Origin of the sequence: Burkholderia sp. WSM2232, assembly GCF_000472545.1 — a bacterium.
Classification (GTDB): domain Bacteria; phylum Pseudomonadota; class Gammaproteobacteria; order Burkholderiales; family Burkholderiaceae; genus Paraburkholderia.
In genome coordinates, this window is record NZ_AWZV01000008.1 from 173015 (window position 1) to 230561 (window position 57547).

Consider the following 57547-nt stretch of genomic DNA (forward strand, 5'->3'; position numbering starts at 1 on the left):
ATCGAGCTCTGCGTGATCCGGAATCACATTCAGGGCGATTCCGCCGGTGAGCCGGCCGGTGTGGACCGTGGAATAGGGCGGCGTGAAACGCTCATCGCGCGCCCCTTCATCACGAATCTTGTTTGCCGTCTTTCGTAGAAACACCGCGAGTTCAGCGGCGAAGTCCGCAGCATTAACGCCGAGATGGGTCAAAGCGGAATGTCCCGCCAGCCCTTTCACACAACAGCGATAGGCTCGCTTGCCCTTGTGAGCAACAGCGAGCCGCATGCTCGTTGGCTCGCCGATGACGCACGCGCGCGGCTTTGCAGCCGACTTGTCAAGCTCGGCCAGCAGCCTTGGGACGCCTTTGCACCCGACTTCTTCGTCGTAACTAAAGGCAAGATGGATAGGAGTGGTGCGCGCGGTCTTGATGAAATGCGGGACGTTGGCAAGCACCGCGGCAAGAAAGCCTTTCATGTCAGCAGTTCCGCGGCCGAGCACGCGATCTGATCTACGAGTAAGTGCGAATGGCGGCACGGTCCACGGCTGGCCATCGGCGGGGACGACATCGGTATGTCCCGAAAAGCAAAGCCCACCGACGTCGACGGGACCGATTGTGGCGTAGAGATTGGCCTTCTTGCCTGTTTCGTCGTAGGTCAGCGTCGACTCGATGCCATGATCGTTCAAGTAGTGCTTCACAAAGTCAATCAGTTCCAGATTCGAGTATCTACTGCTGGTCTCGAACGCTATTAGCGTTTCCAGAATGCGCAAAGTGGAGTCGGTGAGTGGGTGGTCGGTCATAGCGTCACGATTTCATTTATAAGGGGCTGGGAATTGGCGAGCCGCACGAGGTTCTCTTCGAACTGGTTGATGAAGCGCGCTTCAAACCCGCTCGTTTCGCCGCCCGTATGCGGCGTGATGATCACGTTGTCTCGCGCCCAGAGAGACGAATGCGCAGCAAGCGGCTCAGCCGCAAAGCAGTCGAGCGCAGCGCCGGCAATGGACCCCCGGTCAAGTGCCCTGATCAATGCGGTCTCGTCGACCAGGGCGCCGCGCGCGAGATTCACGAGCCACGCGTGTGGTGCCATGGATGCAAACGCGACGTCGTCGAACAACTGTCGCGTATCGTGGGTGAGCGCACAGGTGAGAAACACGAAGTCCGCTCTACGAAGTGCCGCATAAAGCGCCGTCCGATCGATGCGGTGCACACCCTCTTTCGATAGGGTCCGGGATACAGTGAGTGCGTGCATGCCGAACGCTTCGACGAGTTCGCAGAGTCGGCTGCCAACTGCACCCTTGCCGACGATGACGGCAGTACTTCCCCGTACCTCGCGCTCGCGAAGTGAACGATCGGACACGAGCGGCCGCCAGAGCTTTTGGCGCTGCCTGTCGCGTGCAGACGCGAGATGCCGCGTGGCCGACAACATAAGTGCCATCCCGTGCTCCGCTACGGAATTGGCGTTCAGGCCCCTTGCGTTGCAAAGACGAATGCCGCGTTTCCTGAACGCCGCCAGATCAAACTGTTCTATTCCGGAACTGGTTGCCTGCACGAAGCGCAGTCTTTCTGCGCGCTGCAGGAATTCGCGCTGCCACAGGCCGGAGACGCACAGGAACTCGACCTCGCCTATTGTGCTTTCCAGGTCCTCCGGAGTCCGAACCGCTAGCATGCTGCCCTGGTGGCCCCGCGATTTGTATTCCTCAATTAGCTGGTAGCTTTTGTGGGCAAAGCAGATGACGCCATTCATGTTCGATAGTCAGGTTCACGACGATCGAGAATTCGCTTGAGCGCGTCGAAATGATGTTCTGCCCACGTCTTCGCTCCGATTCGGCCACCGCTACGTGCGTAACCGTCATTCGCTCGGTCTATGACGGCTTGCGGCAGATGATTCAGTTTTTCGTGCGTCCACAAAGCGTACATTTGTACCTGCGCAACTCGCTCGAAGTAATAGAGGCGGTCGAATGCATGGGCGATGGAACCGAGCGAGAGAATTCCGTGATTCGCCATCGCGACGATTGTCTTGCCGGGATGCGCCTTGAGAAGCGCGACAAGCCGGTTGCCCTCGCCCGTATCGGTCGCGGGACCGTGATAGTCGGTGTCGTAGACGAGGTGGCGCATCACGCTCAGTTCCGTTTGTCCGATCGGGCGAATGCGCGGGTCGGCGAGGCGGCTCATGGCTGCGGCAAACGGCATGTGAGTATGGAAGACAGCCTCGGCGTAGTCGATGCGCTGATGAATAGGCGCATGAATTCCGAAAGCCGATGGCTCCACGTCCCCAGAACCTGCCAGAACGCGGCCGTCGTATCCGACCTCCATGAAACAGCTGGCATTGACCTCGGACCAGTGCAGGCCGAAGGGAATCTGATAATAGCGATCTTCTGCACCTGGCACTCGTGCGGTGAGGTGATTGAAAATTCCCTCTTGGAAGTCGTACATGACGGCGAGCCGATGCGCCGCAGCCAGATCGGTTCGCGTACGTACGCGTGCGGCTTCGATACCTTGGTCATTCACGATCATTTGACTCCTGAGTTGAATGTCCTCGTCATATGACGTCTGTCTCTCGTAGGATCCAGGCCATAAGCACACGGCAACCTTGGCCAAAATCTTCAAGGCGCATCGCTTCGTGCGGATTATGGCTGCCATTCTGATTAGCGACGAAGACCAGCGCGGCAGGTATGCCTGCCTGAGCGAAAGCAACGGGATCATGTCCGCCACCAGAAGGCATTTCGATGCAACGCACGTCGGCCGCTTGAGCTGCAGCTAGTAGCGCGCGGCGCAGTTCGGGACTCATCGGTACTCCGTCGCTGACGCCTTCGCCGGCAAGTTCAAAGCGCACGCATCGACGCGCTTCAATGTCGGGCACGATTGCATGCAAATGATCGAACATGGCCTGCACGTTGTCCGGATCGATGCTGCGTACATCCAGTTGGAATCGCGCCTGACCGGGGATTTTGGTAAACGACGCGTCTTCTGTCGTTTCGAGGACACAGAACGTGCAGACGAGCTTGCGCCCTGCATTGTCGAGGACCTCCCAGTGCTGGTCCATACGCACTGCGAGTTCTGCGAGGGCGATTGCCGCATCGGCCCGATACTTACGGGGAGTCGCACCCGAATGGTTGTATTCGCCAAGCACGCGCCCAGCCCTCAACCGGCGCGACGATGGGATGCCGGTTACAATACCGACGGGGATGCCTTCGGTGTCGAGCACCGGACCTTGCTCGATGTGCAGTTCGATATAGGCCTTCACGTTTTCAGGACTGAAGATACGCTCCCCCCGGCGAATGGCGTCGACATCACATCCGGATTCCAACATGTGATCTGCCAGGGTGCGGCCAGTGTCTTTGCGACGTGCCTCGAGCAAATCGAGCGGTAAGCTGGCAAGTGCGGCTCTGCTGCCGGGGTAGCCGGCTGGAAACCATGATCCGCTTTCTTCAGCCCGCACAGCAATGACAGTGACATCGACCGCTGGGGTGATCGCGCCGTTGATGAGTCCGGCAACGACGGCGAGACCCGCGATGACGCCCGCTGCTCCGTCGTAGTTACCACCTTGAGCGACCGTATCGAGATGGCTACCGAGGAGAATCCGGGGCGCCGTGCGATCGCGGCCCGGCAGCGTCATATGGAGATTGCCCGCGAAGTCACTCATGACTTCCAGACCGAGCTTTTTCGCCTCGGTGCTCATCAAGGCGTGCGCAGCGTTTTCACCGGGCCCGTAAGCATCACGAGTGATGCCTACGCCGTCGAAACCCTGCGCATAAAGCTCGTCGAACAGGCGGCCGGCCAATCCCATATCCGGCGTGCACCGTTTCAGTTGGTCCTTGATGTTCATGGCGGTGGTCATGCTTTCCAGTACCAGGTGGATGCGTTCCACGCATTCGAGAGCACGTTCACGTTGTTCTTGAAGCCGACCAGCCTCTTGCGATTGCCTTCAATCAAAACCACCTGAAACATCGGCAGCATCGCAAGTTCGTCACGCATGATGCCCTGTATTGTGAAGTAATCCTGCTTGCGCCGATCCTGTGAGACAGTTTTGACCGCGTCTTCCAACAACGTGTCGACCGTCGCGTTCTTGAACTGATAGACGTTGCTGCCGAAGCCGCCCTGCGCCGGAATGGAATGGCTGCCGAAACGGTCGATTACGTTCGGGTCCGATGCGATCGTGCAGTTCGTGTAAGTCACGAGGCTGTCGAATTCGGACTGTGACCAGAACTTGCCCCAGATGACCGCTCCAGGCATATTGCGGATGTTCATCGAGACGCCGATTGCCTTCCAGGTCTGGGCAAGCAGCAACTGCGTCTGCTCCTGCGCGGGATTACCGGCGACCGTGGAATTGGTGAATTCGAGGCGACGACCGTTTTTTACCCGCACGCCATCCGGACCAGGTTTCCAGCCCGCGTCGTCGAGCAGCTTCCTGGCCTTGTCGAGCGAGTATTGGTGTTTCGGCAGATCGGCGCGGTAGGCCCAGTTGCCTTCGGGCAGGTACGACTCGGTCTCTTTCGGCAACCCATGGTAGAGCGCTTCGATGATAGAGCGCTTGTCCAGCGCGTAATAAAGCGCTTGTCGCACTGCCTTTTCGACAAGCACGGGATGCCCGAGATTGAACGTAACGTTCTGCACCGCCGGGAGCGGCGAGACGTGAATTTCGACGTCGGGAATCGCTTTCGCCTGTGCGTACTGATCTGGCGGGACGCCTTGCAGTCCAAGGAAGTCAATAGAACCGGAGCGAAACTGGGTGAAGAGTGCGGTCAGATCCGGCACGTATTTGAACACTAGACGTTCCAGTAGCGGACCAGCGCCGAAATAATCCAGATTGGCCTTCAAGGTCAAATGGTCGCCTGCAATCCTTTCGCCCCATTTGAAGGGTCCGGTGCCGACCGGCGCCGTATTGAAAGTCGAAGTGTTGGGATCGCCGGCCGCGCCCACGACATGTTTTGGGACAATGAACGTCCACGAAAGCAGGGACAAATACGGTGCAAACGACTGAGAGAGCTGCCAGGTGAGTTCCAGTGGACTAACAACGCGAATATTGTTCACAAGCTCGTGTCCAGAGCGGCTCGACGCCCGGAAAGCCGGATTTTTCAGAAGTTCGATTGTGTACTTGACGTCTTCAGCCGTGAACGGCTGCCCATCGTGCCATTTCACCCCCTCCCTCAAACGGATTCGCCACGTCAAACCGTCGGCCGACAGACCGCCGTTTTCAACGCTCGGGATCTCGCGAGCGAGCACGGGTATCGCTTTCCCCGTCTCATCGAGTTGCCAGAGCGGGCTGAACACGTTCCACCAGACACCTTGATCCACCGACAGGCCCTTGAATAGCGGATTGAACACCGTTGGCTCGTTCGAAAACCCGATCACTGCCTGTCCTTTCGGTGCTTGTTTGCTGACGGCGGTTGCTGCTGATGCTGGCATTAGCGGGCTTGCGGCTGCCATGCCAAGCGCGATCAAGAGTCTGCGGCGAGCAGGCGAGGTTTTGAAGGCGTTCCTGAAGGCGAATTTCGACGGCATCGTGAGCAATAGGGTGGTTAGGGGCGCACAGCAAGGTGGAGCAATCGTAGTTATTCAAAAATGAATCTGTCAACAATATAGTGAACAGATCGGAGGTTCGTTCATAATCGATCGCGGGATGCGACGTTCGTGTTCAGTGTCCCCATTCGGGCCCCGATGGTTTGGGCTGCATCAGTTTCGTGGTCAGGTCTTTTTAAATTCAAGCCAATGAAGACAGAATCCCTGCTTTTGTCTGGTCCCGTTCGCGGTCGGCAACTGTTTGCCAGCCCCGGGCCGACAAATTTCCCCGACAGCGTGCTCAGCGCAATTGCACGTTCCGCGAGCGACTTCAACGATCCGGCGTTCCGCGCTGCTTACGCTGCCTCGCGAGAGGCGCTTGCCAGGCTGATAGGCACGAGTCAGCACCTTTTCATGTACACCTCCTCGGGGCACGGCGCCTGGGAAGGGACGATGATCAACCTTTTCAAGCGCGGCGAAACAGTGCTCATGGTCGAGTCCGGGCTTCACTCCGACGATTGGGCGACCCTGTGTGAAGGAATTGGGTTGCACGTCGAGCATCTGCAAGCGGATCGCCGCAGGGGTGTCGACGTGTCTCTCCTACGAGAGGTGCTGGCTGCCGACGGGACGCATACCATCAAGGCGGTGTGCGTAGTCCACAACGAAACTGCAACGGGAGTTGTCCTGCCCGTGGACGAGATTCGGGAGACTCTGGACGCGACGGGCCACCCAGCGCTTCTTGTGGTGGACGCAGTGTCTTCGATCGCCTGCTGCGCGGTGAGAATGGATGCTTGGGGCGTCGACGCATTGATCGGTAGCTCACAGAAGGGATTGATGCAACCGGTCGGCCTGGGATTTACGGCAGTGAACGCGCGCGCGCTCAGTCGGCATCTGAAGATCGATGCCCCGAATGGCTACTTCAACTGGAAGACCATGCTTGAGCGGCCCCAACGAAGCTTCAGTGGAACCGCGCCGAACAATTTGATCTTTGGATTAAACGAGGCCTTGAGGCTGATTCAGGAAGAAGGCGACGAGCGTCTCTACGCACGCCACGCGCGCCTCGCCGGCGGTGTGCGCGCCGCAGTCATGGCATGGAGCAGGGGCGGTGGCCCTTCCCTGTACTGCCTCCAACCCGAGCGCGCTTCCCAGTCTGTCACAACCGTTGTGATGCCGGAGGGGTGGGATGCAGAACCACTCCGCGCGCTGCTCAGGTCGCGCTTCAACGTCCTGCTTGCAGGCGGACTCGGAGATTTGTTTTCGCGGACATTTCGCATTGGCCACATGGGCGATTTGAACGAGGCGATGATTCTTGGTGTGCTTTCCTGCGTGGAACTCGGAATGCGAGCACTAGACATTCCGCACGGTAAAGACGGCGTTCAAGCCACGCTGGATTATTTTTCAGCGTTCTGAACGCCCCTCGCAAGAGTTCGGGCGACCGCCGTAGCGTCGTCGCATCAAAGGCCACCGTTCTCTATTTGAAGACTTGACAGGCCGATTTTTGGCCCCGTAAGGTATGCAACATATTGAACATTGAATGAACGGTTCGATGTTACGCAAAATGGCGACGCAACGGGTTGCGCAGGAACGTGCCAGTGAGGGCGTTGCTGCAACGCACGGGCGGCCATGGCAACCCGCATAGATCGGATTTCCGACTGAGCGAGTTTATGGATGCCGGCATGTGCTTCTGTCGGTCGAGCGCAATAAACGTATCTAAACTATGGACTCCTAAGGTGAAAAAAACCAAACTTCTCGTCGCCATTCTCGCCGCGGGTGGCCTTGTGTCAGCCCATGCGGAAAGCAGTGTGACGCTCTACGGGATTGCTGACGCTAGCCTGCAGTACATTAACAATGTGGCCGTTGCGCAAAGTACCGGCTCCGCTGGTAGTCCTGTCCGTTACCAGAATCAGTCCAAGTTTGCCATGTACAGCGGCGGCTATTCGGGCTCGCGCTGGGGGCTGCGTGGTGTCGAGGATTTGGGCGGTGGTAACTCGGCTTTCTTCACGTTGGAAAACGGGTTCAGCATCGCGACTGGCGCCTTCTCTACCAGCGGTGTCGAGTTCAGCCGTCAGGCCTTCGTCGGCTTCAAGAACGACCGTTACGGCTCCGTGTCGTTCGGTCGCCAATACGAAGCGATCACCGATCTCGTTCAGTCTTACGGCCCCATTGCATATGGCAACTTCTCTGGCACTTACGCTGGCGATATCTCGAACTATGACAACTACGCCCGTATCAACAACTCCGTCAAGTATCGCTCGCCGGAAATCGCGGGTTTGAGCGGCGAGCTCCTCTACGCGTTCGGCGGTGTCGCGGGTGCAATGAGCCAGGACAGCACGATCAGTGCCGGTTTGAAGTACACGACCGGTCCGTGGGGCATCGCAGTGGCCTACCTGCGCATGGACAACAGCAACTCGACGGCCAATACCTGGAACGGTACCGGTGCGGGGAACTTTAACAGCTCGGTCACGGCGGGTTTCGCCGGTGCCAAGCGCGTGCAAATCGTCGACGCCGCTACGCGCTATGAGCTGGGACCGGTGTCGCTGGGTCTGAGCTACGGCTATACGCACTACAACCCGTCGAGCGTGTCGCTGCTGCGCCGCGCTATTTCGTTTCAGTCGGCTGGCGCAAACGCGCTATGGCACTACTCGCCGTCAGTGGCGCTCGGAGCCGGTTACTCGTACACGCTGGGCCAGTCGGTGAATGGAACAGCTTCGCGTCCGCACTATCAGCAGGTCACCCTCACAAGCAGCTACTCACTGAGCAGGACGACGATGCTCTACGCGACCGCGGCCTACCAGCACGCGTCAGGAAGCACGCTTGACGCATACGGCAACGTTGTAAACGCGACGGCATCGGTTGGCGATTCGGCAAACGGCAGTTCGTCGGCTTCGGCTTCCCAGGTACTGGTTCGCGCGGGTATCCGCAAGCTGTTCTAAGCAGCGTCGCATGTACAGCAAGCCGGCCGGCGCGGCGGCTGGCTGTGCATGACAATCTGAGCAACCTCCCGGAGGACTGCATGGCCGCATTTACTTTGCGACGCTTCGCGCAGTACGTTTCCTTGCTATTGCTCGTCAGCATGATTGGATTCGCCGTGCTGCATCTGGCGCCAGGCGGTCCCATGGCACAGATGGGCGGCGGCGACATGAATGCTGGCGACGCCAAACGGCTAGAGCAACAACTCGGACTCGACCGTCCGCTGCCCATGCAGTACATGGAGTGGGTGGGCCACATTCTTCGTGGCGACTGGGGGCACTCCTATCGTGACGGACAGCCCGTGCTCGCCGTCATTGGTTCTCATCTCGGCGCCACGTTTGAATTGATGGGCACAGCGATGCTTCTCGCCGTGTTGCTCGGTGGCCCTATTGGCATTGCTGGCGCAATTTACCGAAATTCCCTGTTCGACGTCTCGACCACCTTTCTGTCGATGGTTCTGGTATCCATCCCTACATTCTGGATCGGCTTTGTCGTTATCTATTTCTTTTCGGTGAAGCTCGGATGGCTACCCCCTGGTAACCGCGCCACGATCGGCGAACATTCGCTTCTCGATGAGCTCTGGCATCTGATCGCCCCGGCGACCGTGCTGGCCGTCGTCAACATGGCGAGCTGGAGTCGCTACATCCGTGCCTCGATGCTGGAGGTCATCGGTCAGGACTATATCCGTACCGCGCGCTCCAAAGGCGTGAGCCGCACAGGGATTCTGCTGAATCACACCTTGCGCAACGCACTGCTACCGATGATTACGATATTCGGTTTGCAACTGCCGCAACTGCTGGGCGGTGCGCTCGTCGCCGAGACGGTATTCACATGGCCTGGCATGGGCCGACTGTTTCTGGATTCGATTAGCTATCGCGACTACCCGGTCATCATGGGCGTGCTGATGTTCGGTGCAGTAGTCGTGCTGGCTGGCAATTTTATGGCCGACGTCCTGTATGGCGTCGTCGATCCGCGAGTTCGCCTGAGGTAGCAATGTCCGATTTCATCGTTCCAGATGGAGCATGTGCGAACCGGCCGGCAGCGCAAAAGCGTAGCGCGGCCCGCCGCTTCATGAAAAACCCGGTGGCGGTTGGTGCCCTGTGCGTCGTCTTGCTGCTGGGCCTGGCCTGCGCATTCGGTCCGTATGTGCTGCGGTATGACGACACTTACATCGATCTCATGAATCGTTTCGCCGCGCCGTTTGCAGGGCCGCATATCCTGGGCACGGACGATCTGGGCCGCGATACGCTGGCGCGCGTACTGATGGCTGGCCGCATCTCACTGTCTGTCGGCATTCTGGCCATGTTGATGAGTATGGTCGTTGGTGTGATTGTCGGTGTTATCGCGGGGTTTTATCGCGGCGTGGCGGGTGCGGTACTGATGCGGATCGTCGACGCAATGCTGTGCTTTCCCACAATCTTCCTGCTATTGACGTTATCCGCCTTTGTGAAGCCGGGCGTGACGTCGATCATCGTGCTAGTCGCCAGTACGTCGTGGATGGAAGTGGCGCGCGTCGTAGAAGCACAGGTCCGCTCGTTGCGTCGACGCGACTTCGCGGTCGCAGCAGCGGCGCTCGGCGCTTCGGATGCCCGCATCATGTTTTCGGAGCTCTTACCCAACGCGGTTGCGCCAATCGTTGTATCGGCCACGCTGACGGTTGCACACGCGATTCTGGCGGAGTCCTACATCAGCTTTCTCGGCTATGGCATTCAGCCGCCAATGCCTAGCTGGGGCAACATGCTTAACAACGCGCAGACTTCGCTCACGACTGCACCTTGGCTCGCGATCATACCGGGCGCCATGATCGCGATTGCAGTGACGAGCTTCAATTTTTTGGGAGACGGCTTGCGCGAAGCGCTGGATCCCAAGCAGGGGCGAGCATGACGACTACGCATTTGAGTGGAAGCAGCGTCATGAGCGCGGACGACGTACTCCTGGTACGGAATTTGAACGTGTCGTTCAGTCGGGGCGGAACGCATGTTCCCGCCGTACAGGATGTCTCCTTGCGGCTTGCTCGAGGAGAAACTCTGGCGCTCGTCGGCGAGTCGGGGTCGGGAAAGAGCGTGACGAGTCTCGGCATTCTCGGTTTGTTGCCGCAAGGGCGCACTTGCACCGTACAGGGCGAAGTGCAGTTGCACCGCAAGAGCGGACAGGTGATCGACCTGCTGAAACAGTCAGAAGAGGACATGCGCCGCATTCGCGGTCGCGAAGTGGCGATGATCTTTCAGGAACCCATGACGTCGTTTAATCCGGTGAAGACGATCGGCGCGCAAGTCATGGAGGCGGTCCTTTGCCACAGCGATGTCGGCCGCCGCGCAGCGCGCACGCTTGCTGCGGAACTGCTCGCACTGGTGGGCATCGCCGATCCGGTTAAACGGCTCGATGACTATCCGCACGAAATGTCTGGCGGCATGCGCCAGCGCGCAATGATCGCGATGGCGATCTCGTGCGAACCCAAGCTGCTGATCGCCGATGAACCGACGACCGCGCTCGACGTGACCGTGCAGGCCCAGATCCTTGCGTTGTTGCGAAACATTCAGGAGCAGTCGGCCATGGCGATGATTTTCATCACTCATAACCTCGGCGTAGTCGGTCAGGTCGCCGATCGAGTCATGGTGATGTACAACGGCCGTGTGGCGGAGGAAGCGCCGGCTCGTTCACTCTTTCTGAAGCCACGGATGCCCTATACGACCGGTCTGCTGCGTTCCGTGCCACGTCTTGCGGATCTGGGCGCGGGCGGACTCAACAGTTTGCCGGCAATTCGCGGCAACGTCCCCGATCCGCTCAATCCTCCGCCTGGTTGCGCATTTGCTCCCCGTTGCGACTTTCGCGTCGCCGGTCAGTGCGATACCGCGATACCAGAGATGGTGACCTGTGACGCGGATCATCGCGTCCGTTGCGTGCGCTGGCAGGAAATCGAAGCCGGTCTGCAAGGAGAGCCCGCATGAAGCGCAAACCTGTTCTCGAGGTGAACGACCTGAAGAAATGGTATCCCGTCGATGGCGACCTGTTTTCGCGCGGCAAGGAACACGTCAAGGCCGTGGACGGCGTGAGCTTTCAGGTGTTCGAAGGTGAGGTGCTGGGGCTAGTCGGTGAATCCGGTTCAGGCAAATCGACCATCGGGCGTACCGTGCTGCGTCTGAGCGATTCGAGTGGCGGTGCCATTCGATTCGACGGTCACGACATCGCGTCCTTTCCGCGACGCGCGCTCAAGTCGGTGCGCGCGCGCATGCAACTGGTGTTTCAGGATCCGTATGCGTCGCTCAATCCGCGCAAGACGGTTCGGGAAACGCTGCTGGCGCCGTTGACGATCCACGGTCTCGGTTTGAACCGTCAGGAACGCGAAAGCCGCGTGATGGAGGCCTTGCGCGCCGTGGGGTTGGGACCTGAACATGCGCACCGCTATCCCCATGAGTTTTCTGGCGGCCAGCGCCAGCGCATCGCGATTGCACGGGCGCTCATGACGCGGCCGAAACTGCTCGTCGCGGACGAGCCGGTCGCGGCGCTGGACGTATCGATTCAGGCGCAGGTAATCAATCTGCTCGCGTCACTCAAGCAGAAGCTCGGACTGTCCATTCTGTTCATTTCACACGACCTGGCTGTCGTGGGGCATCTTTCCGATCGCGTCGCGGTGATGTACCTCGGCCGCCTTGTCGAAGTCGCGCCGACGCGCAAACTTTTCAGCGAACCGCAACACCCGTACACCGAAGCGCTGCTATCGGCAATCCCGGAAATCAATCCTGCCCGCCGGCGTGAGCAGATTGTGCTGGAAGGTGAGGTGCCGAGTCCGCGCAATCCGCCGTCAGGCTGCGCTTTTCGCACACGCTGCCGGTATTCACTGCCCGACTGCGCCACGCAAACACCACATTTGCGTGTCGTCTCGCCCGAGCACTTCAAGGCCTGTATCCGCGACGATCTTGATCTGCAATCGGTAGCGGGAGCACCGTCGCCCGGTGCGGCCGACCCTGCCGCCCCGGTATCGACTGTTTAGCCGACAAGCCGCTCAGGCGGCCGAACCAAGAAGAGGATTGGGAAAATGAACGAGAGACAAATGAAGCTCGGACTGTCGATCTGGCGGCACGGTTATCACGTGGCCGCCTGGCGCCTGCCCGAAGTCGCACCGGACAGCATGATGAATGTCCGTCGCTTCATCGAAGTGGCGCAGGCGGCCGAGCGTGGCAAATTCGATCTGGTGTTTATGGCTGACGTGCTCGGATCACATTACATCGAAGACGAAAGCCGCTCGAAAACACGTGGACATACCGTGGTCAAGAACGATCCATTGCAGATACTGGCGGCGATTGCTGTGTCGACGCAACATATCGGACTCGTGTCGACCATCTCGACGACGTATGCACATCCATACACGGCGGCGCGAGCGTTCGCCACCCTTGACCAGATAAGCGGCGGCCGTGCAGGCTGGAACATCGTCACTTCATACAACATGGAAGAGGCGCGCAATTTCGGTCTGGCAGCACCGGCCGATTCCGCGGTGCGTTACGAGCGAGCATTCGAATTCATCGAAGTTTGCAAGGGTCTTTGGGATAGCTGGGAGGACGACGCATTCCCGGTGGACAAGTCGAACGGCGTCTACGTCGATCGCAGGAAACTGCACGTGCTCGCGCACGAAGGCAAGCACTTCAGCGTGCGCGGACCACTCGACGTGCCGCGCTCGCCACAAGGGCAACCGGTGCTGATTACCGCTGGTGACTCGGAATCGGCCAAGGAACTCGCGGGCCGCTACACCAGCATTGCTTACGCAGGTCAGCCTCAGAAGGAACGCGCGGCCGCATACGCGCGTGACGTCAAGGCACGAGCGGTCGCTAACGGGCGCTCGCCGGACGACGTAAAGGTGCTGCCAGGCATCATGGCTTACGTGGGCCGTACGGAGGCTGAAGCGCGCGCCAAGATGGAACGCGCGCAGGACCTGGTTTCGCCCGATGTGGGACTGGCAATGCTGAAGCCTTTTTTTGGCGATCTTTCCGCTTACGACACCAACGGGCGGATGCCGCTCGACGTGGAAACCCTGTCGTCGAACTGGAACAAGAGCGACTTCAGCAAGATGCTGATCGAGCGCGCGCGCGAAGAAAAGCTCACGATTCGCGACATGTATCGCATTCTCGCCATTGGCGAAGACTGGCATATTTCGATGGCCGGCACGCCCAAACAGATCGCCGACACGATGGAAGAGTGGTTCGTGGACGGTGCTGCCGACGGTTTCAACGTTCAACCGCCCGATACGCCGGGAAGCGTAAATGACTTCGTCGACATGGTCGTTCCGGAACTACAGCGCCGTGGGTTGTTCCGCAAGGAATACGAGGGCACCACGCTGCGTGAAAGCCTCGGCATCGCAAGGCCCGCCCATCCGGCGGCATGAGTCATGGAGGCAGATGGAGCCATAGCCGCAGTGTCGACCAGCCGGGCAACTCAGTTCTCAGCAAACGTCTTCGTTTTAGCGTCTTTTCCAGCGAGTCACTTTACTTTATGTCCAGGTATTTCTTTAAACGGGCCGAGTTCGAGGATCGGCAACAACGCGTGCGCGAAGCCATGCGCCTGAAGCAGCTCGACGCGCTCGTCGTCATCTCACCGATCAACATCAGCTATTTAATCGGGATGTCGGCGAAGGCCTACCAGGTTTTTCAATGCCTGATTTTCACGCTCGAAGACAAACCGCTAACGATGATGTTGCGCCTCGGCGACGTCGCGGAAATGACGGATCTAAGTCTTGCTCCCGACGTGCGCGGCTGGGGTGGCCGTCGCTTCGAAGATCCGATTGAGGTGTTTGGCCGGATCATGGCGGAGAAGGGGCTGCTCCAGGCGCGCATAGGCCTCGAAACGCCGGCTTACTACCTGAGCGTTCACAATTATCTCAAGCTTAAGCAAGTGTTGGCCAAAGCAATCGTGAGCGACGAGACATTGCTTATCGAGCGGCTCAAGCTCGTCAAGTCGCCTGCGGAGATCGCGTATATCCGTGAAGCCGCGCGCATCGCCGATGTCGGCATTCAATCGCTGCGCTCGGCTCTCAAGCCAGGGCTTACGGAGAAGGAAGTCGCCGCGCATGCGCACGGCGCCATGATGATGGCAGGCGGCGACAGCCCGGCGAGCCCGATGAACTTCGTTTCGGGCGAACGCACGTGTTACGCGCACGGGCTGCCGACGGACCGAATGCTTCAGCGGGGCGATTTCATGCATATCGAGTTCGGCGGACAGTATCGCCGTTACTGCGCGACGATTGCCCGCCATTTCAATATCGACGAACCGACCGATCGCGCGCGATACGTGCATCAGGCCACTTACGACGCGTGTCAGGCCGCCATTGCGATGATGCGTCCCGGCGTGCGCGCCGAAGACGTTCACATGGCAGCGGTTGGCGTGTTGCGCAAAGCCGGCCTCGAGCAGTACAACCTGCACACCACTGGTTACGGCATCGCCCCAGGCTATCCGCCTTCCTGGGGTGAATCGGTCAACATGTTTGACGGGAGCGAAGACGTGCTCGAAGCCGGCATGGTGCTGTCGGTTGAGCCGCCAGTGTTCATTCACGGGGAACGTCTCGGTGCGCGGCTGATTGACTGCGTGCTGATCCACGACGATCACGCCGAAGTGCTGTCGAAGTGCTCAGCTGATCTCATCGTAGTCTGAGGGCGCACTGCGCGAATGCAAGGCGACGAGCACGGGAAGACCCGAAGCAAAAACAGAATCATCCGGAAACGAACGGGAGTGTCATGTCTGAACTGAAAAATGCGGGCCGCCGGTCTCTCTTCCGAATTGTCGGCGCGCTGGCAGCTGCCGCGGCCGTTCCACCCTTGATTGGCCTGGAGCAGGCAGTTGCCGCGCCGCCTTCGCGTCCGACCGGTCAGGTCGTCATTGGGATTACCAACGAAGTCACGGTGCTCAATCCATTAATGCTCGGCTTGTCGGTCGATCAGGGCTTATGGTGGAATCTGTTCGATCCACTTTGGGGCATCGATCCCGCAGGCAATCCGACTCCCAAACTCGCGCGCGAGGTGCCGACGGTGGAAAACGGCGGTGTGTCCGCCGATGGTATGACGTACCGCATCAAACTGCGCGACGACGTGAAGTGGCACGACGGCACGCCATTTACGGCCGCCGACGTTAAATACACGATCGAGCTTTTGCAGAATCCGAAGTTTCGGGTTTCGAGCCGCGACGGTCATGAGCTCGTCACCGATATCCGCTTGTATGGCGACCACGAAATCGGCTGGCAGATGAAAGAGTCTTTTTCGCCATACATGTCGATCCTGTCGTGGACGTTCATGGTGCCGAAGCACGTGCTGGGCGCGAGCAGCGATCCCAATACGGCGTTGTTCAATTCCGCGCCGGTTGGCACCGGCCCGTTCCGCTGGCAGGAGCGGCGGGCGGGCGACTACGTGAGCGTCGTAGCCAATCCAAGCTATTACGGCGGTGCGCCCTACGTCGAACGACTTGTGTTTAAGTATGTGCCGGATATGAATGTGCTGTTCACGCAGTTCCAGACTGGCTCTATCGACTATCTGGGCACGCTCGGCATTGCGCCGGATCACTACAGGGAAGCGAAGTCGCTGCCCGATCGAATCATCCATGTTATTCCGGCTGCGGGAGTTGAGAACGTCACTTTCAACGTCGGCCACCCTGCGCTGTCGGAGAAAGCGGTGCGTCAGGCGCTTTACATGGCGATGGACAAGAAAGCGATCATCGACGCGTTCTATCTCGGTTTGCCTAAGCCTGTTGAATCGTATCTTCCGATTGGCAACTGGGCCTACGATCCAAATCTGCCGCCGCACCAATACGCGCCGGATAAAGCCAACCAGATGCTCGATCAGGCGGGCTGGAAGCGCGGCGCGGATGGCATTCGCATGAAGAACGGGGTGCGGCTTGCGTTCTCGAACTCGACGCCGACCGGCAACCATGTGCGGGAACAGACTCAGCAGTATCTCGCGCAAAGCTGGAGCAAGATCGGCGTGCAGATGACGATTAATAACATGCCGGGTGCCGTCATGTGGGGCAAGTTCTGGCAGCAGTCGCAATTCGACAGCTTTCTCACCTATACCGACTGCACGGTCGCTTCCGATCCCGATGTGCGTCACCGCTTCGGCAGCGGCTCAATTCCGGCGAAAGGCGGGGTCGGCTCGAACATCTACCAATTCCAGAACGCCACTGTCGATCATCTGGTCCAGGACGGCCTGAGAAGTTCGGAACGCAATCAGCGCAAGACCGACTACTGGAAGCTTCAGGAGATCATGCGCGACCAGCTCGTCATGTTGCCGCTGTTCCAGATTGTCCAGATTGAAGGCACCAAGTCGAATCTCAAAGGTTTCCAACCGAACGTAAACGTGCGCTCGAACGCATGGAACGCTGCCAAATGGTATTGGGCATGACCACATCCAATGTTTTTGCGGGCGCGACAGCGGACGGCCTTCAGTTGGCCGTCGATCCTGCGCAGTACAAAGCGGCGATGCGGCATCTGGCCGCCGGCGTCTGCGCTGTGACGACCTTTGACGAAGGACTGCCGCACGGATTGCTCGTGACCGCCGTGACTTCGGTATCGGCAGAGCCGACGCCGAGCCTGCTTGTTTGCGTGAATCAGTCTTCGTCGACCCATTCGCGCATCCTCAACGCGAAGAGTTTCTGCGTCAATCTGCTTGACGAACGCGATGTCGAACTCGCGCGCCAGTTCTTGTCGAGCGACCGTCGGGCACGTTTCGAAGGCGTCGAGTGGGAAGCCGGCATCACCGGCTCGCCGATGCTGACGCGCGCGCTCGCCAGTTTCGATTGCGACATCGAGCAGGCAGTTCAGGCGGGTTCGCACACCATTTGCATCGGCCGGGTGCGAGAAGTTCGCGTTTGTACCGGTGCAGGGCAACCGCTGCTGTATTTCGGCGCATCCTTCACAGGCGTCCGTCCGACGACCGGTGCTTGAGCGCGAATAACCAGTTTTATTGAACCGCAAAAGAGGGATCTCACTTCCGCCATGGCAACGCTCGCTATCCAGTCTGTCAATCATCGCTGCGACGCGCGTCGCCGCTCGTTCAATGTCACCGCGGTACGCGGGCGTTTGTCTGCGCTGCTTCGCGGTGTGATGGCTGCCGGTATGGCAATGGCAATGGTATCCGTTCACGCCGAAACCCTCACCGAACGCATCAAGCGCGGTGAGCCCGTGCGCCAGGCAGTGGCAAACGATTCTCCCTTCGGCTACAGCGGTCCGGACGGCAAGATTATCGGCATCGAAGTTGAGCTGGTAGAACACATTCTTCACGACATGGGCGCAAAGGTGGAAGTGACTTCCACTACATTCGGCGCGCTGATTCCAGGGATTCAGGCCGGCCGTTTCGATATTGCTTCTGACGGTATGTATGTTCGCCCTGAGCGCTGCAAGGTAGCAAAATTCAGCACGCCAGATTTCATGATCGGCGCAGGGGCATTCATTCGTAAAGGCAATGACACAGTCCATGTCTCGACGATGGATGCGCTCGCACAGCAGAAAAATCTGCGCTTCGGGAAACTAACGGGCGGCCAGGAGGATAAGGCGTTCGCGGCAGCTGGGGGCGACATTTCGCAGATTTCCAACTTTACCGACCGCGTGTCGCTGACGTCCGCCGTGAAGTCTAAACGTATTGACGTTGGTTTGTTGTCGGCGCTTGGCGCAGCGGCTGCAGTCAATAACGACGACGGTCTCCGGCTTATCTCGCCGCTCAAGCCGCCAATGCAGAACGGCAAACCCTTCGTCTACTATGCGGGCTTCGCCTTCGCCAAGAGTGATCCGGCATTCGTGGAGGAATTCAACAGGCGGCTGAAAGCGATCATTCGCTCGCCGGATTACGTCAAGCTGCTGGCCAAATACAAAGTGCCAGCAGACGTGATTCCCGTCACCAATGTCGAAGTCGCTTCGCTCTGCAACGAACAGAACTGAGCTGCGGGCATATGAAGGAATTATGGACACAACGCGGTGTCCTGTTGGCCGCAACGGGCACGACAGTGGAGATCTTCGCGTGGTCGGCACTTCTTGCGCTGGCGATCTCGTTCGTGGCGGGCATGGCTGCCTTGTCCTCAAACAAGTGGGTGCGATTGGCTGCGCTGATTTACGGAGAGCTGTTTCGGGGCATTTCCCTCGTCGTGCAACTCTTCTGGATCTTCTTCGTTTTGCCTCTGTTCGGCCTGACGATCCCGGCGACGCAAGCCGCGGTGTACTCACTGGGTTTGTGTTTCGGTGCATACGGCGCGGAAACAGTACGGGCGGCGCTATCGGCGGTGGCGAAAGGACAGCGCCATGCTGCACAGGCGCTCGGACTCACGCGCTATCAATCATTTGTTCACGTCGAATTGCCTCAGGCCGTGCCGATCCTCATCGCACCGCTTGGTAACCTGCTCGTGCTGATTCTCAAGAGCACGTCGGTGACGGCGCTCGTGACCGTGCCGGAGCTGTCATTCGTCTCCAATGCGTTGCGCGCGAATCTCGGCGCGAGTCTTGTGGTCTTCATCTATGTGATCGCGGTTTATTACGCGCTCGCGCAATGCGTGCTCTCCTTGACCGCGCGAATCGAAAAACGGATGCGCGCCGGGCTACACATGGGCTTGTCATCGTGAATTTTGATTGGCGCTTTGCCTGGCAGATCCTGCCTTCACTCGTTGCAGGTGCACGGATTACGGTCGGCGTGACGCTCGCGTCGTTTTGCGTTGCGCTGGCTGGCGGCGCGCTGCTGCTCGCGGTGACCGAGCTAACGCCGCGCTGGGTCGCCCGACCTCTGAGCCGGATCACTGGTGTTATCCGTGGTACGCCGCTGCTCGTGCAGGTGTTTCTTTTCTTCTACATGCTCCCTGACTGGGGCGTAACCTTGGGGCCGTTGTGGACTGGGGTGATTGCCTTCGGATTGCACTACAGTTGCTATCTTTATGAAACGTACCGGTCGGCATTGCTTTCGGTGCGCCGTGCGCAATGGTCTGCCGGCAAGGCGCTCGGGCTGACCGACCGCCAAGTATTCGTGAATGTCGTGCTCCCACAAATGGTCCCAGTGTGCGTACCCATCGCCGGCAGTTTTCTGGTTTACATGTTCAAGGACACGCCCTTGCTTGCCGCGATTACCGTGCGGGAAATGATGCAGGTTGCGTCGCAGGTTGGCTCCGACAATTTTCGCTACATGGAACCACTGACGATCGTCGGTCTGCTGTTCCTCATCATGAGTTTGGCGACTTCGCGGGGTATTCGCTGGGTCGAAAAGCGAACCACACGCTGGCGGCAGCCGAACTAACCGTCATGGTCTTTTCCCGAACGCTTGCCAGTACCGTCTGGACGGGCCGAATCCGCCGTCCTTTCGAGACGCGGGGTGGAAGCGGGAGGGGCACATGGCGCATTCGGCACGACAGGCAGGTATTGCCGCGCGCCACGCTCGAGCGCTTTACATATGGATGGGTCGGAACGACGTCATGATCCACAGCACGACGACGTCGGAATCGGTGTTGTTGTAGATGCCGTGCGGGCAGTTGCCTTCGAACTGGAAACTATCGCCCATATGAAGAACGGACTTGCGCCCTTGAATCGATAGCGTCAATTCGCCTTCGATTACAAGACCACCCTTCTGTCCTTCTGCAATGACCACGTCTTCGTTTTTCGCGTGCGGAGGCATACGGATAATCATGAACTGCATGCCCTCGGCGCCCGATGGCGAGAGCAGTTCCTTGTACAGGGGCGCCGACCCTACGTTGAATTTTGGCCGATCGGCCAAGCGACGAATGATGTGATCGTCGTCCTGCGATGCGGCAATCGGACGCGTTGTGCTGGCGACTGGGGAAGCGCCTTCGAGAAAAGCGCTAAGCGGCACGTCGAGCGCGATGCGCAGCTTGTCGAGAATCTTCAGTGACGGGTTTGCCTTATTGCGCTCGATCTGGCTGATCATGCCGGCCGATACGCCCGCCTTTAACGCAAGACCGTTCACAGACAGACTCATTGCCTTGCGGAATGTCTGCAACGTCGCTCCGACATTCGCTCGCGAAAGGCCATCACTCGTAGCTTTGGGTACCGGAGTAGCCCGGGATTGAGTTGCCATAGATGTTCAGAATTTGGTCTGATTTTCAAAATCGTGCACAGCTTGGGCCGCCGATCACTGCCGGGCGCTACTGTGCAAATCGTTTATATCTTAGCAAGCAAATATTGAAACATCCATCAAATCGAGTGATGTCAAGGATCTGCAACGTGCCAAAAGTTGTGTGAACGTAGCTTGACACAGTGAATTTTGGAGGTTTAGAGTGTATAAAATAATGAACGGCAACGCGGATCGCTCCGCGTTCCGAGCGAATCCAGCCACTCACGTCTGATTACCTCTGGGACCTTGCAGACATGTATTTCGAACTCGACGAATATCAAACCCGCGTTGCGGCAACCCGCGATCAGATGGCGCGCGACAATCTGGATCTGCTGCTGCTGTTCGGCCAGGAGGCGACGTGTTGGCTGTCGGGCTTCTACACCCATGGCCACTTTGCGTATATCGCGCTCGGCCTGCCGCGCGAAGGCGAACCGTTCCTCGTGCTGCGCAAGATGGAAGAGCAGGCGGCCGACGCCACGACTTGGGTCGAGAAGCGCTACATCTATCACGATCATCAGGACCCGATCGAGTTCACGCGTCAGGCTGTGGTCGAGGCGGGTTTCGAGAGCGCTCGCATCGGTATCGACAAGCACTCGTGGTATCTCACGCTCGAGCGTTTCGAGCAACTGAGCGCCGCGCTGCCGAACGCGAAGTTCATCGGTGAAAACCGCATGATGGAAAAGCTGCGCATCATCAAGTCGCCGGCCGAACTGGCGTTGCTGCGCGTTGCGGGTCATGCCGTTGATACTGCGATGGAGGCGGCCATCTGCGCAACCAAGCCCGGCGCGGGCGAGCGTGAGATCGCATCGGCCATGGCTAGTGCGCGCATCATGGCGGGCAGCGATTTGCCGATCGACGGCGTCCTCACCACTGGACAGCGCACGCTGCAAGGCCATGGCCCGTGGACCGACAAGCACATTGAAGCGGGCGAACCGTTTTACTACGAGTTTCACGGCATCCGCTCGCACTACTGGGCGCGCTCACTGCGCAGCGGGGTACTGGGCAACGCATCGCCGCGTCAGATCATGCTGTCGAAATTGCTGATCGGCGCGCAGGACGCCGCTATCAAAATGATGAAACCCGGCGTGGATGCACACGCCGTGGACGCAGCCTGCCGTGAACCAATCGTTGCCGCTGGTGTTCAGGATGGTGAAACTTATCGACGCCGAATCGGTTACTGCCTTGGACTCAACTTCCGTCCGACACCGGGCGAAATGATCCTGGAATTCAAACCGGATGCCGACTTCAAGCTCGCGCCCGGCATGGTGTTCCTGATGCTCGTAATGGCCGAAGGCGTGGGCATTGGCGATACGGTGGTAGTCACGGAAACAGGTGTCGAATATCTGACGAAACTGCCGCGGGTGTTCTTCGACGACGCCGAGCGAGAAAAGTTGACTGCCACCGCGACGACAAACTGAATCATGCGAATTAACCGTCAGTACATCGCAGGAGAATGGCGCGAGAGCGTATCGGTTCATGAGCAGGCCGAAGTCTTTTCGCGGCAACCGTTCTCGGTGACGCATCTGTCCGCCCCCGACGACGTCGAGACTGCGCTTGCCGCGGCGCGTAACGCGGCGGAAAAAATGGAATCTGTGCCGGCGCACCGGCGCGCACGCTGGTTGCGCGAAGCGGCAGACGCACTAGTGGCTCGCATTGACGAATTTGCCGCGATGCTGGTGGCAGAGTCGGGCAAGCCTTTGATGCTGTGTCATAGCGAAATTGGTCGTTCGGCTGAAACCTTGCGCTTTTCGGCGGATGAAGCCACGCGCATCGCCGGTAGTGTTTTGCCGATGGATGCAAGCGAACGCGGCGAAGGGCGGCTCGGTTTCTATGTTCGCGTGCCCGTAGGTGTCGTGTCCGCCATCACGCCGTTCAACGCGCCGCTCAATCTATTGGCGCACAAGATCGGGCCGGCGCTGGCGGCTGGCAACGCGGTGATCGCCAAACCTGATCCGCGTGCGGCGTCGTGCGCCACGCGGCTTGTCGAGTTGTTCGCCGAACTCGGCTTGCCACCGGGTGCAATAAATCTTGTGCACGGCGGTCGCGATGTCGGTGAACGCCTGACCGTCGACGATCGAGTGGACCTCATTTCGTTTACCGGCAGTAAACAGGCGGCGTTCAATATCGTGCGCCAGGCGGGGCTCAAACGCGTGCAGTTCGAACTGGGCGGCAACGCGGGGAATATTGTTTGCGAGGACGCCGACCTGGATGTAGCAGCCAGCGAACTCGCGATTCACGCGTTCGGCCACGCCGGCCAGAGCTGTATCGGGGTGCAGCGAATCCACGTGCACCAGGCCGTTCACGCGCAGTTCATGGAAAAGTTTCTTGAACACGTGCGTGCGCTGAAGGTCGGTGATCCGGCCTTGCCCGATACCCAGGTCGGTCCGCTGATCGATGCCGCTACAGCAGAGCGGCTCGAAGGCTGGATCCGTCAGGCCGTCGATGCCGGTGCGGCTTTGTTGACGGGCGGTGTGCGCGACGGTGCGATGTTGACGCCGACGGTTCTCGTCGATGTGGACAAACGCTTGCCGGTGGTTTGCGAAGAGGTGTTCGGTCCAATCGTCACGGTCGAACGAGTGACAGATCTCGAAGCGGCAATCGAGTCGCTGAATGATTCCATCTACGGGTTGCAGGCGGGCGTGTTCACGAAGTCGGTCAGCACCGCGCTCGAATGTGTGCGGCGCCTGAAAGTTGGGGGGGTGGTGGTTAACGGAACATCGAACTATCGCGTCGATCACCAGCCGTATGGCGGTGTGAAAAAGAGCGGGATCGGGCGCGAAGGGCCGGCGTTTGCCATCGAGGCGATGACTGAACTTCGCATGGCGGTCATGCAGTGAGCGCGCTGGAGCCTCAGGCAGAGAAATGACAATGGGTAATTTTGAGGGGAGTCGGTCATGAGTGGCTTTGTTCGTCTCGACGAACGGCAGCGAGCGCCCGTGCATCTGACGGTCGACGGAAGAAGAATCACGGCGCTAGAAGGCGATACGTTGCTGGTTGCGTTGCGCGTGAACGACGAGGTGGCGCGTCAGTCGGAGTTCGGCGACGGTCCCCGCGCAGGATTCTGCATGATGGGCGCCTGCCAGGACTGCTGGGTGACGCTGGCTGATGGCCGGCGCATGCGTGCCTGCACGACTGTCGTTGAAAACGACATGGCGGTCCTGACACGTTGGCCGGAGGAGCTATGAGTCAAGGCAAACGCGTGGTGGTGGTGGGGGCGGGCCCGGCTGGTGTGCGAGCGGCCGCAGCGCTCGTGAGTGCCGGCTTGAGGCCCGTGGTCATCGACGAAGGGTCGCACAGCGGTGGTCAGATCTACCGCCGTCAGCCGATTGGATTCACCCGCCCGGCCGCCACGCTTTACGGCGCGGAGGCCGACAAGGCCGTGGCTGTGCACAGGACTTTCGACACCCTGGAGGGCAGGGTCGACTATCGTCCGGATACGCTTGCCTGGAACGTGTACGACGGAGTCCTTCACACGATGAAGGGCCAGCAAGCGCAGTCCGTCGAATTCGACGCGATTATTATTGCCGTTGGCGCGACCGATCGTCTGCTACCGCTCGAAGGCTGGACACTGCCCGGTGTATACACTCTTGGCGCCTCCCAGATCGCGCTCAAGGCACAGGCCTGCGCAATCGGCTCGCGCGTGGTCTTCATGGGTACCGGCCCGTTGCTGTATCTGGTTGCGTATCAGTACATGAAGGCCGGCGCCAACGTGGCGGCGGTACTCGATACATCGCCAATGTCGCTGCGCATCAAGGCGTTGCCCGAACTGCTGTCGCGCCCCGGCACGCTGTTCAAGGGCATGCGTTATGTATCGGCGCTGCGCCGTGCGGGCGTTCGTATGGAAGCAGGCATCACGCCGCTGAAGGTGGAAGGCAACGAGACCGTGGCGGGCGTTAGCGTCGAACTCGCCAACGGCCAGCGCGAAGAAATTGCGTGCGATGCGCTCGGCATGGGCTATCACGTCCGTTCCGAAGTGCAACTCGCAGATCTCGCGCGTTGCAACTTCGTCTTCGACGAAACCACGCGCCAATGGCTGCCCGAGGTCGATAAAGAGGGCCGTACCTCGGTAAAGGGAGTCTATGTCGCCGGAGACGGCGCACGCACGCTCGGTGCTGACGCTGCAGAAATCGGCGGCGAACTGGCGGCGCTGGCCGTACTGAAGGACTTGGGCATGGACGTTTCAAAGAGCCGCGTGGCAGAGCTTCAGCGCGCCCAGCGGACTCAGCGACGTTTTGCCACCGGAATTGCGCACGCGTTTCCGTTCCCCGTTCGTCAATTGGAAAGGCTGCCCGATCACGCGTTGCTGTGCCGCTGCGAGTCAATTACGGCGGGCGAGTTGCGCCGCTCGGTCATGGATCTCGGCGCGCCCGAAGTCAATCGCGCGAAGGCGCTGACGCGAGTGGGCATGGGCCGCTGCCAAGGGCGATATTGCGGCCTGGCTAGCGCAGAAGTGGTGTCGGCGACGCTTGGGGTTCCGGTGAAGATGGCTGGGCGCTTGCGGGCTCAGGCACCGATCAAGCCATTGCCGATCGCCGCAGAGTCGACGCAGGAGAACGTGTGATGGAACGCGTAGCTGATGTCATCATCGTAGGCGGCGGTTTGATGGGCGCTGCCACTGCATTCTTTCTGCGCCAGCGCGGGCGTTCGGTCATCCTGCTGGAACGTGGGCTCGTCGGTCAGCAGGCAAGCGGCGTGAATTTCGGCAACGTGCGCGGCTCGAACCGCGGGCTGTATCAGCTGCCCCTGGTCAATCGGTCGCGCGCCATTTGGGAACGTTTGCCAGAGTTGCTCGGCGAGAGCTGCGAATTTCTACCGACGGGTCGCGTGATCGTCGCTTTCAACGAAGAGCGGCTCGCCATCCTCGAGAGGTACACGCGGGACTCCGCGCCCTACGGGCTGCGCATGGAAATGGTGCCCCGCGCGGAACTCAACGCGCGCTTCTACTTCCTGTCGAATCGTCCTATCGGCGCTGCGTTCGCACCGCTCGACGGTCACGCCAATCCGCGTCTTACCGCACCGGCTTTCGGCCGCGCCGCAGCGCGTGCCGGCGCAAACGTGTACGAAAACGTCGAAGTGCATGCAATCGACAAGGTCGGCGAGGACTTCGTTGTGAGCGCGGGCGAAAAGGGCACGTACCGCGCGCCGGTTTGCCTCGTGACGGCAGGCGCTTGGGCCAACGCGTTTTCGTCGAAATTCGGCGAGAGCGTTGATCTCGTGGCGCGGGGTCCGCAGATGTCGGTCACTGAGCCGGTGCCTTACCGTATCGGCCCGGCCATCGGCATCTCGACGAGCGATCCCATGGAAGGCATTTACGTACGTCAGGTCGAGCGCGGCAACATCGTGATCGGCGGCGGTCCCCGTGGACCGGCATACGCCGATCTGCGTCGCGCCTTCGTTATCCCGGAACATACCCTGAATCAGGTGCAACAACTGAAGGCCATCTTGCCGATGACGAGGCCGCTGAACATCATTCGTGTGTGGAGCGGCATCGAAAGCTATCTGCCCGACGAAACGCCGATCATGGGACCGAGCAGCAAGGTGCCGGGCCTGTTCTACGCATTCGGCTTCTGCGGCGAGGGCTTCCAGTTGGGACCGGGCGTGGGCGACGTGATGGCGGAGCTGATAGATACCGGTTCCACCGTCACACCGATAGAACCGTTCCATATCCGCCGCTTCTTCAAGGAACAGGCAGCCACTGCGCGAACCAACACGGCAGTCGATGCGGATTAATAGCGCAGTTTTCACTTTTCATGTTGGCGGTGAGCGGGTTCATCCGGCGCCGCATTCTTAAGATACTGAACAAATGAATTTTCCGAAACAAGAGTTCGACGAACGCGTTGCCCGGGTTCGGGCAGAGATGAAAAGCCGCGGCATGGACATGCTGTTGCTGTACGGTCAGGAGGCAATTAACTGGACCTCGGGCTTCTATACGCCGGCGCATTTCGCCTACGCGGCATTCGGTCTGCCGGTGGAAGGCGAGCCGTTTCTGGTCATTCGCTATATTGAAGAAAAGGCCGCGCGCGTGACGACCTGGGTGGAAGACATCCGCACTTACTGGGACCACGAAGATCCGGTTGAGGCGACGAAGCGCGCGGTGGAAAGCCGTGGTCTGCGAACGGCCCGCATTGCGCTGGACAAGCAGGCCTGGTATCTCACTGCGGACCGCTACGATCGCCTGAAGGCCGCATTACCGTCGGCAATCTTCATGGATGAGTCACGCATGATCGACGAGTTGCGCATCATCAAGTCGCCGCTCGAACTGGACACCCTGCGAAAGTCGGCGCGCATCGTGGAAGCGGCGTTGCAAGGCGCAATTGATGCAACGAAGGAAGGTGTCACCGAGCGCGATGTGGCCGCGGCGATGGCGTTTGCGCGTCTGAAAGCGGGTAGCGATCTGCCGGTCGATGGCGTGCTGACCACCGGTGAGCGCACGCTCGAAGGTCACGGTCCATGGACCGATCGAGTGCTGCGCCGCGGCGATGCGCTGCATTACGAATTCCACGGCATCAAAAATCATTATTGGACGCGTATTCTGCGTACGGGTGTACTCGGCGCAGAACCGACGGACGATCAATGGCACACGGCCAACACAATTCTTAAGTCGCAGGACATCGGCTTGAGCATGATGAAGGCGGGAGCCCGCTCGGTCGACATCGACGCCGCGATGCGTGCACCGATGCTGGAGGCAGGACTCAAGCAACGCGCAAGCTATACGAACCGGCTCGGCTACGGCATGGGCTTGAATTTCCGTCCAAGCCCGGGCGAATTCATTCGTGAATTCACGCCCTCCTGTGACTTCATTCTCGAAGAAGGCATGGTATTTCACATGATCATGGCGGCAAACGGTCTTGGTTACAGCGACACGGTAGCCGTTACCAAAGACGGTATTGAATTCCTCACGAAATTCCCGCGCGAATTTGTGGTGTTGAAGTAGTACGAGCAAGGGGGGCGGTATGCAGCATTATCAATTCGATTGGCGGGTCGTAGTTGAACCGTCTGCCTGGCTTCATGCCCTGGCGATCACGTTAGGATATGCGGCTGGAACCATCGTTGTCGGGATGGCCATCGGTGTGATCTGCGGATCGCTGCTGCTGTCGCGCCGCTGGTGGTTGCGCGGTCCGGCTGCAGCGTATGTTCAGTTTTTCCGTTGCACGCCGTCGATGGTGCAAATAATCTGGTTCTACTATGCGTTGCCAATCTTGACGGGCTTCACATTGTCGTCGTGGGTCGCGGCGGGTCTTGGGCTAACGCTATACATGGGTGCATTTTGCTCCGAGATTTTTCGCGGAGGCATCATCTCGATCGAGCGCGGACAATGGAACGCCGCGCGGGCGCTTGGCATGAGCCACATGCGGCTGATGCGCCACGTAATCCTGCCGCAGGCAATGCGTCGCATGGTGCCCCCGTTCGTGAATCAATGCATATTGCAGCTGAAAAACACGTCATTGCTTTACGTGGTCGCGGTACCGGACCTGATGTACACGAGCTACGAACTGACCTCGCAAACCTATCGCCCCCTTGAAGTTTATACGTTCGTCGCGCTGGTCTATTTGGTCATCCTGTTCCCGGTAACCATGATGGCCAAACGACTTGAAGTAAAGGTGCAACGATGAACCCAGTTTTTCCGGAAAAGCCGCGGCGAGAAGCGGCGCAGGCTGTACCCATGATCGAACTGGGCGGCATTGAAAAGCACTATGGTAGCTTCCAGGCCCTTCACGGTGTTTCGATGCGCGTAATGCCCGGTGAAGTGCGCGTGCTGATAGGACCGAGCGGCTGCGGCAAGTCCACGATGCTGCGCAGCATTAATCTGCTGGAGCACCCGGATCGCGGCACGGTGCGCGTCGGCAACGACATTATTCACGCTGGTCCGGGTCACAAGATGCCCAAGGCGAAGATGCTCGATCAGTTTCGCGCTGGCGTCGGAATGGTGTTCCAGCAGTTCGATCTGTTTCCTCACATGACCGCACTCGAAAACGTCATGTCAGGCCCATGTTTCGTCAAAAATATGCCCAAGTCCGAAGCGAAGGATCTGGCCATGAGCATGCTGAGGAAGGTCGGCCTTGCGGAGCGCGCGGCGCAGCGCCCGCAGCAGCTATCAGGTGGACAGCAGCAACGGGTTGCCATTGCGCGTGCTCTGGCGATGGAGCCCAAGGTGATCCTGTTCGACGAAGCGACATCGGCGCTGGATCCGGAACTGGTACAGGAAGTATTGGCAGTCATGAAGTCACTGGCGCGCGAAGGGGCGACGATGGTCATCGTCACACACGAGATGCGCTTTGCTCGCGAAGTGGCAGATCGAGTCTCGTTCATGGACGGTGGACGTATCGTCGAAGAAGGTACGGCCGACGAAGTGATCGGAGCGCCGGGCGAGCCGCGGACTCAAGCGTTTCTTAGCCACTTCCGGGTGACTGCCGGCGGCATGGTGGCGCGTTGAGGGGTAGCGAACAGATAACCATTGATAAAAGGTGCGAAACATGGCTTTCTTAAAAAATTCGGGTGGTTGCCTGCGCTCTGCCGCCGCTGGCGTGTCGCTTGCAATAGCTCTGGTCGGAACCGCGAAGGCAGCCGATTCAACATGGCAAGACGTCAAGGCGCGCGGAGTGGTTCGCGTTGGGGTGATTCCGGCGCGGCAGTGCTATTACTGGCAGTCTCCCGGCAGTGATGAGTGGAAGGGGTTTCCTGTTGCGATGAGCCGCGACGCAGTCGACGCGCTCAGCCAGGCAATGGGTGAGAAACTGAAGATCGAATATGTGACAACGAGCTGGGGTACATCGGTTCTCGATGTTCAGTCCGGAAAAATCGACTTCTTCATCGGTCTTGCCGAGACGCCGCAACGTAAGCAGGCGGTCTCTATGTTCGGTCCGCTCTGGACTTTGCCCGATGTCGCAGTTGGTCGGAAGGGGTTTAATATCGACAACACATGGGCTGCTCTGAACAAACCGGCCACGCGCGTCGCGGTAGCGATGGGCACCACCTCCGAGCAAGCAGCCAAAAAATATCTTGCCGATTCACAAATCCGTTCGTTGAAGAACTCCAACGATGCGATTCTTGACGTGCAGTCAGGCAAGTCGGATATCACCTTGACTACTGCTATCGCCGGCCTTGCCGCCATGAAGGTGAACCAAAATCTGTCCAATATGGTGGTGCCGCACCCGCTTAGCGCGATTCCCGCCGATGGCGTGACGCGTCGCGACGGCGACGGGAAGTTCTACGATTTCCTCCAGAAGTGGGCGACGAAATATTATGCCGACGGTAATACAAAGAAGCGCGTTCTCGAAGCGTTAGGGGAGTGCGGTCTCGACCCGAAACGGTTGCCTTCGGACATGGTGTTCTAATCTAACACATGTTGCCTGGACAACATCCTGCGCTGGGTGCAGCGCTATGTCCCGGAGTTCGAGAAACGCTGAGCCCGCTATGGCCGCCATGCGGGCCCGTCGTGGCGCGTCGACGAGACGTACGTGAAGGTGCGCGGTCGCTCGATCTGCCTGGATCGCGCCGTTGTTCGTGATGGCAATACGGTCGCCTTCAGGCTCAGCCAGAAACGTTAGGTGGCTGCGGCCAAAGCTTTCTTGCGTAAAGCGCTCCACCCAGGGTCGGGCACCCCCAGCATCACGCTCGATGGCTACGCGGCATCACGTCGGGCAGTGCGCGAACTGCCAGCCGGGAATCCGATGTAGCGCAACACCAGACGGCGCACGTCGAAATATTTGAACAACATGATTGAGCGGGGCGGTCGCGGTATAAAGTCCAGAACCGCGCTCATGCTCGGGTTCAAGAATTTCGGCTGCGCGGGGGTTACCCTGGCCGGCCTCGAACTCGTGCATCGCATTCGCAAGAACCAGTTCGCCCTCGGCTGTCTGCGTATCAAAGACCAGACTCCGTCTGCAATCTGGGAGTGCTGTGCTCGCCGCGTGAGGCGCATAGGTTGAAAATACTTCGCTTGGCTCCGATTCAAATTATTTGCACCACAGCCGTTTTTTTATTTGTCACCGTCGCCGGTCACGATGTCAATTTCACCGAGGGCTTTTTGGGTAGAGACGCTGGTCGAGTTCACCTTTTGATTTGGGATGTTGCTCATCTAGCTTTCTCGATCGTCGCTGTAGCCACGACGGAATGGCTCGAGCAACATCGGATCAGCAGGACGCTTCGAGATCATCCGTGCAGTTTTCAATGAGCAGCGGGACGATCTGCTCTTCCAGTTGTTCGGGGCTCCATCGCATGCTAGATGCCGAAATGTTGATCGCGCCGATCGCCCGGCCGTGCGCGTTATGTAGCGGCACCGCTATTGTCATGTCGGTGCGAAAAAACTCGTCATAAGCGCTCGCGAATCCGCGCTCGCGTACCTGATCCAGAAGCCGCAATATCGCGTCGACGTTCGTAATCGTGGACGGGGCGTACATTGACCCGATGAGACGTTTCCAGAAGTGCGCGCGCTTCATCAATGTCGAGCGTCGAAAGATATGCGCGGCCGGATGCGGTGCAGTAGATCGGTAATCGACGTCCGATAGGCATGTGAACCACGGTGTGCGTCGGACTCGTGACGCGTGCGACAGACACCATGTCGAGACTGTGGGGTTCGGCCAGGTCGACGGTTTCACCGGAGCGCCGATTCAGTTCAAGCAGATAGGGGTTCGCTCTTTCGATCAGCGCATCGGTCGACTGATAGCGGTAGCCGAATTCCATCATCCGGGGTCCGAGTTGAGAACGGCGGCTGATGCCGGCGCTGCCTGCCGAGCAGAGCGACACGGCGGGTCCGCAACGGCCTGCAGGAATTCTGCTCGCGAGCCCGCGTGCGCCCGCGCAAGAGCAACGAGCGCCCGATCTTCGGCTGCATAATGTGGCGCCTCCACGGGCCGTCGGGCAAGCTCGCCGGTATATCCGAGCATGCTACCGTCCAAGGGATGATGGCGAAGGAGACTGGAAGGAAACGCTCGCCGCAGCTTGCGACCAATGCCTTATCCCAAATTTTGAGCGAATGCATAACGGCAGGGGACTCCGTCGATGAAGTCAACGGCGGGCGGCTGATCCGAGATTTCGGCAGACAACTGGTTCGGGCGGATTTCCACTGCCAGATTGACACCGGGGGCGGTCACCGGACATTGCCGCCAGAACGTCGCGAACACAGTGGGCCGCAATGCGTTCAGCCGCGCTTCACCAAGGGCGAACGCGGTCGAGTCGATGACCAGGCGCAGCAACGCCCGAGGCGACATCGAGTGAAAAAGGCTATCGCTACCGTTCCTATAGCGATCTGCGTATTCTCTGCTCTTAGGCGCTGAGCGCGCACGAACGACCGCCACGTGCCGCTCGAGGAGGCAGGCAGGAGGCGTCATGCGTCACCTCATCTCACGATATAGAGCAGAGTGTAGCCCGAACTCGCTGCTCGTTTTGATGATGGAAACGGTCATGCGTGATTGCGCCGCAATTTGCAACCGATTTTTAGAATTAACGCCAGCGAATCGCGCTGAACGAGCGGCAAGAGATCATAGATGCAATCGAGACCCGCAACATTTCCAGGGCAACCGCTGCAATGAAGACCCATCTGGACAATGTCCACTCACGATATCGAAACGCAATCGACAGTCGTTGAAGTGCAGGCAGGTCTCCCAAAGGGACGGCAGCGCCGACGGCATGGGCGCCCATGCAGGCCGCGGTACGCTAAAGAAGGAATTGCAGGAATATTTGCGGCGGACGCGGACGATGCGTCGTTCACGTCATCACACCATGAAGACGGACGACCACCGCAGAATCTGCGGTACCGTATCGATCAGCGAGCGCCCCCCGACAGGTGAGGACCGCGCGATACCGGCTCATTTGGCGGCTCTAACCGGTTCGTTTCCACGCATGGAGTTGCAGCGCTTCGCGAAGCATCGATGAGTGCCACGCTTCGTCGAGTGCGCGACGCAGCAGCGCCTGCTGACTCGCGGGCGCGAGGCCACCTGCCGGTGGGTCGCGATCAAGATTGGTGGGGAACGCGTAGCCTTCCGCCGTGGATGCAATAACGGACTCGATTTCAGTCGCGGTCAACTGGCCGTTGGTCTGGTACTCGATAAGTACAGGGTAGACGGCCTCACACATGCGCATCCGATCGAGAGTTTCCATCGTGCGGCCATAAGCCGAAGATACCTGCAACAGATTCGCCATGCGCTGCACGTCTCGCGTGCGATTCGCGCCGGCGGCATGGAAGAGTGCCGGATTAAAAAAGAGCGCGTCTCCCTTGGCGAGCGGTAACTGCACGCAGTGCGCTTCGAAGAAGTCGCGAAAGTCGGGGCGTCGCCACGCCAGGTAGCCTTGAGCATAACGCTGCGAAAAAGGCAGCAGCTTCGTGGGGCCACTCTCGATCGGCATGTCGCTGTGCGCGACAGCACCTTGAAGCGTCAGGAACGGCGACATCTTATGGACATGCGCGGGAAAGCGCTGCGCTTCCTCTACTGTCTGGAACCCGAGATGGTAGTCGCGGTGTGCTTGCTGTGCCTCTCCACCTGGTCGAACGACGTTGACCTGAGTCGTCATCTGAAAGAAGGGTCCGAGCCATGCTTGCGCGACGCATGCGATGAACGCATTCGAGAAATAGCGTGCGAACACGGTGGGTGCATGCAGACAGAGCTTTTCGTGAGCGTTCCAGATGCGGTCGTTCGCGCCCGCTTTGGCGAAATGGTCCGCTCCTTGTGTCCCGGATTCACGCTCCTGCCTGATGATCTGTTCAAAGATGCGGGTTGCTTCATCGACGGGCGCCGTGTCCCGGAAGGCGTTTTTTATCACCAGCACGCCCGCGCCGTCGAGAAGCACGTTTGCCCACTCGGCCTGCAGCGCCCGTTGCCGAACAGGATCGACCAAGACTTCATCAAGCGCACGGCAATCATAGACGGGGACGTCGCACTGCGTCTCGACCGAAAATCGCAAGCCGAGGTCAGCCTTTTTTCGTAGTTGATCCGCGAAAGCTTCGAGTGAGCAGTCGCTCCCTCGATACCAGTTGTTTCCTAACGTTTCGCTGCTTTGCTCGGTGGCATTCATGTCTCGCTCCGTTTTCGTCAGCATAGACGCGTCGTCGCACCGGGAGTTACGATAAACACATCAAAAAACCATCAAAACCGAGGATGACGATGGCTAACCGTTTCCTCATAAAAGAGATTGCGTTGCAGGCTGGTGTCGGTGTCGCTACGGTGGACCGCGTATTGAACGGGCGTGCCCATGTGCGCGAAGGCACACGCAGGCGGGTCGAGCAGGCTATCCGGGAGTTGGAGAAGCAGGAGATTCAACTGGCGGCGAAGGGGCGCAAGGTCATCATCGATGTGGTGGCCGAAGCGCCGTCTCGATTCTCGACGGAAATTCAGGAAGCACTCGAAGCGGAGTTACCCGCCTTTCATCCTGCGGTGCTGAGGCCCCGCTTTCTCATGCGCGAAACGATGACTACCGCGGAGGTCGTTGAAACGCTTCACTCGATCGGCAGGCGAGGTAGTCACGGTGTTCTACTGAAAGCGCGCGATGCCGCCGACATCTCAGACGCGATCGGAGAGTTGAAGACAATGGGCATACCTGTCGTGACCACCTTCACGGACATTCCGTTGTCGGCTCGCATCGCCTACGCCGGACCCGATAATCGCGTGGCGGGGGCGACGGCGGCATATCTGATCGGTCATTGGCTCGGGGGTACCCGTGGCGCGGTCTTGATTACCATGAGTGACGAAGGCTTTAGAGGCGAGGAGGAGCGCGAGGCGAGTTTCCGGCGAGCCCTCCGTGTCAATTACCCGAAACTGAGTTTGCTAGACGCGAGTGGCGGACACGGACTGAATCCGCAAACCGAAGAGAGGATGCGGAAAGTGGTTACGAGAAGATCAAGAGTCGCTGCCGTGTACTCGATGGGTGGAGGCAACGCAGCCGTGCTGAAAGTGTTGGAGGCGGCGAAGCAAAACCCCATATGCTTTATCGGGCACGATCTTGACCGCGACAACGTTGGCTTGCTTCTTCGGGGAAAGGTGCAGGCCATCCTTCATCACGATTTGCGTCAGGACATGCGTTCGGCTTGCCAGCACATCATGCACTTTCATCGACTGATTCCTGCATCAGCGATCGCTCCGTCTTCCTCGGTCGTCGTCGTTACTCCGGAAAACATCCCGGAGCACATTGCCAGTCGATTTCGATAGGCTCGTCTTTACAAAGGCTGCAATCACATGCGGGGCGGGTTTCCGTTCCAGGCGTCTTGCAGCAGAGAGCGAAGCGGCTCGCACTCTATCGGGCGTGGATTCCAATAAGGGTTTGCGAGTGCGATATCGCATGCACGGTCGAGATCGGATTCCTGCATTCCAACCTCGCGCAACCCCGACGGAATGTTGAGTTCGCGACCAAGCTCGAAGACGCCAAGCGCTGCGCTTTCACTTCCTAGTGCTCGCGCGATTCGCAACATGGCATCGGGTGCCGCGTCACTGTTGTACGCCAACGCGTGGGGCAAGACGATAGCGTGCGTTTCCGCGTGTGGGAGATTGAAGCTTCCTCCCAGGGTGTGGCAGAGCTTGTGATGAAGAGCCATTCCGACGTGGCCCAGTACACTGCCGCACATCCATGCGCCGTAAAGACACTCGCCCCGCGCCGAGATGTTCCGCGGATCCGCTTTGATGCCCCTCAGGCCGGCTGCCATCGCGCGTATTCCGTCCTCGGCCATCAGCGACATGACGGGATTACCGTCGCGGGCATACAGCCCTTCCGCAGCATGCGCAATGGCATTCAGGCCGCTTACGAAGGACAGCCCGAGCGGCAGGCTCGACGACAGGATGGGATCGTAGATAACAGTCTTGGGCAGCACACGCTGGTCCCGTCCGGTACGCTTCAATCCATTCTCAGTGAGGCCGTAGATCGGCGTCATCTCCGAGCCAGCATACGTCGTCGGAATTGCGATGATCGGCAAGCTGGATTCCAGTGCGATGGCTTTACCCAGGCCGACGGTGGATCCTCCGCCTATCGCCACTGCGCAATCGGCGCCAACGTTTCGTGCATGGTCACGGGCACGTCTTGCTGTTTCAACCGGGACGTGCATCTTTGCTTCTGCAAAGACACCCGCACTGAGCGGTCCCAGCAGATCGGAAACCTCCGTTGCTTGTGCCACCTGCTCCGGCGTGCAAAGAACCAGTGCCTTTTTTGCTCCGAGCGCGTGAACTTCTTCATTGACGCGGGCGAGTACGCCGGCGCCGAAGATCACTTTCGAAGGCTGCGAGGTATAAACAAAATCGTGCATTGAAGCATCCTTACCAGTCGTAGTGCGCGGTTGATGTCGAGCGAGCTTCGAGAGGCCACCAATCTCGAACATCAGTACCTGCGATCTGCTCATGCCCGGCTATCTATCAAGCACTGGCTTTGCGTTGCCGTGCTTCAACGTTGTGGAACTGCTGCATGGTCGTGTCGAACGACCTAGTCGCCATTTCTTGCAGCGGAAGCTTGCGATATTCGGTCGAGATGATCTCCACGCCGTACCACTCGCCGTTAAATCCGGCGCTCTGGACCGCCTCAATGAACCCCGGACAATCGAACTCGCCCTCGCCACAAAGCTTGCGGCGGAAGACAGTATCTTCCAGCAACGATCCTTCGATGGTCGAGCTGGCGTCGTCGAGTTCGACCGCCTTGATGAACTGCGGAGGGACTTTCGCGATTTCGCTGAAGTCGATTCCGCCGCGAACCATGTGCCAGATATCCAGGAGGAGGCCACCGTTCTGCTGGTTAGCTTGCTGAACGATCGCGAGACCATCTTCAAGCGATTTGACGATTGAGAACGGCATGACTTCAATCGACACGTTCGAACCAACCTCGGCCGCTTCCTGACACAGAGTTGCGAATTCATCCGCCATCCGGGCGAAGTCGGGCGTTCGCTGATCCAGCGCGCTCGCAGCAATCTTCACGTTCTTCATGCCAAACTTCGCGCCTAGTTCGAGGATCACGCGGCGAGCACGATCCGACACCTGGCGCTCGGGACCGTCCAGATACCAGTCAACGAGGAACTCGAGTTCGAAGTGTTTGATGCCGTTGTCTTCCAGGATGTGTTTGACAGTGTCTGCGCCTACCTTGTCGATGGTCGCCACCAGGTCCTCATGGATCACACCAATGCCCCGCCAACCGGCTTTTGCTGCCGCTTCGACGCGCGCCTGTAACGAATAAGGACTGATAGAAGGCTGGAGCGGATCCACGTCTCCGGCGAGAGTCCAGTACGCGGCCAGCAGGTCAATGTCAGGTGTGCTCAATTGGTGTACTCCAAAAGCAGGATTCGAATTTTTAGGCAGGAACCAGCGCTGCAAAGCGCTCGCTGATACGGTGGCCCGATGCATCCAGCTCGTCGAGCCGTTGCTCCAGATGCTCGTAGAGTAGTTTTCCGTCGCGCTTTTTGAATTCGCCGGCGACCAACACAGTGTCGACGTTTGCTGCACTTCCCTGCATCAGTACTGCCGAAACAGGATCGTGCACTGGTCGCATACTCAATCCGTCTGCGCGGATCAAAACGACATCGGCTTGTTTTCCCGGCGTCAGCGACCCGACGCGGTCCTGAAGGCCCAGTGCCTCCGCACCGCGGATCGTTATCCAACTGAGAGCATCAGAGGTGGATATCGTGGAATGAGCGGGCAACTGTCCGGTTTCGGCCCGAGCTTGCGCGTTGTCCAACGCGCGCTGCGAAGCCAATGCGACGCGCGCAACGGTGAACATATCGCCTGCGATGGCCGACTCGAGGTCGACTCCCAGGGAAGGCGCGCTGCCCGCATCGCGCAAACGCCCAGTAATCGGATGGCCGTGTCCCTGTGTCATTTCGGTCTCGGGCGCCACAGAAAATGTGACGCCGCGATTGATCATCATCCGGAGCTGTGCGTCAGTCAGATTGTTACCGTGCACGATGTTGGTGGTCGGGCCGAGAAGACTAGCCTCAGCCAGACGTTCCCAACCGTCCGGTGTCTTCGGTTCGAGACCCGCGCAGTGCATGCTGGCGATGAGTTCGAATTCGGCCGCCAGTTGAAAATCATGCTCGGACACCTCATACGTCGAGTAATGAGGCCCGAGAATCGCCATCCCGAGCGTGACTCTCGCGTCGCGGCTCGCAAATCTGTTCTTCAGCAAGCGCTCGATTTCGCCGCGAGGGTGAGGAATCTCACTGAAGTGCTTCTGTCCGGGCTTAGGATCTGGCTTTGGAGAGCCGTGAAAATAGACCGCACGGATTCCTGATTCGAGCAGCCCGTCGATCGCACGATCCGTGTGGTCGGGCGTCGGATTGTTGTGGCACCAGTCGCCGAGCGTTGTCGTTCCCAGGTTCAGCTGGTTAAGCGCGCCCACCAGCGTACCGATGTGAAGGTCATCCGGGTTGAAACATGTCGCGAGTCCCGCATGAACGCTACGGAAGTAGGTAGGCAATGTCCAGTTCGCCGTCACGCCGCGAAGGGCGGTCTGCCACGTGTGCATGTGCGCGTTGATGAGGCCCGGAATGACGATGCAACCGGACGCATCGAGCTGTTCCGCATCGTGTGCCTGAACCTCCGGTCCGATGTAGACAATGCGATCGTCCTCGATCAATATGTTGAAGCGGCCATTGCCGATGACCGGATCCATCGTGATTACGTGACCTCCTGTAATCAGCAGTTTCATCAACGCGTCTCCTCTGTTATGGATGGGATACATACTCGTCGAGGTCAAGCATGCAATCTTGCCTCGACGCTATTACCAAATTACTTGTTCAGAAGTTTGCGCTGCTGGGCGAAAAGCGCAAAGGCCTTCAACTGGGCGGAGATGATCTCGCGCGTCTGCGGGTCGGTGATGGTCCTACCCTCGACGTCAACCTTGCTCGCAGCGCCGCCAACCATCACTTCGGGCTTGTTGAGCACCTGCGCATCGAGGAACACCATGCTTTGACGCAGATGATATTGCGCACGGGCACCACCGAAGATGCCGGGCGATGCAGACTGGATCGCTACGGGCTTGCCAACAAAAGGAGGTGTCGGGAGGCGAGAAAGCCAGTCCAGCGCATTTTTAAGGACACCCGGAACGGAGTAGTTGTACTCGGGCGTAACGATGATGACGCCGTCGGCCTCGCTGATTGCATTGCCCAGGTCGAGCACCGCTTGCGGAAAGCCTTCGGCCTGGACATCCGCGTCATAGTGCGGGAGCAGCCCAACCGAGGGCAGCTTCGTCACGCGCACGTTTTCCGGCGCTAGTGCCTGCAGCGAGTCTGCGATAGCCGCATGGAAGGAGAGACGACGCAGGCTGCCGACGAGCGTTACGAGATGCAGCGAATTTTGATCAGACATGAGATTTCCTTTTGAAAGTGGTTTTGCGACGACCGAAAGGCCATCTAATTAAGATTCGTTTCAATGTTCTGCGTCGCCGTTCAAGCACGCACCTGGCGCAACTCACGACCTGCTGCGATCGTGTCTCGTGCTTCAGAGTCGGCCTGCTGGTCGATCTGATAATCGACTTCGTAGTCCACCTGGAAGCGCGCCGTTCGGATGTCGCCGAGCCTTTCGCGCACTCGCAGGTGCTCCGGGTGCGTCGCGTACCCGTCGAGTGCGGCCTGTGAGTCGAACTCCGTGATCAGGACGACATCGCAGGCATAATCGACCGCGCTCGAATCCAGCCCCACTTCAAGCTTAAGCATGCCGGGGATGACGCCTCGCAGTCCTTCGAAACTCTCCTTGACGAGTCGGCGGGCTTCCTGACGTGCGCCCGGCGTCTCGCCACGGACTCGCCACATGACGATATGTCGGATCATGCAGGAACCTCCTCGGGATTCAGGACGAAGTCGTACTTGAGCGAATAGAACGGCGTTTCCATTTTTGAACCGTCTGGAGCAACGCCGCTATCGTGCTTGACCCATTTGGTGATCAGCGTTGACCGGACCCCGAAAACCGCGTCGGAATCGAGATACTGGTCTCCGTCGCGAAACACATGCGTAATCAGCGTCTCGTATCCGGGCACCTTGATCATGAAGTGCAGGTGAGCCGGACGCCAGGGATGACGGCCGAGCGCTTCCAGCATTCGTCCCACAGGCCCGTCGTGAGGAATCGGATAGGCCTCGGCGAGAATGGAACGGAAATGGAACCGGCCGTCGCGATCGCTGTGCAGTCTGCCGCGCGCCTGATGGACTGAGGAATTCGCATTTTCGGACGACTTCTGCACGTCGTAGAATCCGTCCTCGTCGGATTGCCACACGTCGATCTGCGCACCGGCCAGCGGCCTGCCATCGAGGCCTCGAACCTGGCCGCTGACAAAGCAGGGCTCACCGCGCGCGCCATTCGCGATGTCTGCGCCATTCTCATACTCCGGCGCTCCCTCGACGTAGAAGGGACCGAACACAGTCGCCTCCGTGCATTCGGTCGGCTTCTTGTTGTTCTGAGCCATCACAAGCATCGAAAGCCCGAGCGTGTCCGACAGGAGAATGAACTCCTGGCGCTTGTCGTCAGTGATATGGCCGCACTCGGTCAAAAACTGGATGGCCTTGAACCACTCTGCCTCGGTCAGTTTCACCTCTCGGGCGAAGCTATGAAGATGCTGCACCAGGCTGGTGAAGATCGTACGAAGCCTGCCGTCGCAGCGTTCGTCCATCGACGCCAGTACCGCCTGCGTGATGGTGTCCTCATTGATGTTGCGCATCGCTGTGTCTCCTAGTGCGCGTGTACGAGACGACAGGGTAATAGCCCCGTAAGAGGAAAAAAATGCGCTATAGTGAAATGACATTTCCGCTAGGTGGATGAATCGCGCGCATGGACCGCTGGACCCAGATCGAACTTTTTGTGCTGACGGCTGAACTCGGTAGCTTGTCCAAAGCCGCTGAACAACTCGATATGTCCAACGCGGCAGCGAGCCGCACGCTGAGCGCGCTCGAGGAGCGGCTGGGTACCCGCCTCATTGAGCGCACGACGCGCAGGCAATGGCTCACGGATGCGGGCGAGGCATACCGGCGCAGCTGCGTTGCCGTCCTCTCCGAGATGGCCGAAGCCGAGGCTGCGGCAAGCGACGCAACTTTGCGCCCGACAGGAGTCTTGCGAGTGACGAGTTCAGTCTCGTTCGCAACGCTGCACATTGCTCCATTTCTGACTGAGTTCAACCGACGGTATCCGAGCATTTCCGTGCAGGTCATAGCCGCGAACCGCTACCCTGACTTCATTGAAGCCGGAATCGACATTGCTATTCGCACGCGTGAGCACGAAGGCGATTCGGGAATTACGGTCCGTAAGCTGGCGGATACCTCTCGCATCCTCGCAGCGTCACCTGCCTATCTCAACGAGTACGGCCGACCCGCCCGACCTGAGGATTTGGGCCAGCATCGCATGCTGGTCTACAACCTTGCTGTCGATCCATATCTTCTTCACTTTCGGCGCGGCGAGGAGACGTGCGACGTTCCGATCACCAGTGTGCTGGATTCCAATGAAGGTCAGGTCATCGTCGCTGCAGGGCGATCTGGCTTGGGAATAGTGATTCAGCCGCTCTATATTATTCATGACGACATCGTCGCTGGACGTCTCGTGCCCGTCCTCGAGGATTGGCAGTTGCCCCGCCTCACCATCAATCTCGCCTATCAAAGTCGCCGCTATCAGCCCGCCAAGATAAGGGTCTTCACTGAATTCCTGATCGAATGGACGGAACGACGACAACTTGCCGCAAAGTGGCGAGCTGTTCGATAGAAAGCGCGATCAGGCTCCCTAAGCGGACCCTCTTGGCCAGCTGGCTCGGGGAAGTACCGATGGACTTTTCCTGGCGACGTACCCTCTCGAAAGATATTTCCGCTAGCTGGAAATATGATTTCGCGGAGGCGCATATTTCTTTGAGACGCGTTCGAATAGTCTACAGCCATGTCGGAAGTTGCAACGCAGTGTTGCAGTGACGACAACCAAGCGGTTCGGTCCCACGAGGAAGAGCATGAAGCCGAAGGTCCGCCCAGGACCCACGAACGCCGAACCGCGAAAGCAAATATAGACAGGAGATACAAATTGAACCGACTCAAAGACAAAGTCGCTTTGATCACCGGGGCCGCACAGGGCATCGGTTTGACCGTGGCGCAAACCTTCGCACGCGAGGGCGCGACGGTTATCGCGGCTGACATCAAGGCGAGTGACTCAAAAGAGTTCGACGTTCAGCAACTCGATGTTTCGTCCCCGGTGGATTGGTCACGTGTAGTGGAATCGGTAATCGCTAAACACGGGCGCATCGATGTACTCGTCAACAACGCGGGCATCGTCTACTGCTATGAAACGTTGGATGGCACAGACCTGGACAGCTGGCAGAAAGTGCTCTCTGTCAATCTCACGGGCAGTTTCCTCGGAATCCAGGCTGTGTTGCCGTCGATGCGCGGTATGCGCAAGGGTTCGATCATCAATTTCTCGTCGATGTGGGGCATCGTGGGCACTGCCGGCGCTGCAGCATACGCGGCAGCAAAAGGCGGCGTGCGCAACATGACCAAAAACGCGGCCGTAACGTATGCGCCCGAGAACATCCGGGTGAATTCGGTCCACCCGGGATTGATCAGAACGCCGCTCGTGACGAGCCAGCCCGACGACCTGAACGCAGAGATTATTGCCAAAACGCCGATGGGACGCATGGGCACCCCCGAGGAAGTCGCGAACGTGTGCCTATTTCTCGCCAGTGACGAATCCTCATTTATGACAGGTGCCGAACTCGTGATCGACGGCGGGTATCTGGCCCAGTGAGCGCCCGCGAAAGTACGCGTTGAGCCGCCGCCTCACAGTGTCAGAAACCGAAGTGCTTCTATCGACGTCGACCTGTGCTTCTTTGCACGGTTGGCAAAACTTTAAACAGCCTCAGGTGATTCTGCAGGCACAAAGCAGGTGAAACGCATGTCTACTGACCTTCTTTCTCAATTCGGCCGACGCGTGCGAGTGGGCCTTGTCGGCGGCGGAAAAGATTCCGTCATCGGTCGCACTCATCTTGTCGCCATGCGAACCGACGGGCTCTACGACGTTGTGGCTGGCGCGATGTCGATTGACCCTGAGATTGCGAAAGCATCAGCGCGGGCCGAGTTGATCGATGATGACCGTGCCTACACCGACTTCCGTGTGATGGCGGAACGCGAAGCGGCACGTGAAGACCGTATCGACGCAGTTGTGATTGCGACGCCCCCGCAGTTGCACTACGAGGTAGCACGCGTCTTCATGGAAAAAGGAATCGACGTCATCTGCGAGAAGCCGCTGACCCGTGACCTCGCGGAGGCTCAACGCCTGAACGATCTCGTCAAGCAGCATGATCGGTTATTTCTTCTCACCCATTGCTATACCGGCTACCCGATGGTGCGCGAAGCGCGCGCGATGGTAGCGTCGGGGGCACTTGGCAAAATCCAGTGCATTGAAGGCGAACTGTGCGCCGGGTTCGTAGTTGATCCGCAGAATCCCGATCGCCATTGGCGCTTCCGCGAATCGTCGATGGGCAAGGGCGTTCTCCTCGGTGAAGTCGGCTCTCACGCTCATCACATCGTTTCGTACATCACAGGGCTTCGCGTCGAGCAAGTGTCCGCCGAAATGACCACGTTCGCTGAAGGGCGCGAAGTGTATGACAACGCCTACCTGACGGCACGCTTCGAAGGCGGTGCTCGCGGCCGCCTCTGGGGCAGTTACGTCGCGACCGGCAACGATCACGGTCTGTCCTTCCGCATCTTTGGCGAGAAAGGCAGCCTCACGTGGGTCCAGGAAGAACCGGAAGTCCTCTGGTTCAAACCGCCGGGTGCGCCCGCCCAACGTCTGGCTCGCGGCTACGCAACTCTCTCGCCGCAGGCCGCTGCTGCGACGCGCTTCACAGCCGGACATCCCGAAGGATACGCCCTCGCTTTCGCGAATCTCTATTCTGATTTTGCAAAGGCTTTGATGGCTAAGCGTCTTGAGTTGCCGTATCAGTCATACCTCGACGGCATTCCGGGCATTGCGGATGGCGTAGACACGATGTCGTTGATCGACGCGGCTGTCCGGTCCGCTGAGCAAGACGGCGCCTGGACAACGCTCACCCGGTGATCGAGGAAGCAGGAAGCCGGTGACAGAAAAGCCGGCTTCGGATTCAACAGTCACCGTCCGGACTCAGCCTGACAAGATTAGGTTTGCTTAGTGTGTGACAAATGTCAGGAGATTTAACCTGCCGGGAGGCAGCTCTCTCCTGACTTCGATCCTAAAGCGTCGCTCTTTGCGACGCCTTGGTCATAGTTTTTTAAATCATAATCGGAGACAATCATGTTCAAGAAAATCTTGCTCGGACTTGCAGCTGGCAGCTTCCTGGCGAACGCTGTGTCGGCCAAGGACGTCAACTCGGTAGGAGTTGCAATCTATTCGCTCGGTGATCCCTTTCAGACCGCAATCTCCAAAGGCGTTACTGACCGGGCGAAGCAGAACAATCCGAACGCCAAGGTCATGACGGTCGCGTCGGACTACGACCTGAACAAACAATTCGCCCAGGTCGACAATTTCATCTCCGCCAAGACCGACCTGATCATTCTGACCGCAGATGACCCGAAGGCGATTCTTCCGGCAATCAAACGTGCCGAGGCAGCCGGCATTCCTGTGATCGCTGTGGACGTGTCGGCCGACGGCGCAGCAGCCACCGTGCAGACGAATAACTTCAAGGCCGGCGAGATGGCATGCCAGTATCTGTCCGACAAACTGGGCGGAAAAGGCAAGGTCGTCATCCTGAACGGACCGTCCGTGTCATCGATCCAGGACCGCGTCAAGGGCTGCCAGTCGGTCCTAAGCAAGGGCAAGTTCGAGATCCTCTCTGACAACCAGAACGCAAAGGCGACGCGTGAAGGTGGTCTGACGGTTATGCAATCGCTGTTGACGCGCTTTCCGAAGGTCGATGGCGTCTTCACGGTCTGTGATCAGGAAGCCATCGGGGCAGATCTGGCGGCCAAACAGTTCAATCGGAAGGACTTCATGATCGTCAGCGTCGACGGCTCGCCTGAGGTGACCTCGCTTCTGAAAGCTCCCTCGGCGATTCAGGGGACGGTTGCTCAAAGTCCGTATTCGATGGCGCAGACGGCATTCGATATCGGCAACGACATGCTGTCGAAAGGAAAGAAGCCTGCGAACCCCGTGATTCTGCTTGATCCGAAACTGGTCACGCGTGACAACGTTACGTCGTACAAGGGCTGGGGTGGTTAATCTGACCACTATCAATGCAGCGTAGATCTCGCTGCATTGGGGCGCGCACCGGCGTTCGCGTGCGCGCCTGCGAGCAACACAAATGGAGATATCATGCCTACCGAGAATCGGTTTCCTCTGCTCGAAATGCGCAACGTTAGTAAGACGTTCGTCGGCACCAAGGCGCTTGATAACGTCGAACTGCGCGCGTGGGGCGGTGAAGTGCTCGCTCTCATGGGAGAGAACGGCGCCGGCAAGTCGACGTTGATGAAAATTCTGTCTGGCGCCTATGAGGCCGATCCGGGTAGTGAGATCCTGATCGATGGCAAGCCGGTGACGATTGGAGATCCGGTGGAGGCAAAGAAACACGGAGTTTCGATCATCTACCAGGAACTGAGCCTCGCGCCGAATCTCTCCGTCGCCGAAAACATCTATCTGGGGCGGGAAGTCTCCGTTCGCGGAGTGGCTAATCGGCAGGCAATGTACGCGGGCTGTCGTGAAGTACTCGAACGCCTCGACGTTCCTTTCACTGCCCGTACGATCGTCGGGACGCTTTCCATCGCAGAGCAGCAACTGGTCGAGATCGGCAGGGCGTTGCACGCGAAGTCGAGGATTCTGGTCCTTGATGAGCCGACCACGGCTTTATCGTCGCGGGAAAGCGAGCGGCTGTTTGCGTTGATCCGGCAATTGCGCTCCGAAGGTATTGCCATCATTTACATCAGTCACCGGATGGAAGAGGTCTATGACCTGTCCGACCGTGTATCTGTGCTGCGGGACGGGCGCTATGTAGGAACGATTGACCGTGCCGAGCTATCGGCTCAGGCGATCGTCAAGATGATGGTTGGCCGGGACCTGTCGACCTTCTATATGAAGGAACATGATGCCGGTGGCAGCCGTGGCCCTGTCATCTTTGAAGCAAAGGACATTTCCGATGGCGACAAAATCAAACCGTGCAGTTTTCAACTCCATCAAGGTGAGGTGCTGGGAATTGCCGGACTGGTCGGGTCGGGACGGACAGAACTCGCCCGGCTGATATACGGCGCCGACGAGAAGGCGAGCGGAAAGGTTTTTATAAACGGTCAGGAAGTGAGCATTCGTCAACCGTCCGACGCCATCAAGCACGGACTGGCGTACTTGACGGAAGATCGCAAGGCACTGGGCCTTTTTCTCGACATGTCGTGCGCGGAGAACATTAATCTGGGCGTCATTCTTCGGGACGCACGCCCAGGCGGCTTTCTCAATCTGTCGAAAGGAAGAAAGCGCGCGAACTCGGCCTTCGAGCAACTTCGTGTCCGGGCAGCAAGCCCTCTGGTCAACGTTGGAAGCCTCTCAGGGGGAAACCAGCAAAAAGTGCTGCTATCGCGCTGGCTTCAGATCGGGCCGAAGGTGCTGATTCTCGACGAGCCTACGCGCGGTGTGGACATTGGCGCTAAGTCCGAAATCTATCGGCTCATCGACGACCTGGCGCGTCAAGGAATTGGTGTCGTCGTGATTTCGAGCGAACTGGCAGAAATCATTGGGGTCTGCGACCGCACGCTCGTGATGCGCGGAGGCCATATCGTCGGCGAAGTCGGCGGCCCAAACAACGACGCAATTACCCAGGAAAACATCATGGCTCTCGCGGCAGGAGCGGATGCAACCCTCGATGCCGCCTGAAACACAGATTTGGAGACAATCATGATCAAATCAACGCTTCGTAGCCCTGTTGTAAAGGACAAGGCAACCGACGCAGTCGGGATGTCAGCGCACAAGGTGCACGTTCGCCGGCTGATCAGTTCGATCGGCATGCTGCCGGTGCTGATCATCCTTTGCTTCGCATTCAACTTCGCTACGCAAGGCACATTCTTCACCGGCCAAAACATTTCGATCGTCGCACAGCAGGCTGCTATCAACACAGTGTTGGCTGCAGGGATGACGTTCGTCATTCTGACGGGAGGCATCGACCTTTCGGTGGGCTCGATGCTGGCGACCGCGGCCATGACGTCGATGATCTGTTCTCTCGACCCCTCGTTCGGAGCGTTGGCCCTCCCGGTCGGACTTTTGACGGGTATTATTCTTGGCTCTATCAACGGCCTCCTCATCGCGTACCTGAGACTTCCGCCGTTTATCGTCACCCTCGGATCCCTTACCGCGGTGCGCGGACTTGCACGCTTGATTGGCAATGACGGCACGGTGATGAACCCGAACCTGAGTTTTGCGTGGATCGGCAATGCAAGCTTCCTCGGGGTTCCGGTTCTCGCAATCATCGCGCTTGCCGTTATTCTGATTTCGTGGGTCATTCTTCGCCGTACGGTGCTCGGGATCTGGATTTATGCCATGGGCGGCAATCCTGCGGCAGCGCGTCTTTCCGGCATCAAGGTCAGCCTGATCCTGCTGTTCGTCTATGCCGTGTCGGGGTTGCTTTCTGGTCTCGGCGGTGTGATGTCCGCAGCGCGGCTCTATGCTGCGAATGGCCTTCAGATCGGCTCTGGCTATGAACTCGACGCGATTGCAGCAGTCATTCTCGGCGGCACGAGCTTTGTAGGCGGTGTAGGTTCGATCTGGGGGACTTTGGTCGGTGCGTTGATCATTGCGGTACTTTCTAATGGCCTCGTCATTCTCGGCGTGTCCGACATCTGGCAGTTCATTATCAAAGGCCTCGTCATCATCGCTGCCGTGGCACTCGATCGTTTCCGTCGCAGCGGTGAGAATCGCACCTGATCAGTAATAACCGCAAGCGAAACGCGACATTAGTGGATTGGTCGCGTTTCGCCTTGCGTCCTAACGAAGCAGACTGAAATCTGACGCTGATGTACCTCAAGCGTCGGTATTCGCGCACGGTCCGGGCAGGTTGATTGCAACGGACCGGTGAGCGCCTTGTCATGCAGTCTCCTCGCTGATCCAGTTCAAGAGTCAACTCCAAGGTTACTTAGAAAGCAGGAATGCGAAGACGGACTACGAGATTTATTAGCAGTGCAAATCGAAAATAGATAAGTGGTCAACCATGTTTTGGAGATAGGAGAAGAAGATGAAGCGTATTATTTTGGGATCGCTGGTGATGGGCTTTGCAGCAGCTGCCAGCGCGCAAAGCAGCGTAACGCTGTACGGCCTGGTGGATAACGGTGTGCAGTTTGAGACCGGTTTGCCAAAAGGTCATCGCCTGGGGGCCGAGTCTGGCAATTGGGCTGAATCACGCTTCGGCCTGAAGGGACTGGAGGACATTGGCGGTGGCACGTTCGTGACTTTCCAACTCGAGTCCAGACTCAACACGCAGAACGGATCCTACTCGAATGGGGCGTTCTTCGAGGGTCAGGCGACCATCGGCATGAGTAATCCGACGTACGGGTCCATCCGGATGGGTAACTTCGGCGCTAGCGAGCTGCTTCAATACGCGGGTATTCTCGATCCTCAACAGACACAAAAATACTCGTTTGGCACGCTTGTGAGAGGGCGCATGTTCCCGCAGGCGGCCAACGGATTCGAGTATCTGTCTCCGAGCTTCGGGGGATTCACAGTACAAGGTCAGTACAATCTCACGAATTCGACGACGTGGAACTCTGGTAATCCGGGCAGCGCTCCGGGCCAACTGGGAACATCAACCGGACTCGGTAGTTCGCAGGGTCGCGACGACGGCATCAAACTGGAGTACAACGCACACAATCTCGACGTACAGGCGATCTACGATGAGATTCGTGATGGGAACGGGAAGTTCAGCAATGTCTATCTGGCCTCACGTTCCATCTTCGCTGGCGGTTCATACGTCTGGGGTCCAGTGACGGTCTTTCTGGGGTATCAGCACCTGAGCGCGCCAGACGCGTCTAACGCAGGCTTCTATGGAACGGCGAATGCGTCGGCGTTGCCCGCAGGCGTGTCGTTGCCGACGAAGGTTGACCATGAGTGGGTCGGCGCACGTTGGGCGGTGACACCAGCAACGTTTCTGACAGGTGCGGTGTACCACGCGAACGCGAACAACGGGAACGGAAATGCCACGCTGTACACGCTATCCGGTGCGTATCTGCTTTCGAAGCGCACTCGTCTATACACAGAACTGGGCTACCTTCATAACAGCTCGACGTCGAATCTCGGTCTCAATGGTGGGTTGTACGGGGCGAACACGAACAACGATCCGGTGAACGGTAATACATCCAGCACGAATCCGAACTATGGTCACAGCCAGTTCGGCGTTTTCGCAGGGATTGCAACGCAGTTCTAAGGTCGCGCAAGAACGGCGTCGAGACAGGTGGATCGCGCCGTCGCATTGGTGCAAAATCGGTGAAGATGAATCACCAACGCGCGCATGGATGGGATGCGCGGCGGATATCTTCCAGCAATCACTAAGTTTTTTGGAGACGGAAATGACTTGTACGCGAATCAAGGCGCTTGCCTTTGGCGTGACCTGTTCGTTGCTGATGCTTTCAGGTGCTCAAGCGCAACCTGCTAGCGATGAAGCCTCGACGATGGAGGGTGCGCGCAGTTCAAAGCAGGCGCAGAAAGCAACGAATAAGGCTGAACGGAAAGCGCGTCGCGAGAAGAAGAATGCTGAGCTGAACAAGCTTGAGAAGAACGGCTACAACCCTTCTGGGGATCAGCTCAGGTACCCGCAGAACGTACAGAACGCGGAGCAGAAGGCGCACCTCAAAGGCACTGGGGTGGCGGTACCGGCTTCGGCGCCTTGACGCTCAGTTCCGGCATCGTTAAAGCCGACGCGCGACTTGAATGCACTACAGCGATCGAGGAAATCTATGGCTTGGTGACAGAGGGCGCGTCGGGCGCCTGGATCTGGCAGATCAACGCATAAAACGACTTGAAGACGATGCAATGCCACTGCCGGCCGTACTCCACTTCGACAACGCGGGAGATCTTGGTACCGATGACAAGAACGCAGTCACAGACGTCTCGGTGCCGATGCACGAGTGAGCCGGCCTGCCGGATGTCGACCTACGAACACTGACTTGATCTGTGGTCGACACGCCATCCATCTATTGCAGAGCCAACGTCAAGTATCGTGACATCTGTTTCGTTACGGGCGATTGGCGAGCGACTAAAGCGAGGAGCTACTGCGCTGCGCACGGTTGCGTCGACCTCGACGAACGTGTTCCTTGCCCGAAGATGCTCATGCTTCTGCGCTTCTCCATACTGAGAACCGGGCTGACGCAGGCATTAGAGTTCGCGAAGAGGGCCTGCTGCGCTTGCTCGACGATCTGGCAGCGCTGCCGGTGCTCGGGCCGCTTGCCGAGTAGGAATCTCTCTATCGCCTGGTCGCTGGCCTTAACGGCACACGGATGCGCCACATTACCTCCAGCCAGGGTCGGGGGGCCCAGGTGGGTCGCGCCATTACCTGGATCGGGAAGAATTTTCGCGAACGGTTCAGCATTGAGCAGCTTGCAGCGGAAGCAGGCATGAGCCCATCGAGCCTTCACGAACACTTCCGCACCGTGACGGCGATTACACCACTGCAATTCCAGAAGCAGCTCAGGTTGCAGGACGCGCGCAGTCTGATGCTGGTCCATGGAATCGACGTCACGACTGCCGCCTTTCGCTTGGGTTACGAGAGCCCGTCGCAGTTTAGTCGAGAATATCGCCGCTATTTCGGTGAACCGCCGGCGCGCGACATAGCCCGCTTGCGCGCTTCCTGAGACCCAGCAGTCGCGCCGAACAGCTCTGGACGTCAAGCGACTCTCCGAACGCCGTGTCCTCATTGCTACCGTGGCGCATCGTCTCATTGCCCACGCGTATCGCCTTGGCGGAGCCGTCCGCCACGATCGTCACGTCTGTACCGCCGGGTACGCCGAGGATCACTATCAGCAATTGCGTTGCGGTGTCGCGTTCGCGGAGGGACGAGCCTTCAATGTGAACGCCGCCCCAGCCGGGAAACCGTTAACCATTCGCTCAAGCGTGACGCTCTTTTTCTCAATAGACCTGCTGCGGCGTACAGGCAAAATTTCATGGCGTTACAAATAAGTGAAAAGACGAGGTCCACACCGGAACGGCGCAGTTACCAGTCCGCTATCCGGCACATCCATCGTGGATCACACTCAGGAGACGGTGACGATGATGAAATACAGGACCGCAACAGTCGCTTGCGCGGCGTTGGTGTGCGTTGTGCCGAGGTTGGCGAAGGCTGGAGACGAAGGTGCGGCAGAAAGTCAGCCCGCAGGTGGCAGCATGGTCACCATGTATGGCCTGATCGATCAGGGTGTCGAGTACGTCAACAATGCGGCGAAGGGCAAAGACATCACCGATGCTTATCGCATGGGAGACGGGACAGCCACTTCCTATTTCGGAATTCGCGGCAGCGAGGATCTTGGTGGAGGCACCAAGGCGATCTTCGATCTGCAAGGGGGCTTCATGCCCGCCAACGGAACGTCCAGGCAAGGCGGGCGTCTCTTCGGGCGGCAATCCTACGTCGGTCTGGACGGAACATATGGGCGGCTTACATTTGGCCGCCAATACACAATGCGTTTCTTTGCCACCTCGTTTATCAATCCGTTCGGAACGGGCGCGCAAGGTCTTACCACGCTCGACAACGGCATCGCCAACGCGCGGGCGGATAACTCCGTCAGCTACCGCTATTTCCTCGGCTCTTTCGAGGCAGGCGTGAACTACAGCTTCGGTCGCGATGCCGTCGCCGGTAACAGCGCCGCCGCCTCGAATTGTCCCGGGCAGACGACCCCTTCGAACCAGTGCCGGGAATATTCGGCAATGCTCAAGTACGACCGACACACCTGGGGCCTGGCCACTTCCTATGAGCGAAATTACGGCGGCACCTCTGCGACGTTTGGCGGTCTTACGTCGCCGAAGCTTACGGACAGCCGATTCACGCTGGGAGGCTACTTCAAGATCAGCAAGGCCAAGGTTGGCGTGGGCTGGATCAGGCGGGACGACGAAGGTCTGTCCACGCCAAAGAGCAATCTGTTCTGGCTGACGGGCGTCGTGCCCGTGACGCCTTTCATTTATGTCGACGGCATGGTGGCGCATCTAAAGTACGATCACTCGCACGACAAGGCGCTGGTGCTCGTATTGCGCGGCGAATACATCCTTTCCAAGCGAACGTTTCTCTACCTCACGGGTGAGCACATTCACAACTACGGCAATCTCGCGCTTGGAGCGACGACGATCACGCCCGTTCCCACGCCGCCGGCTGGCGGCTCGCAGATCTCGATCATCGCGGGTATTCGGCATACGTTTTGACCTGGGCGCGACAGGCTGAAAGCGGCGAGGGAAGCGCACCCCGAAGGCTGGACACCGATCCGCCTTCGGGGTGTTCTGTTATGACACGAGCACGCAGGCGGGGCCCGCTTCGCCGAGATTACGGGTTTTCCCTGCTCCGACCGATTCAGCCGACTAGCTTCGCGGCAGCTTTCGCTGCGGACATGTCGGCGACTTCCTCGAAGGGCTGCTTGCGCTTCAGACTTCCGGCGCTGATGTACATATCCTGCAGATAACCGATATCGGCGTTCGTCAGCGAGAGGTCTTTCGAGTAGGGCCTTTGCGTCTCGTTGAAATGCCAGATTGCCTGCGCGGAAACCTCGTCGAAATGCTTCTGCACGCGCCTGCGTGCTTCGAAGAATGCATCGTGCGATGCAGGCGACATAAGGAACTCGTAAAGCGCACCATAGGCGGCCATGACCGCAACCATTGCCTGATGCTTGTCACGCAGCGCGGTATCGGCGGCATAGGCGGTCTGGAAAGTGCATCTGGGCAGCGCCTGCCAAAGGTTGGCGCCGTTGATCGCGACGAGTCCGCCCTGATCGTTCAGATGCGAGATGCTGGAACAGCAAGCGTGCGCCTCGCCCGTTGCGACCGCCTCATAGCATTGGTCGTTGCTGCCCTTATCGACGAAATCGACTTGCGAGGCGTCAAGTCCTTTTTCCTTCAGCAACTGGAGCATGAGTGTATGGAGCAAGCCGAGAGACGGACCCACCGCGACCGTCTTGCCCTCCAGGTCGGCGAGCGTTCTTACGGCATCGGGTCTGGCAAAGACCGTCAGCGCGCATTTTTTCATGCCCGCTCCGACGATCTTTACCTTCGCGCCTTGCGCGATGCGCGCTAACACCATGTTGTAGCCCGACACCATGCAAAGGTCCGCGGCGCCCGCGACGATCGCATCGAACGGGCCAGTTGCGCCGGGAATCTGCGCTATAGAGGCGTTCACCCCGTACCGCCTGAAATAGCCCATCTCGTCCATGAGGGCATTGAGTGTGGCATTTTCGAGCCCCGGGTTGCTGACAATGCGGATCGCGCTGGAGGCGCTGCGCGCGACATAAGGCGCGGCTACTACCCCTGTCGCGATGCTCACGCCAAGAAGGCCGGCGCGGCGCAGGAAGCGGCGACGGGTAAGGGTCTCGGTCATGTACTGTCTCGGTACGCCGGATTGACCGGCATGTTGTTATCAAACGATGCGCGTAAGGAGCGCAACCAGGCGTGGCCAGGCGCATCGCGATCGTGCCAGCCAACAGTGTCGTCGGGCAATTGAGTAAAATGGTCTAGGGCTTAACGAGTTGGTAAAAGGGGGCGCGCGACGTGTCAGAGCTTGACTGGTACCTTCAGATCAACCTGAAGGCGCGGCACATGCATCTCGTCGTGGCGATCGACACCTACCGCAATCTGACCCAGGTCGCGGACGTCACGCATGTCACCGTGCCTGCGGTGTCCAAGTCGCTTGCCGAACTCGAACGGGGCCTCGGACTCACGCTTTTCGCGCGCACGGCAAAAGGTCTCGTCCCGACACAGTACGGCGAGTGTCTGATTCGCCACGCGCGGGCGATGCTCACAGTCCTCCACCAGGCACGCGACGAACTGAAGGCGTTGAGTTCGGGAACCCAAGGCAAGATTCACATCGGCATGTTGCCCGCTTCGGCTTCCGTATTGGTGCCGCGGGCTCTGAGCCTTCTGAAGCAGCGCTCGCCTGGCACCAACGTCGTTGTCGTCGAAGGGACGACCGCCTCCCTATTGCCGGAGCTCTGGCAAGGTCGCCTCGATCTGGTCGTGGGCCGCCTTCCGCCGCCGGACACGCTCGGCAGTTTTGAAGAAAGAGAGTTGATCGAGGATCCAGTCACGCTCGTCGTGGGCCGTCATCATCCGCTGGTCCGCAAGAAAACTCTTAAATGGTCGGACCTGCATCCGTATCCGTGGATACTGCCGCCGCCCGGTTCGATACTGCGCGATCCGCTTGAGCGCGCACTCGAAGCGCACGACGTGCCTTTGACCAACAACTACATCGAAACACTTTCCATTCACGTGGTGCGTGCTCATTTGCAGGTCTCGGATTCCATCGCCGTGATGGCCGACACGCCGGCCAACGATCTCACGCAGCCGCTCCATACGCTTCCTCTCGGCCTTCCCCGGTTGCTGCGCCCCGCAGGCGTGTTATGGAACCGCAATCGCGGCCTCACACCTGGCGCGCAACTGATGGTTGCGTGCCTGGAGGAAGCGGCTCAACACCTCGCGAAAAAGAGCCAGGCTGCGCGCAAGGCGCTCGCGCCGTAAGCCGCCTGGCTTATCTCCCCGGCTCAGTCGACTCGCGTCCGTTCGTCGACGTCGTGTTAACCGTTCACTCAAGGTGAAAGCGGCTTTTCTCAATTGACCCCTGCCGGCGCGCTGGCAGAATCTCGGTGCGTTCACTCAATTAACGAACGGAGACAACCCAATTCGCGCGAATGATTCGAACCGTCGCTGCTGGCGGGCGAAGGTGAATTGCGGATTACTATCGGAGACAGTACGACCATGAAGTACAGGACCGCAATTCGCGCTTGCGCGGCGCTGCTCACCATTGCTGCGATGGCGATTACGGAAACGGCCCATGGTCAGTCGGTTGAGCAGTTCTATCACGGCAAGACCGTTACGCTTATTGTCAGCGCGGACGCAGGCACGCCGACTGACATCATTGCGCGCCAGTTCGCACGCTTCTTCGTCAACTACATTCCTGGAAAACCGCATGCGGTGGTAATGAACGTGGTCGGAGCTGGCGGTATGGTCGCGGCCGCCTCGCTGCAGTCGCGGCAGTCCAGCGACGGGACCGTCATCGGTTTCCTGCAGCGAAACAATCTGTACATCCCGTTGCTCGATCCGCGGCAGAGCAGGTTCGATCCGCGCAAAGTGCGGTGGCTCGGCAGTCTGAACAAGGTCGAGTATTGCCTCGTTTCGATGACGCGTTCGGGCGTGACGACCGCCGGCGACCTCGTCACGAAAAAGATGTACATCGGCGCGACAGGCTTCGCCAACGAAGACCGCACGCTGCCAGCGCTGCTTGACGAGTATCTCGGCGCGAAGATGAGCATTGTGCCTGGCTACACCGGCCGCGGAGAAGTCTACCTCGCGATGCAGCGGGGCGAAGTGGATGGCTGGGCCTCGACCATCGACGGATTACAGCAAGGCGAACCTGTGCGCATGCTCGCCAACGGCAAGATGAAAGTGTTGCTGCACCTGGGCTGGAACAGTCCGGCTCCGTTCGCCGGTATCCCGAGCCTGAGCGCCTATATCACCAACCCCGACGTCAAGGCACTCTTCAATCTGTTCCTGCTGCCGTTCCAGGCCGGGCGGCCAATCGCCGTACCGAAGGATGTGCCCGAGGAACGTCTTGATGCGCTGCGTGAGGCGTTCTCGAAGACGATCGCGGACCCTGAGTTCGTCGCAGCAATGAAAAGTTCAGGCTACCCAATCGATCCGATCGACGGAAACGCGGTGGAACAGATAGTCGGCCAGCTCTACGCGACCCCACAGCGGCAGCTCGAAAGCGCACGCAAGCTCATCTTCAGTTCTCACTGAACGCAGATCACCACGAGGTTTGTTCACATGACACCGGAAATAATCGACATCCACCCGCATATCATCTCTGCAGACACCGAACACTACCCGATCGCGCCGCAACATGGACACCGGTCCAAGTGGTCGGCCACGCGCCCGGTCACGTTCGAGCAGATGATTGCCGAAATGGACGAAGCGGGTGTTGCGAAAGCTGCAATCGTGCATTCGTCAACCACCTACGGTCACAACAACTCGTACGTGGCCGACAGCGTGGCGCGCTATCCGAAGCGCTTCACAGGCGTCTATTCCTTCAATCTGCTTGCGCCCGACGCGTTGCAGACCTTTGACTACTGGCTCGCTCGCGGCATGGGCGGCATTCGTCTGTTCACGGGCGGTGCGACGCATCAGGGCGATGCGAGCTGGCTCGTGGATCCGGCGACGTTCCCAATCTGGCAGCGTTGCGCCGAAATCGGCATGACTATGGCAGTACAGACGACGCCGGACGGTTTGTCGATGGTCGCCGAGCTTGCGCAAGGCTTTCCCGCCGTAAAGATCGCGCTGGATCACTGCGCGCGGCCCGGCCTCGAAGATGGCCCGCCGTACGCGCGTTGCGCGGCGCTGTTCGAACTGGCGAAGTACGACAACGTATATATGAAGATCACACCGCGCACATTCGATCTGGCGCAGGCGGCGCCAGGCGGGGCAGACGCGTTCTTCGCGACGCTCGTCGAAGTGTTCGGCGCGGATCACCTGGCGTTCGGCTCCAACTACCCGGCTTCTGCGGGACCGCTGAAAAAGCTGATCGATCAGGGCCGCGCGTGCTTCGCCAGCCTTACCGAGCAAGAGCGCGCATGGATCTGGGCCGGCACGGCCAAGAAGCTTTACCCGGTGCTGGCCGATTGAACCCCTAACGTCGGGCGGCGAATCAAGTCAACCGCGTAATCCGACTCGGTGGGCATCTCCAACCACAACTGGGCGGACCGACCGAGTGAGCCAGACGGGCTTGCCATCTAATCAGGATGACGTATGGAATTTCTCAACGATGCAACGCTCCTGGCTGCAGGCCATGCGTTGTCGACGCTCCTCCAGTTCAACCGTCTGATCTTCCTCGTATTCGGCGTGGTGGTCGGACTGTCGATCGGGCTGCTGCCAGGCATCGGAGGCTTGACGGGTTTTGCGCTGCTGGTACCGTTCACCTACACGATGGACCCGTATGCGGCCTTTGCAATGCTGCTGGGCATGGCATCCGTCATCACGACTTCCGACGTGATTCCAGCCGTGCTGTTCGGCGTGCCCGGCCACGCGGCTTCGCAGGCGACCGTGCTCGACGGCCTGCCGATGACGAAACGCGGTGAAGCGTCGCGCGCGTTGAGCGCGTGCTACATGTCCTCGCTGTCTGGCGGTCTCATCGGTGCGATCGTTCTTGCGTTTTCGCTGCCGTTGGTGCGGCCTTTCGTGCTCTCCATCGGCACCCCCGAAATGCTCGCGCTCACGATATTCGGCGTTTCAATGGTCTCGGCGCTCTCGGGCAACGCGCCGCTGCGCGGCGTAGTCGCAGCCTGTTTCGGCATCCTGGTGGGCATGATCGGCACCAACGTCGCAACCGGGCAGATGCGTTGGACCGGCGACATCCTTTACCTGCAGGACGGCATTCCGATCGTGCCGATCATCCTCGGGATCTTTGCCCTACCGGAGTTGTGCGAACTTGCTATCCGGCGCAAGGCGATCGCCGAGAACGTGCAGTTCAGTTCTCGTGAGGGAATGCGACAGGGCGTGGTCGACAGTTTTCGCAACTGGTTTCTGATTCTCCGCTGCGGCGGCCTTGGCGCGATACTCGGTGCGGTGCCGGGCATCACAGGCGCGGTGACGGACTGGATCGCCTATGGTCATGCGCTGCAAACCGCGAAGGGCGCGAAGCAGTCTTTCACCACCGGCGATGTGCGCGGCGTGATTGCGCCCGAAGCGGCGAATAACGCGCGTGAAGGCGGCAGCCTTGTGCCGATGCTGTCGTTCGGTGTGCCGGGCGGCGCGGCGCAGGCCATTCTTCTGGGCGCGATGATGGTGCATGGTTTCATCCCCGGCCCGGACATGCTGACCAAGCATCTCGATTTCACGTACTCGATGGTCTGGTCAATTGCGCTTGCCAACATCTTCGGCGCGGGTCTGTGTTTTTTGCTCAGTGGACAGTTCGCGAGGATTTCGACGCTGCG

Annotated in this window: 54 protein-coding genes and 2 pseudogenes (2 of these 56 cut by a window edge); 39 read left to right on the forward strand and 17 right to left on the reverse strand. The window is 59.0% G+C overall.

Annotation, left to right across the window (positions count from 1 at the left end):
- The 5 genes in view from argE to F757_RS33170 are tightly spaced (at most 25 nt apart) and all read right to left on the reverse strand, a layout consistent with a single transcriptional unit that may run on beyond the window.
- Positions 1-780, reverse strand: the 5' portion of a protein-coding gene (gene argE, locus F757_RS0108485; protein ID WP_035466516.1) for an acetylornithine deacetylase. The gene continues 423 nt to the left of window position 1, outside the view; 780 of the gene's 1203 nt are visible here — the first part of the coding sequence; it begins with the start codon at positions 778-780; its stop codon lies beyond the left edge, outside the window.
- Positions 777-1724, reverse strand: a complete 948-nt coding sequence (locus F757_RS0108490) for a D-2-hydroxyacid dehydrogenase (protein WP_027211026.1) — start codon at positions 1722-1724, stop codon at positions 777-779. The genes argE and F757_RS0108490 overlap by 4 nt, the downstream gene beginning before the upstream one ends.
- Entirely contained in the window at positions 1721-2494 is a 774-nt protein-coding gene (locus F757_RS0108495; RefSeq protein ID WP_051376713.1) for a class II aldolase/adducin family protein, read from the reverse strand. The genes F757_RS0108490 and F757_RS0108495 overlap by 4 nt, the downstream gene beginning before the upstream one ends.
- 25 nt (positions 2495-2519) lie before the next feature.
- Positions 2520-3818, reverse strand: coding sequence for a hydantoinase/carbamoylase family amidase (locus F757_RS0108500; protein WP_051376724.1), 1299 nt, complete (start codon positions 3816-3818; stop codon positions 2520-2522).
- Positions 3815-5407, reverse strand: a complete 1593-nt coding sequence (locus F757_RS33170) for a peptide ABC transporter substrate-binding protein (protein WP_198021369.1) — start codon at positions 5405-5407, stop codon at positions 3815-3817. Before F757_RS33170 ends, F757_RS0108500 begins: the two co-directional genes overlap by 4 nt.
- 282 nt (positions 5408-5689) lie before the next feature.
- Here F757_RS33170 and F757_RS0108510 point away from each other — a divergent pair, with 282 nt between their 5' ends.
- The 13 genes from F757_RS0108510 (at position 5690) to ehuD (ending at position 19692) form a co-directional block, all read left to right on the forward strand.
- Positions 5690-6889 (forward strand): pyridoxal-phosphate-dependent aminotransferase family protein, encoded by a 1200-nt coding sequence (locus F757_RS0108510; RefSeq protein ID WP_027211029.1) that lies wholly within the window; start codon positions 5690-5692, stop codon positions 6887-6889.
- Between the two features lie 320 nt (positions 6890-7209).
- Positions 7210-8412: a porin gene (locus tag F757_RS0108515; RefSeq protein WP_051376714.1), complete on the forward strand. Its 1203-nt coding sequence runs from the start codon at positions 7210-7212 to the stop codon at positions 8410-8412.
- 80 nt (positions 8413-8492) lie between these two features.
- A complete protein-coding gene (locus F757_RS0108520) occupies positions 8493-9440 on the forward strand; it encodes an ABC transporter permease (RefSeq protein ID WP_027211031.1) in 948 nt (315 codons plus the stop codon).
- A 2-nt stretch (positions 9441-9442) separates the two neighbouring features.
- Positions 9443-10333 (forward strand): ABC transporter permease, encoded by an 891-nt coding sequence (locus F757_RS0108525; protein WP_027211032.1) that lies wholly within the window; start codon positions 9443-9445, stop codon positions 10331-10333.
- Between the two features lie 119 nt (positions 10334-10452).
- Entirely contained in the window at positions 10453-11397 is a 945-nt protein-coding gene (locus F757_RS0108530) for an ABC transporter ATP-binding protein (protein ID WP_232221375.1), read from the forward strand.
- Positions 11394-12440 (forward strand): ABC transporter ATP-binding protein, encoded by a 1047-nt coding sequence (locus F757_RS33175; RefSeq protein WP_051376715.1) that lies wholly within the window; start codon positions 11394-11396, stop codon positions 12438-12440. The genes F757_RS0108530 and F757_RS33175 overlap by 4 nt, the downstream gene beginning before the upstream one ends.
- Positions 12441-12485: 45 nt before the next feature.
- Positions 12486-13826 carry an LLM class flavin-dependent oxidoreductase gene (locus F757_RS0108540; protein WP_027211034.1) on the forward strand — a complete coding sequence of 447 codons (1341 nt, stop codon included), beginning with the start codon at positions 12486-12488 and terminating at the stop codon, positions 13824-13826.
- A gap of 107 nt (positions 13827-13933) precedes the next feature.
- Positions 13934-15088 (forward strand): M24 family metallopeptidase, encoded by a 1155-nt coding sequence (locus tag F757_RS0108545; protein ID WP_027211035.1) that lies wholly within the window; start codon positions 13934-13936, stop codon positions 15086-15088.
- A gap of 83 nt (positions 15089-15171) precedes the next feature.
- A complete protein-coding gene (locus tag F757_RS0108550) occupies positions 15172-16824 on the forward strand; it encodes a peptide ABC transporter substrate-binding protein (protein WP_027211036.1) in 1653 nt (550 codons plus the stop codon).
- Positions 16821-17366, forward strand: coding sequence for a flavin reductase family protein (locus F757_RS0108555; RefSeq protein ID WP_051376717.1), 546 nt, complete (start codon positions 16821-16823; stop codon positions 17364-17366). Before F757_RS0108550 ends, F757_RS0108555 begins: the two co-directional genes overlap by 4 nt.
- A 51-nt stretch (positions 17367-17417) precedes the next feature.
- Positions 17418-18356 carry a transporter substrate-binding domain-containing protein gene (locus tag F757_RS0108560; RefSeq protein ID WP_027211038.1) on the forward strand — a complete coding sequence of 313 codons (939 nt, stop codon included), beginning with the start codon at positions 17418-17420 and terminating at the stop codon, positions 18354-18356.
- A gap of 11 nt (positions 18357-18367) precedes the next feature.
- Positions 18368-19030 carry an amino acid ABC transporter permease gene (locus F757_RS0108565; RefSeq protein WP_035466520.1) on the forward strand — a complete coding sequence of 221 codons (663 nt, stop codon included), beginning with the start codon at positions 18368-18370 and terminating at the stop codon, positions 19028-19030.
- Positions 19027-19692, forward strand: a complete 666-nt coding sequence (gene ehuD / locus F757_RS0108570) for an ectoine/hydroxyectoine ABC transporter permease subunit EhuD (protein ID WP_027211040.1) — start codon at positions 19027-19029, stop codon at positions 19690-19692. The genes F757_RS0108565 and ehuD overlap by 4 nt, the downstream gene beginning before the upstream one ends.
- Before the next feature lie 147 nt (positions 19693-19839).
- Here the strand turns inward: ehuD and F757_RS33180 are convergent, their stop codons facing one another.
- Positions 19840-20409: a helix-turn-helix domain-containing protein gene (locus F757_RS33180; protein WP_051376718.1), complete on the reverse strand. Its 570-nt coding sequence runs from the start codon at positions 20407-20409 to the stop codon at positions 19840-19842.
- A gap of 368 nt (positions 20410-20777) precedes the next feature.
- On the opposite strand from F757_RS33180, the gene F757_RS0108580 reads away from it, so the two are divergent.
- The 10 genes and pseudogenes from F757_RS0108580 to F757_RS33200 form a co-directional block, all read left to right on the forward strand.
- Positions 20778-21941, forward strand: a complete 1164-nt coding sequence (locus tag F757_RS0108580; RefSeq protein ID WP_027211041.1) for a M24 family metallopeptidase — start codon at positions 20778-20780, stop codon at positions 21939-21941.
- Between the two features lie 3 nt (positions 21942-21944).
- Entirely contained in the window at positions 21945-23360 is a 1416-nt protein-coding gene (locus F757_RS0108585) for an aldehyde dehydrogenase family protein (RefSeq protein WP_027211042.1), read from the forward strand.
- A 57-nt stretch (positions 23361-23417) separates the two neighbouring features.
- Positions 23418-23708 carry a (2Fe-2S)-binding protein gene (locus tag F757_RS0108590; RefSeq protein WP_027211043.1) on the forward strand — a complete coding sequence of 97 codons (291 nt, stop codon included), beginning with the start codon at positions 23418-23420 and terminating at the stop codon, positions 23706-23708.
- Positions 23705-25084, forward strand: coding sequence for an FAD/NAD(P)-dependent oxidoreductase (locus F757_RS33185; RefSeq protein ID WP_035466524.1), 1380 nt, complete (start codon positions 23705-23707; stop codon positions 25082-25084). Before F757_RS0108590 ends, F757_RS33185 begins: the two co-directional genes overlap by 4 nt.
- The gene (locus tag F757_RS33190; protein ID WP_035466526.1) at positions 25084-26253 is read left to right on the forward strand and encodes an NAD(P)/FAD-dependent oxidoreductase; all 1170 of its coding nucleotides are present in this window, start codon (positions 25084-25086) and stop codon (positions 26251-26253) included. Before F757_RS33185 ends, F757_RS33190 begins: the two co-directional genes overlap by 1 nt.
- Before the next feature lie 73 nt (positions 26254-26326).
- Complete coding sequence (locus F757_RS34590; protein WP_027211044.1) at positions 26327-27457, forward strand: M24 family metallopeptidase; 1131 nt, start codon at positions 26327-26329, stop codon at positions 27455-27457.
- Between the two features lie 19 nt (positions 27458-27476).
- A complete protein-coding gene (locus F757_RS0108610; RefSeq protein ID WP_027211045.1) occupies positions 27477-28136 on the forward strand; it encodes an amino acid ABC transporter permease in 660 nt (219 codons plus the stop codon).
- A gap of 50 nt (positions 28137-28186) precedes the next feature.
- Positions 28187-28957, forward strand: coding sequence for an amino acid ABC transporter ATP-binding protein (locus F757_RS0108615; RefSeq protein ID WP_027211046.1), 771 nt, complete (start codon positions 28187-28189; stop codon positions 28955-28957).
- A 40-nt stretch (positions 28958-28997) separates the two neighbouring features.
- Positions 28998-29858 (forward strand): transporter substrate-binding domain-containing protein, encoded by an 861-nt coding sequence (locus F757_RS0108620; RefSeq protein ID WP_084530782.1) that lies wholly within the window; start codon positions 28998-29000, stop codon positions 29856-29858.
- Positions 29859-29882: 24 nt separating this feature from the next.
- Positions 29883-30438 (forward strand): annotated as a pseudogene (locus F757_RS33200) (IS6 family transposase); the annotation flags it as partial.
- 218 nt (positions 30439-30656) lie between these two features.
- Here F757_RS33200 and F757_RS37005 read toward each other — a convergent pair.
- The 3 genes from F757_RS37005 to F757_RS0108635 all read right to left on the reverse strand — a co-directional run bounded on the left by F757_RS37005 (position 30657) and on the right by F757_RS0108635 (position 31853).
- A complete protein-coding gene (locus F757_RS37005; protein ID WP_198021370.1) occupies positions 30657-30923 on the reverse strand; it encodes an IclR family transcriptional regulator domain-containing protein in 267 nt (88 codons plus the stop codon).
- Positions 30835-31209: an IclR family transcriptional regulator domain-containing protein gene (locus tag F757_RS34980; protein ID WP_084530784.1), complete on the reverse strand. Its 375-nt coding sequence runs from the start codon at positions 31207-31209 to the stop codon at positions 30835-30837. The genes F757_RS37005 and F757_RS34980 overlap by 89 nt, the downstream gene beginning before the upstream one ends.
- 269 nt (positions 31210-31478) lie before the next feature.
- A complete protein-coding gene (locus F757_RS0108635) occupies positions 31479-31853 on the reverse strand; it encodes a hypothetical protein (protein WP_156923566.1) in 375 nt (124 codons plus the stop codon).
- A 316-nt stretch (positions 31854-32169) separates the two neighbouring features.
- Here F757_RS0108635 and F757_RS35710 point away from each other — a divergent pair.
- Positions 32170-32334 (forward strand): annotated as a pseudogene (locus F757_RS35710) (IS30 family transposase); the annotation flags it as partial.
- Between the two features lie 9 nt (positions 32335-32343).
- Here the strand turns inward: F757_RS35710 and F757_RS0108640 are convergent.
- Positions 32344-33534 carry a phytanoyl-CoA dioxygenase family protein gene (locus tag F757_RS0108640; protein WP_027211050.1) on the reverse strand — a complete coding sequence of 397 codons (1191 nt, stop codon included), beginning with the start codon at positions 33532-33534 and terminating at the stop codon, positions 32344-32346.
- A gap of 89 nt (positions 33535-33623) precedes the next feature.
- On the opposite strand from F757_RS0108640, the gene F757_RS0108645 reads away from it, so the two are divergent.
- A complete protein-coding gene (locus F757_RS0108645) occupies positions 33624-34664 on the forward strand; it encodes a LacI family DNA-binding transcriptional regulator (RefSeq protein WP_027211051.1) in 1041 nt (346 codons plus the stop codon).
- 23 nt (positions 34665-34687) lie between these two features.
- Here the strand turns inward: F757_RS0108645 and F757_RS0108650 are convergent, their stop codons facing one another.
- The 6 genes from F757_RS0108650 to F757_RS0108675 all read right to left on the reverse strand — a co-directional run bounded on the left by F757_RS0108650 (position 34688) and on the right by F757_RS0108675 (position 40131).
- Positions 34688-35749: a maleylacetate reductase gene (locus F757_RS0108650; protein ID WP_027211052.1), complete on the reverse strand. Its 1062-nt coding sequence runs from the start codon at positions 35747-35749 to the stop codon at positions 34688-34690.
- Positions 35750-35855: 106 nt separating this feature from the next.
- The gene (locus tag F757_RS0108655) at positions 35856-36746 is read right to left on the reverse strand and encodes a sugar phosphate isomerase/epimerase family protein (protein ID WP_027211053.1); all 891 of its coding nucleotides are present in this window, start codon (positions 36744-36746) and stop codon (positions 35856-35858) included.
- A gap of 31 nt (positions 36747-36777) precedes the next feature.
- Complete coding sequence (locus F757_RS0108660) at positions 36778-38130, reverse strand: amidohydrolase family protein (protein WP_156923568.1); 1353 nt, start codon at positions 38128-38130, stop codon at positions 36778-36780.
- 80 nt (positions 38131-38210) lie between these two features.
- Positions 38211-38789, reverse strand: a complete 579-nt coding sequence (locus tag F757_RS0108665; protein WP_027211055.1) for an NADPH-dependent FMN reductase — start codon at positions 38787-38789, stop codon at positions 38211-38213.
- Positions 38790-38869: 80 nt separating this feature from the next.
- Positions 38870-39250, reverse strand: a complete 381-nt coding sequence (locus F757_RS33210; RefSeq protein ID WP_051376719.1) for a Dabb family protein — start codon at positions 39248-39250, stop codon at positions 38870-38872.
- Positions 39247-40131: an intradiol ring-cleavage dioxygenase gene (locus tag F757_RS0108675; protein ID WP_027211056.1), complete on the reverse strand. Its 885-nt coding sequence runs from the start codon at positions 40129-40131 to the stop codon at positions 39247-39249. The genes F757_RS33210 and F757_RS0108675 overlap by 4 nt, the downstream gene beginning before the upstream one ends.
- A 110-nt stretch (positions 40132-40241) precedes the next feature.
- Here F757_RS0108675 and F757_RS0108680 point away from each other — a divergent pair, with 110 nt between their 5' ends.
- The 10 genes from F757_RS0108680 to F757_RS0108735 all read left to right on the forward strand — a co-directional run bounded on the left by F757_RS0108680 (position 40242) and on the right by F757_RS0108735 (position 51782).
- Positions 40242-41162 (forward strand): LysR family transcriptional regulator, encoded by a 921-nt coding sequence (locus F757_RS0108680; protein ID WP_025597372.1) that lies wholly within the window; start codon positions 40242-40244, stop codon positions 41160-41162.
- Between the two features lie 306 nt (positions 41163-41468).
- On the forward strand, positions 41469-42185 hold the full coding sequence (locus tag F757_RS0108685; protein ID WP_027211057.1) for an SDR family NAD(P)-dependent oxidoreductase: 717 nt from the start codon (positions 41469-41471) through the stop codon (positions 42183-42185).
- A 147-nt stretch (positions 42186-42332) separates the two neighbouring features.
- Positions 42333-43496, forward strand: coding sequence for a Gfo/Idh/MocA family protein (locus F757_RS0108690; RefSeq protein WP_027211058.1), 1164 nt, complete (start codon positions 42333-42335; stop codon positions 43494-43496).
- Between the two features lie 213 nt (positions 43497-43709).
- Complete coding sequence (locus F757_RS0108695; RefSeq protein WP_027211059.1) at positions 43710-44633, forward strand: ABC transporter substrate-binding protein; 924 nt, start codon at positions 43710-43712, stop codon at positions 44631-44633.
- A 93-nt stretch (positions 44634-44726) separates the two neighbouring features.
- Entirely contained in the window at positions 44727-46268 is a 1542-nt protein-coding gene (locus F757_RS0108700; protein WP_027211060.1) for a sugar ABC transporter ATP-binding protein, read from the forward strand.
- An 81-nt stretch (positions 46269-46349) separates the two neighbouring features.
- Positions 46350-47312 carry an ABC transporter permease subunit gene (locus F757_RS0108705; RefSeq protein WP_232221382.1) on the forward strand — a complete coding sequence of 321 codons (963 nt, stop codon included), beginning with the start codon at positions 46350-46352 and terminating at the stop codon, positions 47310-47312.
- A 307-nt stretch (positions 47313-47619) separates the two neighbouring features.
- Positions 47620-48804, forward strand: coding sequence for a porin (locus F757_RS0108710; RefSeq protein WP_027211062.1), 1185 nt, complete (start codon positions 47620-47622; stop codon positions 48802-48804).
- Complete coding sequence (locus F757_RS36490) at positions 48755-49267, forward strand: DUF4148 domain-containing protein (RefSeq protein WP_232221376.1); 513 nt, start codon at positions 48755-48757, stop codon at positions 49265-49267. The genes F757_RS0108710 and F757_RS36490 overlap by 50 nt, the downstream gene beginning before the upstream one ends.
- Before the next feature lie 606 nt (positions 49268-49873).
- The gene (locus tag F757_RS33220) at positions 49874-50227 is read left to right on the forward strand and encodes a helix-turn-helix transcriptional regulator (protein WP_232221377.1); all 354 of its coding nucleotides are present in this window, start codon (positions 49874-49876) and stop codon (positions 50225-50227) included.
- Between the two features lie 415 nt (positions 50228-50642).
- Positions 50643-51782, forward strand: a complete 1140-nt coding sequence (locus F757_RS0108735) for a porin (RefSeq protein WP_232221378.1) — start codon at positions 50643-50645, stop codon at positions 51780-51782.
- 145 nt (positions 51783-51927) lie between these two features.
- Here the strand turns inward: F757_RS0108735 and F757_RS0108740 are convergent, their stop codons facing one another.
- Positions 51928-52944: an ABC transporter substrate-binding protein gene (locus tag F757_RS0108740; protein WP_027211066.1), complete on the reverse strand. Its 1017-nt coding sequence runs from the start codon at positions 52942-52944 to the stop codon at positions 51928-51930.
- Between the two features lie 170 nt (positions 52945-53114).
- Here F757_RS0108740 and F757_RS0108745 point away from each other — a divergent pair, with 170 nt between their 5' ends.
- From F757_RS0108745 to F757_RS0108760, 4 genes are all read left to right on the forward strand, one after another.
- On the forward strand, positions 53115-54080 hold the full coding sequence (locus F757_RS0108745; RefSeq protein WP_027211067.1) for a LysR substrate-binding domain-containing protein: 966 nt from the start codon (positions 53115-53117) through the stop codon (positions 54078-54080).
- Between the two features lie 237 nt (positions 54081-54317).
- Positions 54318-55358 (forward strand): Bug family tripartite tricarboxylate transporter substrate binding protein, encoded by a 1041-nt coding sequence (locus F757_RS0108750; protein WP_027211068.1) that lies wholly within the window; start codon positions 54318-54320, stop codon positions 55356-55358.
- A 27-nt stretch (positions 55359-55385) separates the two neighbouring features.
- Complete coding sequence (locus F757_RS0108755) at positions 55386-56240, forward strand: amidohydrolase family protein (protein WP_027211069.1); 855 nt, start codon at positions 55386-55388, stop codon at positions 56238-56240.
- 123 nt (positions 56241-56363) lie between these two features.
- Positions 56364-57547, forward strand: partial view of a tripartite tricarboxylate transporter permease gene (locus F757_RS0108760; protein WP_027211070.1) — the 5' portion only. Its footprint extends 823 nt past the window's final position; 1184 of the gene's 2007 nt are visible here — the first part of the coding sequence; it begins with the start codon at positions 56364-56366; its stop codon lies off the right edge, out of view.

Bases quoted from the DNA above. Each gene is read 5' to 3' on its own strand.
- F757_RS0108610 (WP_027211045.1), top strand. From the start codon at position 27,477: ATGCAGCATTATCAATTCGATTGGCGGGTCGTAGTTGAACCGTCTGCC.
- F757_RS34590 (WP_027211044.1), top strand. From the start codon at position 26,327: ATGAATTTTCCGAAACAAGAGTTCGACGAACGCGTTGCCCGGGTTCGG.
- F757_RS0108620 (WP_084530782.1), top strand. From the start codon at position 28,998: ATGGCTTTCTTAAAAAATTCGGGTGGTTGCCTGCGCTCTGCCGCCGCT.
- F757_RS33170 (WP_198021369.1), bottom strand. From the start codon at position 5,407: ATGGCAGCCGCAAGCCCGCTAATGCCAGCATCAGCAGCAACCGCCGTC.
- F757_RS0108740 (WP_027211066.1), bottom strand. From the start codon at position 52,944: ATGACCGAGACCCTTACCCGTCGCCGCTTCCTGCGCCGCGCCGGCCTT.
- F757_RS0108675 (WP_027211056.1), bottom strand. From the start codon at position 40,131: ATGCGCAACATCAATGAGGACACCATCACGCAGGCGGTACTGGCGTCG.
- F757_RS0108690 (WP_027211058.1), top strand. From the start codon at position 42,333: ATGTCTACTGACCTTCTTTCTCAATTCGGCCGACGCGTGCGAGTGGGC.
- F757_RS0108640 (WP_027211050.1), bottom strand. From the start codon at position 33,534: ATGAATGCCACCGAGCAAAGCAGCGAAACGTTAGGAAACAACTGGTAT.
- F757_RS0108680 (WP_025597372.1), top strand. From the start codon at position 40,242: ATGGACCGCTGGACCCAGATCGAACTTTTTGTGCTGACGGCTGAACTC.
- F757_RS0108540 (WP_027211034.1), top strand. From the start codon at position 12,486: ATGAACGAGAGACAAATGAAGCTCGGACTGTCGATCTGGCGGCACGGT.
- F757_RS0108695 (WP_027211059.1), top strand. From the start codon at position 43,710: ATGTTCAAGAAAATCTTGCTCGGACTTGCAGCTGGCAGCTTCCTGGCG.
- F757_RS0108520 (WP_027211031.1), top strand. From the start codon at position 8,493: ATGGCCGCATTTACTTTGCGACGCTTCGCGCAGTACGTTTCCTTGCTA.
- F757_RS0108490 (WP_027211026.1), bottom strand. From the start codon at position 1,724: ATGAATGGCGTCATCTGCTTTGCCCACAAAAGCTACCAGCTAATTGAG.
- F757_RS0108565 (WP_035466520.1), top strand. From the start codon at position 18,368: ATGAAGGAATTATGGACACAACGCGGTGTCCTGTTGGCCGCAACGGGC.
- F757_RS37005 (WP_198021370.1), bottom strand. From the start codon at position 30,923: ATGTACGCCCCGTCCACGATTACGAACGTCGACGCGATATTGCGGCTT.
- F757_RS0108545 (WP_027211035.1), top strand. From the start codon at position 13,934: ATGTCCAGGTATTTCTTTAAACGGGCCGAGTTCGAGGATCGGCAACAA.
- F757_RS36490 (WP_232221376.1), top strand. From the start codon at position 48,755: ATGGTCACAGCCAGTTCGGCGTTTTCGCAGGGATTGCAACGCAGTTCT.
- F757_RS0108635 (WP_156923566.1), bottom strand. From the start codon at position 31,853: ATGACGCCTCCTGCCTGCCTCCTCGAGCGGCACGTGGCGGTCGTTCGT.
- F757_RS33185 (WP_035466524.1), top strand. From the start codon at position 23,705: ATGAGTCAAGGCAAACGCGTGGTGGTGGTGGGGGCGGGCCCGGCTGGT.
- F757_RS0108665 (WP_027211055.1), bottom strand. From the start codon at position 38,789: ATGTCTGATCAAAATTCGCTGCATCTCGTAACGCTCGTCGGCAGCCTG.
- F757_RS33210 (WP_051376719.1), bottom strand. From the start codon at position 39,250: ATGATCCGACATATCGTCATGTGGCGAGTCCGTGGCGAGACGCCGGGC.
- F757_RS0108615 (WP_027211046.1), top strand. From the start codon at position 28,187: ATGATCGAACTGGGCGGCATTGAAAAGCACTATGGTAGCTTCCAGGCC.
- F757_RS0108590 (WP_027211043.1), top strand. From the start codon at position 23,418: ATGAGTGGCTTTGTTCGTCTCGACGAACGGCAGCGAGCGCCCGTGCAT.
- F757_RS0108580 (WP_027211041.1), top strand. From the start codon at position 20,778: ATGTATTTCGAACTCGACGAATATCAAACCCGCGTTGCGGCAACCCGC.
- F757_RS33175 (WP_051376715.1), top strand. From the start codon at position 11,394: ATGAAGCGCAAACCTGTTCTCGAGGTGAACGACCTGAAGAAATGGTAT.
- F757_RS0108660 (WP_156923568.1), bottom strand. From the start codon at position 38,130: ATGAAACTGCTGATTACAGGAGGTCACGTAATCACGATGGATCCGGTC.
- F757_RS0108645 (WP_027211051.1), top strand. From the start codon at position 33,624: ATGGCTAACCGTTTCCTCATAAAAGAGATTGCGTTGCAGGCTGGTGTC.
- F757_RS33220 (WP_232221377.1), top strand. From the start codon at position 49,874: ATGCGCCACATTACCTCCAGCCAGGGTCGGGGGGCCCAGGTGGGTCGC.
- F757_RS0108585 (WP_027211042.1), top strand. From the start codon at position 21,945: ATGCGAATTAACCGTCAGTACATCGCAGGAGAATGGCGCGAGAGCGTA.
- F757_RS0108525 (WP_027211032.1), top strand. From the start codon at position 9,443: ATGTCCGATTTCATCGTTCCAGATGGAGCATGTGCGAACCGGCCGGCA.
- F757_RS0108705 (WP_232221382.1), top strand. From the start codon at position 46,350: ATGTCAGCGCACAAGGTGCACGTTCGCCGGCTGATCAGTTCGATCGGC.
- F757_RS0108510 (WP_027211029.1), top strand. From the start codon at position 5,690: ATGAAGACAGAATCCCTGCTTTTGTCTGGTCCCGTTCGCGGTCGGCAA.
- F757_RS0108650 (WP_027211052.1), bottom strand. From the start codon at position 35,749: ATGCACGATTTTGTTTATACCTCGCAGCCTTCGAAAGTGATCTTCGGC.
- F757_RS0108750 (WP_027211068.1), top strand. From the start codon at position 54,318: ATGAAGTACAGGACCGCAATTCGCGCTTGCGCGGCGCTGCTCACCATT.
- F757_RS0108550 (WP_027211036.1), top strand. From the start codon at position 15,172: ATGTCTGAACTGAAAAATGCGGGCCGCCGGTCTCTCTTCCGAATTGTC.
- F757_RS0108560 (WP_027211038.1), top strand. From the start codon at position 17,418: ATGGCAACGCTCGCTATCCAGTCTGTCAATCATCGCTGCGACGCGCGT.
- F757_RS0108495 (WP_051376713.1), bottom strand. From the start codon at position 2,494: ATGATCGTGAATGACCAAGGTATCGAAGCCGCACGCGTACGTACGCGA.
- F757_RS34980 (WP_084530784.1), bottom strand. From the start codon at position 31,209: ATGATGGAATTCGGCTACCGCTATCAGTCGACCGATGCGCTGATCGAA.
- F757_RS0108755 (WP_027211069.1), top strand. From the start codon at position 55,386: ATGACACCGGAAATAATCGACATCCACCCGCATATCATCTCTGCAGAC.
- F757_RS33190 (WP_035466526.1), top strand. From the start codon at position 25,084: ATGGAACGCGTAGCTGATGTCATCATCGTAGGCGGCGGTTTGATGGGC.
- F757_RS0108555 (WP_051376717.1), top strand. From the start codon at position 16,821: ATGACCACATCCAATGTTTTTGCGGGCGCGACAGCGGACGGCCTTCAG.
- F757_RS0108700 (WP_027211060.1), top strand. From the start codon at position 44,727: ATGCCTACCGAGAATCGGTTTCCTCTGCTCGAAATGCGCAACGTTAGT.
- F757_RS0108500 (WP_051376724.1), bottom strand. From the start codon at position 3,818: ATGACCACCGCCATGAACATCAAGGACCAACTGAAACGGTGCACGCCG.
- F757_RS0108710 (WP_027211062.1), top strand. From the start codon at position 47,620: ATGAAGCGTATTATTTTGGGATCGCTGGTGATGGGCTTTGCAGCAGCT.
- F757_RS0108735 (WP_232221378.1), top strand. From the start codon at position 50,643: ATGATGAAATACAGGACCGCAACAGTCGCTTGCGCGGCGTTGGTGTGC.